The organism is Mycobacteriales bacterium (assembly GCA_035550055.1).
Taxonomy (GTDB): Bacteria; Actinomycetota; Actinomycetes; order JAFAQI01; family JAFAQI01; genus DASZTV01.
On sequence record DASZRO010000031.1, the window covers coordinates 1 to 57,671 of the forward strand.

Sequence of the window (57,671 nt, forward strand, 5' to 3'; positions counted from 1 at the left end):
GCCTGCTTGGACCCGACCGCGTACTGGCGAGACACGTCCGAGACCTGGGTCATCGCCGAGACCACCTGATCAGACGCCGAACGCTGCTGCTGCGTGGCCACCGAGATCTCCTTGGCCGCAGTCGTCGTCTCATCCACCATCGCCGAGATCCGCTCCAACGCATCCACCACCCCACGCGCCAGCTCAGAACCCGTCCGCACCTCCTTCGACCCCTCCTCACTAGCCAGAATCGTCGCCGAGGTCTCCGCCTGAATCTCCGACACGATCGCCGAAATCTGCCCCGTCGACTGCTGCGCCCGCTCCGCCAGCTTGCGCACCTCCGCCGCCACCACCGCGAACCCGCGACCGTTCTCCCCCGCCCGCGCCGCCTCGATCGCCGCGTTCAACGCCAACAGATTCGTCTGATCCGCCAAATCATTGATCACATCCAGAATCCGGCCGATCTCTTGACCCTTCTCACCCAACGACAACGCCCGATCACCGATCTGCTCCACCCGCTGCGCGATCGTGTCCATCGCATCCACACTCGCCGACACCGCCTCACGCCCATCCTCGGCATGACGCAACGTCTCCGCCGCATACCGCGCCACCGACTCCGACGTCTCCGCGATCTGCGCCGCCGTCGCCGCCAACTCCTCAATCGTCGCCGTCGTCTCCGACACCGCCGACGACTGCTGCGTTGCCGACGCCGCATGCTCCTCCGCCGACGCCAACAGCTCATGCGCCGAGGAGATGATCTGGTCTCCCCCCACCCGGATCTGGCCGACCAGGCCCCGCAGGTTCTCCAAGGTGTTGTCGAAGGAGAGCGCCAGCTGGGTCAACAGCTCCTCGTCGACCTGCCCGGTCTCGACCCGGACGGACAGGTCGCCCCGAGCCGCCGACCGCAGCGCCATCGACAGCCCCTGCACGGTGTGCTGCAGCTGCTCGCGCTCGGCGTCGGCCTGGCGCCGCTGCGCCTCGAGCCGTAGCGCCACCGCCGTACCCAGCACCGTGACCAGCGGGATGGCAGAGGCCACCAGGATCAGCGGACCGGCCGTCGCCTTGTTCAGATCGTGCGCGATCGCCGTGGCGCCGATCACCACGCCGACGTAGCCGGCCCCGACCACGATGGCCAGCAGCCGGTTGGGGGCGATCACCGCGGCGGCTGCGGCGTTGACGATGACCAGCACCCAGAACGGTCCGGTCACCCCTCCGGTGAGCGCCATGATCGCGGTGACGACGGCGAAGTCGAGGACGCCGATCAGCCCGACGAGCGGGTTCTCCAGGCTCGGGGCGTTAGTTCTCGCCCACGTCATCATCGGTACGGCGAGCACGCCGAGCAGCCCGACCAGCAGCCACAGGTAGATGACGTTGGCGTGATCGTGCGTGGGCCCGCTCGACGTCGTGCGGTCGATGACGACCACGGCCACGGCGACCGCGATGAGCTTGCCGAGCGACACGAGGGTCGCCTCGAGTCTCAGCCGGTCATACATGCATGGCCCCCAAACTGGACGGTCAGGTCGGCTCGCAGATGCGACAGGGCTTCATGCTCTTGGCCTGCGCCGCGGTGACGCGGCGCAGGCCAGGACGTCCTGACACGATCGGGCAGTCCGGGTTGTGGAAGTTGGTACCGCTGGCTGTCGCTACATACGACGCGGTGGCTGCGATACCTGCCGTGCCTGCCGATGCGGCGGCGACCGGCGCACCGCCACGCTCCGCCAGTGCCCGCAGCAGTTCCTGGTGCTGCTCAGCGGAGATCCGCAGGTTCTCGAGGTGGTGCAGCTCGGCCTGGTCGTACATGCGGTAGAGCCAGTGCGCCCAGAAGAAGAAGCCCCCGACGATGACGAAGGCCAGGCCGAGCACACCTCCGCTGATGAGGTACGGGATCTGCTGCTGGTCGACCCGGCCGTGCGCTGCACCCTGCCATCCCAGGACGATCACCGCGATGCCGATCGGCAGCAGCAACGCGCCGGCGATGGCCTGCCACGTGTTGCGCAGGTCGAGACCGTCACCACTGATCCGGTCGCGAACGCTGCGCCGAGGCTCGGCCGCGCTGCGCGCCCGCGCGCTGTCGTCGGTCACGGTGGTCATGGAGTCCTCCCACGTAGGAGCTGCCAGTTGGCGTATGTCAGCAATGGCCCGGCGGCCAGCACCGCGATCAGCAAGGCGATGACCACCCACTCGGTGCGGACCGGTACGCCGAGCGCGGTCGGCTGCTCACCGGCGATCAGCGGGGCCGTCCCGCCGCCGGGACTGGTCGCCACCCCACCGGTCGAGGGCAGGCCGCAGCCGGTGCACGGCGGGACGACGCCGCCGGTCTGCGATCCGGTGGTCGGCGACGAGGTCGACCCGGTGCTCGGCGGCGTCACGGGCGGCAGGTTGACGTCCGGCTGCAGTGTCGCCGCCGCGCTGGCCTGACTCATCCCGAGCGCGAGCTCGACACCGACCGAGTTCGGGACCGGGATCGGCAGCTGCGGCGCGATCTTGCCGAGATCGGGCAGGTTGTCGTCTTCGAACTTGATCAACACCGCGCCGGAGGTGGCCTGCGCGCCGGTGCCGGTCTTCGTGACCTGCGGCGCCAGCGTGGTGATCGACAGGCCGATCTTCTGGAGGGTGGCGAGCAGCTTGTTGGCGGTCTGGACGAGTACGCCGGCCTGGCCCTTGCCGTTGAGAGTGATGCCGTCCGGGCCGATGGATGCGGCCAGACCGGCGACCTTGACGCTGCCGATGTTCGTCGTCGTCGCCGGCGTGCCGTGATGGCCGTCCGAGGCCGTGGTCGCGGTGGTGTCGATGCCGTCGATGGTGATCACGCCGGCGATGGTGATGCGTCCGATGTGGGTCTCGGCGCTGTTCGACACGGACGCGGCGTTGACCGCGGCGTTGGTGATGCTCTTCGCGGACGCGACCTCGATCAGCGGGACGCCCTTGGACGAGCCCAGCGGCGAGAGGTCGGTGACGGCGGCCTGGGCGTTCGTGGCGCCCGCGGCCGACGTGGTGGTGGCGCTGCCGATCCCGAGCGGGCCCGTGGGTGTGAAGCTGCCCGTCGTTCCCGCGCGCACCTGGGCGGGAAAGGTGGAGCGAGCCAGCACAGGATCGTTCAGCAGGTTCACCAGCGCCTGCGGAATGCTCGCGGAGAACGTCTGCAACGCGTTGCCCGCCGTTGCGACCGCATCTCCGGGCCAGACGGGCGAGGCGATGCCGGCGGTCGACGGGCCGGTGGTCGAGGTGCTGTTGGCGTAGGGCACCGACGCCTGGATGAAGTTGCCCAGGGTCGGGTCACCGAGCGGGACGAGACCGGGGAGCAGCAGCTGGAGCTGGATGCCCGCGCTCGTCGCGGAGGTGTTGAAGCCGGCCAGCTCACTCGCCGGCGCGGCTGGGGTGGAGCCGGCCGAGGCAGGCGCGGCGAGATAGGCGGCGGTCGGCAGGCCGACCAGCAGCGCGGCGGCGAGCGCGGCCCGCCAACGGGAGGCGGTCATGCGCCGATCCCGAGGTAGGCGGCGTTGAGCGCGCCGGAGGCGCGCAGGTCAGCGGGCTCCCCCATGTCGAGGATTGTCCCCTTCTCCATCACATATCCGTAGTCAGCGAGCTCCAGCGCGGCGTCGACGTACTGCTCGATCAACAGCATCGACAGCCCTCCCTTCGCGGCTTCCCGGATCGCGTCGAACAGCTGCTGGGTCACGCGCGGCGCGAGACCCATCGAAATCTCGTCGAGCATGAGCAGCTTCGGGCGCGAGGCAAAGGCCCGGGCGAGCGCCAGCATCTGCTGCTCGCCACCGGACAGCGTGCCGGCGACCTGGGCGAGCCGGGTGCCGAGCACCGGGAACATCGCCACCGCCTGGTCGATCATCGACTCGGGCTCGGCACGGCGCTGCGCGTACGTCGCCATCTGGAGGTTCTCGCGCACGGACAGGCTGCGGAAGATGCCCCGGCCTTCCGGCACGTGCAGCACACCGAGACCCGAGATGCGATGCGGCGCGACCCGGTTCAACGGCTTGCCGTTCAGCCGGATCTCGCCGCTGGACGGGCGCACCAGCCCGGAGATCGCGCGAAGCGTGGAGGTCTTGCCGGCGCCGTTGGGCCCGAGGAGTGCAACGACGCACCCTTCCGGCACGACCATGCTGACGTCGGAGAGCGCCCGCATCCCCCCGTAGGAGACGCTCACCCGGTCGAGCTCCAGAAGCGCGGCCACCTACGCCGCCTCTCCCAGGTACGCCGCGATCACCGCGGGATCGTCCTGCACCTCGGCGGGCGTGCCGCGACAGATCATCCGCCCGAAGTCCAGCACCGTGATCTGCCGGCAGACCTCCATGACCAGGCGTACGTCGTGCTCGACCAGCAACACCGCCGGCACCGGCCCGTCGCCGAGTCCACGAGCGGGATCGGTCAGCTCGAGCAGGAGGTCGCGGAACATCGCCGTCTCACCGCCGTCGAGACCCGAGCTGGGTTCGTCGAGCAGCAGCAGCCGCGGCTGCGCGCACATCGCCCGACCGAGCTCGACGATGCGGCCGAGCCCGGTGGGCAGGGTGCCGGCCTTGCGGTCGGCGATGCCGGTCAGGTCGAGCCGCGCGATGACGGCATCGACCAGCTCACGGCCCTTCTCCCCGCCGCGGCCGAACACGCCACCCGGGGTCTTCGCCTCCCAGGCAGCGCGCAGGTTGTCGCGGACCGACATCCCACCGAAGAGCTCGAGTCGCTGGAAGGTTCGTGCGATCCCGGCGCGGCCGCGCCGGTTCGGCGACCAGCGAGTGATCTCGTTGCCGTCGTAGTGAACGGCGCCCTTCGTGGGTCGCTGCAGCCCGGTGATGACGTTGAACAAGGTGGTCTTGCCCGCGCCGTTCGGCCCGATCAAACCGGTGATGCCCGACGACGCGACGTCGATGTCCACGTCGCCGAGGGCGACGAGACCGCCGAACTGCACCGTGATGCCGGACGCGGACAGCAGCGAGTCAGCCATGCTGGCTCACCGGCTCGGGCCGTCGGCGTACGTCGTGGGTCTGCGCGAAGCGCAGCGCGCGGCTGTAGAGCACCGCCGAGGACGCCCGCAGCTGCGCGAGCATGACCTGCGGGAGGCCGTCGGGCTCGCGAGCGATCGCGACGACGCTGACCGCGATCCCGAGCGGGAGGTACTTGTCGACGGCGGTCGGCAACGGCAGCAGCTGCACCAGGTCGAAGCCGCCGGCGATGACCGCCCCGCTGACCAGTGACCGCCCGCCGAGCACGACGACGAGCAGCAGCTCGAGCGAGGTGTTGAAGGAGAACTGGCTGGGGTCCACCGCGGTCTGCGTCATCGCCAGCAACGTCCCGCCGACTGCCGCCACCGCCGCGCATGCCGCGAACACGGCGAGCTTCGTCACGGTGACGCTGGCGCCGAGCGTCGCGGCGGCGTTCGGTGCGTCGCGGATCATCTGCAGGCGCCGCCCGACCGGTCCGCGGCGCAGCAACCAGGCGCCGGCGGTGGCGACGACCAGCACGATCGCGCACAGGTAGTACTGCGCGTGGACGCCGGCCAGCGAGATCGGCCCGATCTTCGCCGTCGTCAACGTGATGCCCGTGATGCCGCCGCTGATCGAGCGCATCGTGAAGAACACGTTGTCCATGACCAACGCGAACGCCATCGTCGCCAGAGCGAGGAACAGCCCGGTCAGCCGGAGGACGAGCGCGCCAATGAGCAGGCTGACCGGCACCGCGATGAGAACTGCCACCAGGACGGCCAGCGGGAACTTGCCGGCGTCGGTGCCGGCGATGTGTGCCGCGGTGAAGGCGCCGATTCCTGCGAAGCTCATCTGGGCGAGCGAGATCTGCCCGGTCCAGCCGGTGAGGACGACCAGGGTCAACGCCACGACGGCGTAGGCCATCGCCTCGGCCAGCGAGTGCACCGTGGCGGCTGCGAAGACGTTCGGCAGGACCGCGAGCGCGACGATCGCGCCGACCGCCCACAGCCCGCCGTCGCGCAGCGGGCTGGCGACCGGCCGGGAGCTCGCCAGCGGCCGCGCGGAGGCCCGCACCTCGGTCAGCCGCCTGCCGTAGGCGACGAGGAGGACGAGCAGGGCGAGGTAGGGAATCGACGTCTCGAGGTTGGCGACGAAGCTCGAGTTGCTGCCGTACTTGGCGAGGATGTTGTCGATCAGCCCGAGCGCGAGGGAGCCGGCGAAGGCCAACGGCAGGTTCGTCAACCGGCCCAGCACCGCCGGCGCGAAGGAGTAGATCACCAGGAACGGCAGCACGTAGGTGACCAGGCCCTCCTGCGCGGAGAGCAGGATTCCGGCGATCGCCGCGAAGATCGTCGAGATGATCCAGGCGGCCTGGCTGACCATGCCGGGGCTGACCGCGACGAGCGAGGCGAGGTCGCGGTTGTCGACCACGGCGCGGGTCGCGGTGCCCAGCCGGGTTCGTCGCAGCAACAGCGACAGGCCGACCGCCATCGCCACCGCCAGCAGGAAGGTGCCCGCCTCGTTACCGGTGATCGTGACGTTGCTGAACACGGTGAACTGGCCAGAGGGAAAGATCGTGTTGAGCTGCTCGTCAGTCGAGCCGAACACGATCGGGACGAGCGTCGTGAAGAAGGCGAGGACGCCGAGTGACACGACGATCTGCACCTCGGGCGCGCTCGAGGCGAGCGAGCGGAACATCGCCTCGAGAATCAGCCCGAGGATCGGCGCAACGACGACGAGCAGCAGCGGGATGGCGATCCACTGGTCGAGGCCCCAGCGGTCACGGAACTGCCAGAAGACGTAGGCGCAGAACATCGCGATGCCGCCGTACGCGAAGTTGAAGATGCCCGTCGTCTTGTAGGTCAAGACGATGCCGAGCGAGGCCAGCGAGTAGATCGCGCCGGCGAACAGCCCGAGGACGATGAAGGGGAGCAAGGCGGCAGCGGCCTACGCCGGTCCGACCGGGACGTAGCCGCTCGAGCAAGCGACACCCTTCTTCGGATACAGCGGATACCAGTCGTCGCCCTTCACCTGGACCAGGTCGTAGCACTTCGTGGTGCCGTGCTCGCTCGGGGTGTACGGCCCGAACATCCCGCCCGTGGTCCAGTTCTTGATCGACTTCAGCGCAGCGGTCAGTGACGCCCGCGTCGGGTTCCGGCCGGCCTTCAGCAACGCGTAGATGAACATCTGCGTGTCGGCCCAGGACTCGATGCCGAACTCGCTGGTGTCCGTCCCGGGCTCGTAGGTGGCGAGCTCGGAGGTGAACAGCTGCATCGTCGGGTTGGCCTCGGTCGTCGGGATCGAGGGCATGAAGACGACGAAGCCTTGCGCGGCGGACTCGCCCGCGGACTGGATCTGCGCCGGGCCGTAGACGCCCTGCGTGGTGAACTTCAGCTTCGGGTTGTAACCCTGCGACTGCATGTCGCGCAGCATGTCGGCGTTGCCGACGTTGTCCATGACGGTGAACACGGAGTCGCAACCCTTGGACTTCATCGTGGCGACGATCGAGCCCATGGTCGCGCCGGGTGCCGCCGGCACGGCGTAGTTCGCGTAACAGATGCCGACACCGGCGTGCTGGAGCAGTACGCCGTACTGCTTCGCGACGTCGGCGGCGACCGGGATGCTGTAGGCGAGGATCGCGACGTTCTTCGGCAGCAGACCGGCGTGCTCGAGGTTCTCGGCGGTGATCGGCGGGAGGTAGGCCTCCTTGCCCTTGATGACGAAGCTGCCGCCGTCGGCCGACCAGTAGTTCGGCACCTGCGACCGGTCGGCGTTGGCGGCGCGGCCGATGTCCGGCACTCCCGCCGCCGTCATCTGGGTGATGCCGCCGTTGTCGCCGTCCGACGTCGAGCCGACGAACGCGAGCACCTTCGGCAGCAGGTACTCGATCTCAGCGGTGTGGGTGCTCGACGACTGCTGGTCGTCCTGCACCTTCAGGTCGATCTTGCGACCGCAGATGCCGCCGTAGCGGTTCACGGCCTCGACCGCGGCGGTCACCGCGTTGACGGCGGGGTTGAACTCCCCCGAGACGGTGCCGGTCAGGCCGCTGACGTTGCCGATCGTGATCGAGGTCGGCGTGACGCCCGGCGCGGACGCCTTGTTGCCGGCGGTGCCGGTGCAGTACGCCGCCTCGGCCTGCGGGTTGAAGTTGAAGTTTCCGACGGTCAGGTTCGCCAGCGACGAGCTCTGCGTGCCGGAGCCGGTCGCCGGGTTGGCCGACGTGCCGGGATTCGTCGCGGGGCCGGTCGTGGTGGCGGTGCCCGTCCCGGAGGTGGTGCCGGTGCCCGTCCCCGCGCCGGTCCCGAGGCCGGTTCCGTTCGTGGGCAGGGTCGCCGTGCCGGTGCCGCTGTCGCCGGTCCCGGTCGGCAGCGAACCGGTGTTCACCTGTGCACTGCCTGACGCGCCGTAGTACGGCGAGACCCGCGCCCCGCACGCGGTCAGCACGAGGCACCCGACGATGAGCAGGGCGGAGCCAGACCGTCTCATGCGCGTGAAATTAACATTGACGTCAACAAAAGGTAAGGCACCTCGCGGCAGGTGGCTGATCCGGACTTATCCGGCGGGGCGCGGCTGCACGATCACCGTCGGGACGTTGGTGAGGGCACCGCCGCGGACGACGGCTTCGACGACCCGGACCAGCTCCTCCACCGGCAGCAGCGTGCCGGTGATGAGCCCTTTGGTGAACCAGCCGGTTCCGAGCTCGGTGGCGAGCTCGGTGTCCCACGCGTTCGCGAACTCGGTCATCGCGTCGCCTTCTCCGCCTGCGCAGTCGCCGACCACGATCCGGGTGAAGCCGACCGTCGGGTGCTCGGCTCGCCAGCACTCGACCAGCTTGTTGAGCGCCGCCTTGCTGACGAGGTAACCGGCCAGGCCGGGCCACGGCGGCGTCTCCGACGTACTGATCGAGGACAGGTAGGCCGCCGTGCCGGCGGACTCCTTCAGATAGGGCAACGCAGCGGCGGTGATGCTGTTGGCACCGATCACATTGGTGTCGAACGCCCAGTGGAAGGTGTCCTTGTCGAGGTCTTCGATCCGTGACAGCGGGCCGACCCCGGTCGCGTAGACGAGGGCGTCGATGCCACCGAGGGCTTCGGCCGCGGCCTCGATCGCCGACTTGCAGGACTGCGCATCCGTCACGTCGCAACGGATCGCGATCGCGCCGTTGCCGGCCTCCGCGGCCGCCGCGTCGAGGCGTTCCTGGCGCCGCGCGAGCAGGGCGACCGAATCCCCTGCCTTCGCCAGCCCGATCCCGATGCACCGGCCGAGCCCACTCGAGGCGCCGACGACTACCGCTCTCATCAATCCCCACCTGTCAGAGGAACCTTCGACATTGACGTCGAAGTCACAAGAACCGGATCATAGGCATCCACGCCGTTGTCCACCTCGAGGAAGTCTGCAACATCTCATGCTCGTGACGCTCGGCCCCGACCAAGAGGTGCTGCACGACACGACGTCGCGCTTCCTCGACGAGCAGATGCCGGTCTCGACGGTTCGCACGTTCCGTGACGACCCCGCCGGCTTCGACCCGAAGTACTGGATGCGCGGCGCCGAGCTCGGCTGGACCGCGCTCCTGGTCGGCGAAGACGCCGGAGGCGGCAGCGTCAGCGGCAACCCGCTGCAGGATCTCAGCCTCATCGCCTACGAGTTCGGCACCCACGCTGCGCCCGGACCGCTCGTGCCCGCCAACGTCGTCGCCAGCGCGCTCGACGTCACCGGCGGCACGCACGCCGAGGCGCTGGGCGCGGTCATCAGCGGCGAGGCGATCGCCACCTGGTGCCTGAGCGAGCCCGCACCCGGCGACCGGCTCGACGACGTGTCGCTGACGATCGAGGCGGACGGCGACGACCTCGTCCTCGACGGCATCAAACGCCCGGTCGAAGCGGGCGCGCAGGCCGACTACCTGCTCGTGACCGGACGGACCGGCGCCGGCCTGTCGCAGGTGCTGGTGACCTCTGACGCGCCGGGCATCAGCATCACCCCGCTGGAGTCCGTCGACCTGACCCGACGGTTCGCAGCCGTGCGGTTCGACGGCGTACGCGTTCCCCGTTCGGCCCTGGTGGGCGAGCTCGGGGCGGCCGGCGAGCAGGTGCGTCGGCAGCGCAACATCGCGATCGTGCTGCACATGGCCGAGTCGACCGGCGCGATGCAGCGGGCGTTCGACATGACCCGGGCGTGGGTCGCGGATCGCTACTCGTTCGGCCGGTCCCTCGACTCCTACCAGGAGATCAAGCACCGGATGGCCGACCTGCTGTCGTGGCTGCACGCCTGCCACGGGATCAGCGACGCCGCCGTCGCTGCCATCGACCGCGGCGACCCGGTCGCGGATGAGTACGTCAGCGCCGCCAAATCCTACGTGGGCGAGTACAGCGTCGAGCTGTTGCAGGACTGCGTCCAGCTGCACGGCGGTATCGGCGTCACCTACGAACACGACCTGCACCTCTACCTGCGGCGGGTCACGGCGAACCGCGCGGTCTACGGCACACCGTTGGAGCACCGGCGCCGACTGGGCGCGCTCACGATCGCGCGGGAGGCCGCCACCGCATGAGCGCCGACGACATCGAGGACGTCGAGTCCTTCCGGGAGCGGGCCCGCACCTTCATCCGAGCCAACCTCGCGCCGCTCGAGGCCGATTTCAGCCACAGCCCGTTGCGCGCCATCGGCAGCGACGAGGCGGAGCGCGACGGGTTCGCGCGCGACCGTGAGATCCAGCGGCTGCTCTGGGACAACTCGCTGGCCGGGATCTGCTTCCCGAAGGAGTACGGCGGCCTCGGTCTCACCCCGGCGCACCAGAAGGCGTTCAACGCCGAGATCGCCGGCTTCGAATACCCCTCCCGGCTGCAGGCACCGACTTTCGCGCCCTGCGCCGCTGTACTGCTCGACTTCGGCACCGAGGAGCAGAAGCAACGCCACATCCCCGCCATCTTGAAGGGCGAGGAGATCTGGATGCAGCTGCTGTCCGAGCCGAGCGGCGGCTCCGACGTCGCGGGCGCCCTCACCTCGGCGGTGCGTGAGGGAGACGACTGGATCCTCAACGGCTCCAAGGTCTGGACCACCGGCGCCTGGTGGTCGGACTGGGGCCTGGTGCTCGCGCGCACCAACTGGGACGTGCCGAAGCACCGCGGCCTGACGGTGTTCATGATGCCGATCCGCGCCGAGGGCGTGGCGGTCCACCGCATCGAGATGCTCAACGGCTCCAAGGAGTTCTGCCAGGAGTTCCTCACCGACGTCCGGGTGCCCGACAGCGACCGCATCGGTGAGGTCGACGGCGGATGGACCGTCGGAACCCGCTGGATGTACCACGAGCGGATGTTGCTGAACTCGCCGTTGGTCACTGTCCAGGGAAGCGGCGGGCACAGCGACGTCGGTGCCGCGGCGGTGGCGCAGGTCGCGCAAGATGTCGGGCGGGCGGATGACCCCGATGCCCAGCGCATCGTCGGCGAGGTCCGCATGCTCGAGCTGGTCAAGTTCGAGCTCGTGGCGCGAGTCGGCGAGGCGATGCGCACCGGGGCGCTGAACGACCAGAGTGCCGCGATCGGGCGGCTGTTCGGCGGCGTCACGACGTCGCGCTCCTACACGCTGGCCTTCGACCTGGCCGGTCCGGTCGGCGCCGCGTGGTCCGAGACGGACGGCGAGGTGCGCCACACCGGGACCGACTTCCTGATGCGGCAGTCCTCCTCGATCGGCGGCGGGACCCTCGAGATGGCGCGCAACGTCATCAGCGAGCGAGTGCTCGGCATGCCGCGCGAGCGCAGCGTCGACAAGGACATCCCGTTCCGGGAGGTGCCTCGTGGGGCGCCGGCTCAGCGCTGACGGCGGCGACAAGCTCGCCGTCGCGGACCGCCCGCGTTCCCGCAAGGGCGCGCAGACCAGAGCGCGCCTGGTCGAGGCGGCGAAGGCGGTGTTCGAAGCGGACGGCTTCCTCGAGGCCCGGATCACCGACATCGCCGAAGGCGCCGGCGTCTCCCACGGCTCGTTCTACCACTACTTCGACTCGAAGGAGCAGGTGTTCCGCGAGGTCGCCGACGCCCTCGACGACCGGATGAACGCCCCGCTGTCCGACGTCATCCTCGTCGAGAGCTCCCACGCCGGACCGCGCGACCGGATCCGTGAGGGCAACCGCCAGTTCTTCGTCAGCTATCAGCGTGACGCCCGGCTGATCAGCGAGGTCGAGCAGGTTTCCCGCTACGACGACCAGCTCAAGGCGGAGCGCCGTACCCATCTGCGCGCCTACGGCAAGCAGCTCGCCGCGACCATCGAGGAGATGCAGGCTGCGGGCCTCGTCGACCGCGCGCTCAACCCGGAGCTGACCTCGCACGCCATCGGTGCGATGGTCACCCGCTTCGCCGACCTGTGGCTGACCCAGGGCATCGTCGACACGTCGTTGGACGAGGCCGTCGACCAGCTGACCCGGCTGGTCTGCAACGCGCTTCAGCTGCCGGACGAACCGGTTGCGCGTCGCGCTCGCGCCGCCGGTGGCGGTGCCGGCTCGTAGCGGGCGATCCAGCGCTCGACCACTTCTCGCAGCTCCGCGTGACCGGTCTGCAGGCCCAGTGCCTCCTCGAGGACCAGGATCTGTGACAGCCCGGTGACCAGCACCGGCAGCACCACCGGCGGGATGTCGCCGAGCTCCACGCCGTAGCCGGCGAGCACTGAGGTCAGCGCCTCGCGCTGGAGCCTGCGGAACTCCTCGGCGTGGGCGGCCAGCTCCGAGCGGATCGCCTTGCGATGGTTGGCCAGCGCGAACAGCTCGGTGGTGAACGTCGTCCCTGCCGGGTCGGTGGCGACGGCCCACAGCGCCCGCAACGGCGTCGCCGACGTGAGCGCTCTCGCCTGCCGCTCCAGGTTCAGGGCGGCGCCCCGGCGTACCAACGCGAGGAACAGCTCGTCCATCGTGCGGAAGTAGTAGTGCACGAGCTGCGGCTTGAGGCCGGCCCGGCCGGCGACCTTGCGCGAGGTGACCGAGGCGTAACCCTCCTCCACGAGCAGCTGGAGGGCGGCGTCGAGCAGCGCGTCCCGGGTCGCCGAGTCCGCCGCGCCGATCCGCCGCTCGGAGTGCATCCCCGGATGCTCGCACGGGCCGGCCGCCCGCCGAACTCAGGGCCGGTGCTTGACCACCACGCCGCCCTTCATGACGAACGGCACCCGCGCGAACGTGGTCACGTCGCTCGTCGGATCGCCGCTGACGCCGATGATGTCCGCGAGCATGCCAGGGACGATCTGCCCTAGGTCAGGGGTGTCGATGAGGTCGGCGGCAACCGTGGTCGCGGCGCGGATCGCCTGTATCGGCGTCATTCCCCGCTTGACGAGTACGTCGAGCTCCTCGGCGTTGCGCCCGTGCCAGATCGCGGGAGCGTCGGTCCCCAACGCGACCTTGACACCCGCCTCGATGGCCTTGGACAGCGACTCCTTGGCCTTGGGGAACACCTCCGCGGCCTTCGCCTGCAACGACTTCGGCTGGTTGGAGATGTCCCAGTTCTCAGTCAGCGCACAGGTCGAGACCAGGAACGTGCCGGTGTCGACCAACCGCTGGATCGTCTCGTCGCTGATCATCATGCCGTGCTCGATGCAGTCGATTCCGGCGTCGATCGCCGCGTTGACCGCCGCGTCCCCGTGGCAGTGGGTGGCGACCCGGATGCCTCTGCGGTGAGCCTCGTCGGCGATCGCGGCGAGCTCCTCGGTGGAATACTGCTGGGCGCCCGGCGGCCCGGTCGGTGTCATGACGCCGCCGGAGGCACAGCACTTGATGAGCTTCGCGCCATGTCTGATCTGGTAGCGGACCGCTTTGCGGACCTCGTCGACCCCGTCGGCGATGCCCTCTTCGACACTCATCGGCATGATGCCCGGGGCGAGGCCGCTCTGCGCGCTCGGATCGAGATGACCTCCGGTCGGGCAGATCGCATGGCCGGCCGGAATCACCCGCGGCCCCTCGACCCAGCCGGCCTCGATCGCCTCTGACAGGGCGACGTCGACCAGGTAGCCGCCGGTCTTGATGAACAACCCGAGGTTCCTGACGGTGGTGAAGCCGGCGTGCAGCGTCCGCCGGCCGTTGAGGGCCGCGCGAAGGCCCATCTTCACCGGGTCCATCCGCACCGGGTCGGACAGTCCGGCACCCGGGCCGCCGAGGACGAGGTCCACCTCCATGTCCATCAGGCCGGGGACGAGGGTGAGCCCGGGCAGGTCGATCACCTGGTCCGCACCGGCTCCCGCCGCCAGGTCGTCGGTGACGGCGGTGATGCGGTCGCCTTCGACGACGACCTTCGCGCCGTCGAGGACCTCACCACTCGCGACGTCGAGCACGCCCTTCGGCCGAAGCAACGAGACCGTCACGTCCGACACGCTGTGTCCTTCTCTCACTCGCAGGAGCTCCCGTCTTCCGCGTCGCGCTTGTCGAGGAAGACCTTGCCAGCCTTCATCACGAACCGGACGTCCTGCGTCACGGTGATGTCCGACGTCGGATCGCCTGGGACGGCGATGACGTCAGCGAGACAGCCCGGCGCGAGCCTGCCGAGCTCGTCGGCACGGTCGATCAGCTGTGCGCTCGTCAGCGTCGCCGCGCGGATCGCATCCAGCGGGGACATCCCCCGGTCGACCATCGCCCAGAGCTCCTTGGCGTTGTCGCCGTGCGGGATCGCGGGCGCGTCAGTGCCGCACGCGATGCGCACTCCCGCCGCGATCGCTCGTCCCAGCATCTCCCTCGCGCGAGGGAAGACCTCCGCCGCCTTGGCCTGCAGCTCGGGCGCCGCGCGGCTGACGTCGAGCCCCTCCGACAGATAGCTGGTCGGGACGAGGAACGTCCCACGCTCGACCATCAGCCGGACCGTGTCGTCACTCGCCAGCGAGCCGTGCTCGATGCAGTCGACACCTGCGAGTACGCAGGCGCGGATCGCGGTGTCTCCGTGCGCGTGCGCCGCGACCTTGACGCCCGCGCGGTGCGCCTCGTCGACGATCGCGGCGAGCTCGTCGTCGGAGTACTGCTGGGCGCCAGGTTCGCCGCTGTGGGACATCACGCCGCCCGATGCCGAGATCTTGATGACCTTCGCGCCGTACTTGAGTTGGTAGCGAACGCAGGCGCGGACCTGGTCGACGCCGTTGGCGATGCCTTCCTCGATGCTCAGCGGCAGGACGCCGGGCGCAAAGCGCTGGAACATCGTCGGATCCAGATGACCGCCGGTCGGGGTGATGGCGTGCGCCGCGGGCACGATCCGCGGCCCGACCATCCAACCGTTGTCGATGGCACGGCCGAGGGCGACGTCGAGCGGGTAGCCACCAGTCTTGACCATCAACCCGAGGTTGCGGACCGTCGTGAAGCCGGCCAACAGGGTGGTACGCGCGTTCACCGTGCCGCGAAGCGTGCGATACACCGGGTCGTCCTGGACGCCGTGCATCGGCAGCGGCAGACCGGTCGGCGTCTCCGGACCGCCGATCAACAGGTTGAGCTCCATGTCCATCAGGCCGGGCAGCAACGTGAGGTCGCCGAGGTCGATCTCACGATCGACTGGGTCAGCGACGGTTGACCCGACCGAGGCGATGCGATCGCCTGCGACGACCACCCTGGCACCGTCCAGGAGCTCACCGCTGACCACGTCGAGCACGGCTTTCGGCCGTAGCACCGTGACCCGAACGTCTGACACTCGCAGTCCTTCTCGCATCCGAGTCAGGCGACGCCCCGCGCCGGTTTCGTTGTACTGAGAATGGCGTTATCAGTCAGGGTAACGTCGATTCCGCGCCAGGCAAGACGCGGGTGCGGACGGCCCAGCCCGCCAGAGCGGTGCGGCTGTCAGCCCGCGCGCGGTCGCGACGTGTACCGGAAGCAGTCACAGCCGGCTGAGAACTGCATGTCCCGGAACAGCGTCGGCCCGTCACGGTGCGCACTGCTGATGTCGATCCCGAAGGTACCGATGGGGTCGAACGAGGTACCCAGCTGAGAGGCCCCCTGCACCACTCCCGCGCCGGTCAGCGCGGGAGCCTTGGCGACGGCAGCGGCGAGGAGGTTCACTTCGGTGCACACCTGCACCGCGCCGCCCTTCTCGTTGGCGGTCACGATCGGAAAGGAGTGCTTGCGGAAGAACGCCAGACACTCGAGGGTGCTCGCGGGCATCGCCGACAGGGACTGCAGGTCAGTCGCCGGCAGCCAGCCAACCGCGACCGCACCGATCATCTCCTTCACCGGGTCGTTCGAGATGATGGCGCTGAGGTTCTGTTCGGATTGGAAGGCGTAGCGCGGGTAGTAGCCCTGCGTACCTGAGTAGAGCGGGAAGAAGCCACACATCCACGGCGTGGCCTCCACGCACATGACCCGGTTGATTCCCTCGACCCGGAACCGAAGCTCTGCCCCTTGCACCGCAGCTTCCATCGCCGCCAGGCCGGCGTCGCTGCTCCCCTTGGTGATGCCGAAGGCATCGGCGACCTTCAGCCCATGCGCAGCCATTGCCGACTCGAGCGCATGCAGCCCGTCGACTGAGCTCTGCTCGTTGTCGTAGTACAGGACTCCGAGCTTGTCGCTGGATGCGCCGATGAACTTGTCCGCGATCAGCCGGGGCACCATGACCCTCGCCAGCCGATCGAGGGCGACGTTGTCGGGCATGATCAGCAGCGGCGCCTCGTCGAACTGCCGCGTCGACAGCTCAGGACCGATGCTGCCGTCGATGACGGCCACGCCCGCCTTGCTGAGGCAGCTGTACAGCGAGGTGCCGAGCTGCTGACCGAGCACGACGCTGACCTTGACGTCCTCGGTGAAGTGGCTGCAGGCCTGCTGATCGAGCTGGTCGGTCTGGCCGTATGGATTCAGGCTGAGGTAGCTCGCTTCGATCTGGTGACCCAGCACTCCCCCGTGCGCGTTGAGGTTCGCGAGGTACGCCGACATCAGCGCCTTCGGGTCATTTGCTGCCAGGCCTTTGCCGATGGCGGCAGTGAGCGTGTTGGTCGAGCCCGAGTCGAGGTAGGGGACGCCAATCGTGATCGGGCCCGGCGGCAGCGCCGAGGTCGCGACCGGCGACGCGCTGCGCGGAACGTGACCGGGCTGCGTCGGGATCGACGTCGCAGTAGCAGGCCCGCGTACGGTGGTGACCTGCCCGATCGAGCGGCCCGGAAGGCTGCTGACGCTACTCGACTCGGGTGACTGTGTCGCGGTCGCGGTGGCGGTGGTCGGCACCGTGAACTCGCCGCCGGCCGCCGACGTCTGCGCGGCGCCCATCTGGATCGTGCTGCCACAGGCGGCGAGCATGCCGATGGCCGCGCCCATCGCAGGTACCCAGAGCCGGCGAATCACGCTGCTCACAACTCCCTTTGGTGGACTTCCAGTCCAAATGGACTGGAAGACTGGCGGCGACTGTAGCCCTATCGCGCCGCCACCGCTACGGCCCTGTGCCCCGCTCGTTCGCCGGCCCCGTCATCAGGTTGCACCAGCTGTCGAGCAGGCGGCGGTCGCCGGTGGCGGTCCGCAGCACGCCACGCGCGGCGGCGCCGCGCATCGCGTCGAGCAGGATCTCCAGGTCGTGGCCGAAGCCCGGTGACGAGGTCGAGTCGGGGCCGAAGAGGTCTCCCGCTATGTCGCGGATCGCCCGTCCCAGCATCCGCTCCTGGGGGACCAGCGCGGCGAGGAGCTCCTCGTCGGTGCGGGCGGCGAGCCAGAGCTCCAATGACGCCGCGAACAGCGGGCCGTCGAAGGTCGACCAGAGGACTTCGATCGCCCACCGTGGCCGCGACGAGCGTGGTGGCGGCGAACCGGCGAGCCGGACCACCTCACCCATCCGCTCCTTGGCCAGGTGCTCGACCGCGGCGAGGATCAGTTCGGAGCGCGAGCCGAAGTGATGCAGCAGGGCACCACGAGAGACGCCGGCGCGCTGCTGCACCTTGCGAGTCGTCGTACCGCGGAAGCCCTCATCGTGAAGCGTCGCGATCGTGGCGTCGAGCAGGCGCCGTCGCATGACGGCGCTACGTTCGGCCTGCGGCCGCGACAATACTCCAGATGCCGACACGTTCCCCTCAACAGTCCACTCGGACTGTAACGCAGATCGAGGGTCGTGCTGCGTCAGGCGCGACGCATGACCGACTCGCTCGGCAGCGGCGGCTGACCGACCGTGGTCCCGCCGTCGACCGGAAGGACGAGGCCGGTCACCTGGGCGGAGCGTTCGCTGGCGAGATAGACCGCCGCGTGAGCGACGTCGCTCGGCGAGCCGAGTCGTTGCAACGGCTGGATGCGGGCGACGATTGACTCGGTGTCGAAGGCGGCGTTGATCTGCGTGGCGATGTTGCCCGGCGCGATGACGTTGACCCGCAGACCGAGCTCGGCGAGCTCGATGGCCGCACACCGGCTGAAGTGGATGACGCCCGCCTTCGCCGCCCGGTAGGACGAGAACCCGACCCCCGGCTGGATGCCCGCGATCGAGGTCGTGCTGATGATCGATCCGCCCGGCGCCATCCGCCTTGCCGCCGCCTGCGTGCCGAGCATGACCCCGAGCAGGTCGACGGCGATGACCTTATGGAAGTCCCGGAGGTCATCCATCATCAGTCGCCGGAATGAGCCGGAGATGCCGGCGTTGTTGACCATCACGTCGAGCTGGCCGAACCGGTCGACCGCCGCGTCGACCACGTCGTTCACACTTGTGGCGTCCGAGACGTCGGTGCGGACGAAGTGCGCTGCCCCGCCGAGCGCGCCGGCCACCGCGGCGCCCGCGGCGTCGTCGATGTCCGCGATGACCACCTTCGCACCCTCCGCGACGAACGTCTCGGCGATCGCCTTGCCGATGCCGTTGGCGGCGCCGGTGACGATGGCGACCTTGCCGGTGAGCTCGCCGCTCATCGCGCGGGCTCGAAGGTGAGATGCAGGGCCACGAGCCCGCGCAGCATGTACGTCGGCACGAACCGGAACTTGCGCTGGCCCTCCGGCCCGTGCTTGTCGGCGTCTATTCGGATCTTGCTGGTGCGGTGCAGAATCCGCTCGAGGGCGACCCGGCCTTCGGTCCTTGCCAGCGGGGCGCCCGGGCAGAAGTGGGTGCCGTGGCCGAACGCGAGATGCTCACGCGCGTTGGCACGCGCCGGGTCGAGGGCTGCCGGATCGTCAAAGCGCCGCGGGTCGCGGTTGGCGGCGCCGTTGAGCAGCATCACGGTCGTGCCCGCGGGGATGTCCACGCCGCCGACCGTCGTGCCCACCCGGGCGACCCGGAAGTCCCCCTTGATCGGACTCTCGATCCGTAGGACCTCCTCGACGAAGTTCGGGATGGCCGTCGGATCGGCGCGCAGCGCGTCCTGGATGTCCGGGTGCTCGGCGACGATCCGCAGCGCCGACGCCAGCAGCCGCACCGTCGTCTCCTGACCGGCGGCGAACAGGTTCGCGGCAACCCGGACCACGTCGAGGACCTCCGGCGTCGATCCGTCCGGGAAGGTCGCCTCGGCCATGCGCGTCATGATGTCGGCCCGCGGCGCACGGCGGCGGTCCTCGATGTAGTGGCTGAACTTGTCGTAGAGGAACTCCAGTGGCGTGTGGGCCATCTGGTTCGACTCTCCGGTGCCGAATCCGCTGGTGCGGGCCAGCCGATCGCGGAACTCCGGGCGATCATCGTCGGGCACGCCGAGCAGATCAGCGATCACGAGCATCGCGAACGGCGACGCGAACGCCGAGACGAACTCGCAACCGCCTTCGTCGATGAACTCGTCGAGCTGGCGGTCCGCGATCTCCCAGATCGCGGCTTCGTTCTCCTTGAGCCGCTTCGGGGTGAGCATCCGCATCGTCAGGCCGCGGTGCGCGCCGTGTTTCGGCGGGTCGAAGGTCGGTAGCTGGTCGCTGAACGGCAGCTCGTCGCGGTGCGCCTCGATGAGCGCCGTCACGTCCTCGCCGACGAGCGGCACGCTGAAGCCCGGGAACGGTCCGGTCACCGAGTTGGCCGAGGAGAAGGTGGCGGCGTCGCGGTAGACCTCGAGCGCCTCGTCGTACCCGGTGATCATGACGACGCCCTCGTGCGGCTCGCGATGGACCGGACACTGCCCGCGAAGCTGCTCGTAGTACGGGTACGGGTCGGCAAGGACGGCGCCGCTGCGAAAGAAGTCGATCTCGTCGACAGCGCTCTCGTCGCCACCGCTCATGTCACTGGCTCCCGGGTGCGCTCGAGCTGGGCCGATCCGGTGTCGACGGGCAGCGGCTGGTTCCACACCTCGATCGGATAGGACACCAGCGCGTACGAGAAGAGCAAGTGCATCAGGTTGCGCGCCGGATCCGGTAGCCCGCTCAGCTCGAACTGGTCGCAATAGTCCATCGCCGCCTCTACGCGCGGGAAGCAGGCGTCGTAGAACGACCTCATGTCCGCCATCGAGCTCGCCAGCCGCGTGGCCCACCGGTCGGGCTCGGCGGCCAGGCACCACGTGGCGGCGAACGGCTCGAGGTCGGCGAACTCCTCCGGGAGCAGCGCGGTCATCGCGTCGCCTCCGCCTTCGGCCGGCCGGCCGCGGCGACCCAGTCGCCGACCGACTTGTGGAAGTGGCGAACCAGGATCTCCTGGTCGTTGAGGGGGTAGGCGTCGAACGCCTCCGACTCCAGGCCGAGCTGCGTCCCGTCGAGGGTGCCGGCGTCCTGAAGGGCGTACTCCTTGACCGTGATCGCGGCGTACTCGCGGGCGAGCCGCTCCCGAGCGGTCCTGGCAGGCGTGAACCACAGGTCCGCCTCGAAGACGTGCGTACTGTGCGAGGTCGGCCAGAACCGGTAGCTGAGGTACCAGTTCCGCTCGTAGATCAAGATCTCCAGGTTCGGGAAGATCTGGAAGTTGTCGATCCCCCAGCGCTTCACGTTCCCGGGGTTGACGCCCGCCAGCTCGCCGTCGAGGGTCCCCGCCTCCCACGGGCCCATGTTCCCGCTGCGCAGCAGCACCTCGGTGGGGTACATCGTCTCGGGCGGCCACTTGTGCTTCTGCGAGCCGGTCGTGCTGACCACGCGGTGCGGTCCGTCGAGCTGGTAGTGCGCACCTTCGAAGGTGGCGTTCGGGTCGCGGTGGATGGGTCCGAGCTGCTCGGTGTGCAGTGGGGGTACGTGGTAGTACTCCTGAAAGGCGTCGATGAACACCTTCCAGTTGCTGTTGTTCTCGGCCCGGAACGAGTAACGCTCGGTCATCTGTCCGAACGGGTAGTTCTCGAGCGCGCCGATCATCGATCCGAGGAACTCGCGCAACGAGCACGGCGGCGTCTTGGCCAGGTTGACGAAGATGAAGCCGGCCCAGACCTCGCAGTGCACCGCCGCGAGCCCCAGGTTGCTCTTGTCGACGTCGAAGAACTCGCTTTCCTGATGGACGTAGGTGCACGCGCCGTCCATGCCGTAGCGCCAGCCGTGGTACTTGCAGACGAACTGCCGGGAGAACCCGCGCGCCTCCTGCGTCGGCGTGGTGTCCCAGACCAGCTTGTTGCCGCGGTGCCGGCAGACGTTGTGGAACGCGCGGACGGTGTCGTCGGCGCCGCGCGTGACGATCACCGACGTCCGGGCGGCGACCAGGTCCTTGGTGAACCAGCTGCCCTTGCGCGGCAGGTCCTCGACGCGCCCGACGTTCAGCCACGCCTGCCGGAAGATCGCGTCCTGCTCGCCGCGGTAGAACTCCGGCGAGATGGAGTCCCGAAACGACACCGGCTTGGTGCCGAGCTCGGGATAGTGCTGGGTCCACGTGCCTTCGGCCGGTCTCGGCGGACTGGTCACTGCTGCCTCCTGGTCACGTCTCGTACACCACACGCACGACCGGCGAGACGGGCACCGTCTGACAGGTCAGCACCCAACCGGCTTCGACCTCCTCGTCGGTGAGGATGTCGTTGACCGCCATCGAGACCTCGCCCTCCACGACCTGCGCCATGCACGTCGCGCAGTGGCCGGCCTCGCACGACGACGGCGCGGACATCCCGTTCCAGCGCGCCGACTCGAGGATCGTCAGCTTGTCGCGCTGGCTGACCGTCTTGGTCTCGGAGCCGACCGTGATCGTGAGAGTTCGCTCCTCATCGCTGTCGACCAGTGCCACGGCGAACGGCGGCAGCTGCGGAAGCGCGGCCGGTGTGAAGCGCTCGATGTGGATGCAGTCGGTCGCCACACCCGAGCGGGCGAGCCCGGCTTGCACGACCTCCATGAACCCGGTCGGCCCGCAGACGTAGAACTCGCGGTCGCCGGCGGCGTCGGCAAACGACGAGACCATGGCTTGCGAGACGAACCCGCTTGCGGCATCGCTGTGGTGGTGAAGGTCGAGCCGCTCCGGGAACTGCGCAGCGAGCATGTCGAGCGTCGAACCGAAGATGGCCGAGTCACGGTCGCGGTTGGCGAACAGCAGGCTCACCCGCCGGCTCGAGCCGTGCAGGACCGACTTCACCATCGACAGGATCGGGGTGATGCCGCTGCCCGCGGCGAACATCACGAGGTCGGCCTCGGAGTCCGGGAGCAGGAACGCCCCTGCCGGCACGCTGACCGGGAGCACGTCACCGACCGCGACCGAGTCGTGCAGCCAGCACGACACCGGGCCGTCGGGGACTCGCTTCACCGTGACCTGCAGGTCAAGGTCGGTCTCGGGAGCCGACGACATCGAGTAGCTGCGCAGGTGCGGCACGCCGTCGACGACCGCCCGGATCGTGACGAACTGACCGGGACGGTAGGTGTAGCGGTCCGCGAGATCGGCCGGCACGTCGAATCCGATCGAGATCGCGTCGGCCGTCTCACGGACGACCCGCTGCACCGCGAGGTCGTGGTAACGATCGCTGCGCGCCGCCTCAGCCATGCCGGACGCTCGCTCGGTCAACAGGCTCGCCACGGCTACGGGCGCGGTTCCACCGTGACGTCGATCGAGGCGGCGCCACTGTCCGGCACGTGAGGCTGTCGCCATGCCTCCACGGGAAAGGACACCGTGACCAGCGAGGAGAACAGCCAGAGCAGGTTGCGGTCTTCCTCGCAGATCCCGTCGATCGTGACGCCGGTCAGATAGTCGGTGCCGCTTTCGAGCAACGGGAACGCCGCGTCGTAGAACGCCTGGAGCTCCTCCATCGTGCTGGCGATCCGCTTGGCGTAGCGGTCGGCCTCGCTCGGCAGGATCCACTGCGAGAACGGCTCGAGGGACGAGAACTGTGCAGGAAGGGTCGCCATCGCCGTACTCCTCAGGACGCAGCCGGGACGGCCGCGGGACCGGTCTTGCTCGCTTGGTAGCGCTCGACCCATTCGCGGCAGGTCGTGTGCATGTGCCGGAGCATGACCTCCTGGTCGCACAGCGGGAACTCGGTGATCGCCCCGGACTGGAGCATGGTCTGCGTCGCTTCGAGGGTGTTCGCGTCCTGCAGGCCGTACTCCTTGAACGTGACGACGGCGAGCTCCTGCTGGAGCCGCTCGAGCGCGGTCTTGGGCGGCGCGAAGTACAGCGATGTCTCGAACACGTGCGTGTTGTACGACGTCGGCCAGTAGTGGTAGGTGAGGTACCAGTTCGGCTTCCAGAGCAGCAGCATGAAGTTCGGGAAGAACAGGAACGAGTCGATCCCCCAGGCCGGGCTCTTCGCGGGGTTCACCCCCGGCGGCAGCTCACCGATGTCGGGCCCGTCCCACGGGCCGAACAGGCCGCTGCGCAACGCTCGCTCGATGGGCTTGACCATGTTCAGGTCCTTGGGCGGGGACATGCCACCCCACGACGAGACCATGGCGTGCGGGCCGTCCACGTCGTAGGCAAGCGCTTCGTAGCCGTAGCTCTGGAGCTTGCGCGACTCCTCGGACACCGACTGCTTCGCGTGCAGAACGGGTGCGTGGTAGAACTCCATGAAGGCGTCGATGAACAGCTTCCAGTTGCTGCCGATCTCCGACCGGTACGTGTGCTTCTGGGTCATCAGCTCGAACGGGTACGCCTCGATCCCCGCACCCATCTCGCCCATGTAGTCCCGCAGCGGCTGCGGCTCCTGGTCGAAGGTGATGAAGATGAACCCGGCCCAGACGTCGATGGTGATCGGCACCAGCCCGAACTTGTCCTTGTCGAGGTCGAAGAACTCGCTCTCCTGCTGGACGAAGGTCAGCTTGCCGTCGAGGTCGTAGCGCCAACCGTGGTACTTGCAGGTGAACTGCCGGCAGGTGCCGTCGACCTCCTCCTTCGGGAAGTCGGTCCACGCCAGCTTGTTGCCTCGATGCCGGCACATGTTGTGGAACGCCCGCAGCTCGCCGTCACGGTTCTTGACGATGAGCACGGAGGTCTTGGCGGCGTCGAGCTCCTTGGTGAAGAAGCTGCCCGGCTTCGGCAGCTGCTCGACCCGGCCGACGTTGAGCCAGGTCTTTTTGAAGATCGCCTCTTGCTCGAGCGCGTAGAACTCCGGCGAGATCGAGTCGCCGTACGACACCGGCTCGGTGGACAGACCGAAGTGCTGAGTCCACGAGCCCTCTGCGGGCTTGTTGAAGTGCGCCATGTGCCCTCTCCACGGTCCGGTTCCCGCAGATGATATCAAGGATTCCGTTGCCGAGAACAGCGTTTCCGGAAATGAGACGGACGGCGTCACGAGGCGCGGCCGTTGCATTGCTACGGCCTCGAATGAAAGAGTGAATTACTACGACACCGAAGCACTGGGGACGGGGACGCATGGGCACGCTCGACGGCAGGGTCGCGTTCATCACCGGCGCGGCGCGAGGCCAAGGCAGGGCCCACGCGGTGCGGCTCGCGCAAGAGGGCGCGGACATCATCGGCATCGACATCTGCGAGCAGATGGCCTCCGCGGGCTACCCGATGGGGACCCAGGACGAGCTCGACCAGACGGTCAAGGAGGTCGAGGCCCTCGGCCGCCGCATGCACGCCGTCAAGGCAGATGTGCGGGAGTACGGCGAGGTGCGCGCGGCGTACAAGGAAGGCGTCGCCGAGCTCGGCGCGGTGACGATCGTCGTCGCGAACGCGGGCATCGGACCCGGCAACCCCGTCGTACCGCAAGAGGACGTGTGGGCGGAGGTCATCGGCGTCAACCTCACCGGCGTGTGGAACACCGGCCGGGCAACCATCGAGTCGATGATCAAGAACGGGCAAGGCGGATCCGTCATTTTGACCAGCTCGACCGGTGGCCTGATGTCCCCGGCCGCCAACGACGCCGGCATGCTCGGTTACACCGCCGCCAAACACGGCGTCATCGGCCTGATGCGGGCGTGGGCGAACTACTGCGCGCCGCACTTCATCCGCGTCAACGCCGTCGCCCCGACCACGGTGCAGACGCCGATGGCCGGTGGCGGCAGCGTCGAGGACATCGTCAAGCACGCGCCGCACCTGTTGAACTCACTGACCAACGCCATCCCCATCCAGGCCGTCGAAGCGGCGGACATCGCCAACGCCGTGGCGTTCCTCGCGTCGGAGGAGTCCCGCTACATCACCGGAACGGTGCTGCCCGTCGACGCCGGCAACCTCGTTCGTCGCTGAACCGCACCCACACGAGCAAAGAGGAGCATCGATGACCGCGCTTGCCGTCCTTGAGGAGCTTCGGGCCCGGCCCGGGTCGGGCGACACGATCGCGATCGTCGACCCGGTCACCGAAGAGCAGATCGGCGAGTTCAAAGACGGTGGGCCGGAGGCGATCGACGCGGCGGTCGCACGGGCCCGCGAGACCTTCGACTCGGGCGTGTGGCGCAACAAGCCCGGACCCGAGAAGGCCAGGATCCTCTGGAAGGTCGCGGAGCTGCTCGAAGCGCGCGCCGAGGAGCTGGCCCAGATCGACTCGCTGAACACCGGCATGCCGCTGCCGCAGGCGACCCGCAACATGGATGCCGTCATCGAGTACTTCCGCTACTTCGCCGGCTGGTGCACCAAGATCCACGGCGTCGCACGTGACATCCGGATGGCCGGCGGGCTCAACGGGTACGACGCCCGGATCCACTCGTACACGATCAAGGAGCCGGTCGGCGTCGTCGGGCTGATCATCCCGTGGAACGGCCCGGCCTTCAACGCGGCAGCGAAGCTCGCTCCGTCCCTGGCGGCCGGCTGCAGCAGCGTGCTCAAGCCCGCCGAGGAGACCCCGCTGTCGGCGCTGGTCTTCGAGCAGGTGCTCGAGCAGGCCGGGGTGCCGGAAGGCGTCACGAACCTCGTCCAGGGGTGGGGCCACACCGCCGGGCAACGACTGATCGAGCACCCCGACGTCGACAAGATCGCCTTCACCGGCTCGACCGAGGTCGGCAAGAAGATCGTCGCGGCGGCGAACGGCAACCTCAAGCGGGTGATGCTCGAGCTCGGCGGCAAGTCGCCCACACTCATCTACGACGACGCCGAACTCGAGCGGGCGATCCCGGCCGCGGCGATGGGAATCTTCATGCACTCCGGTCAGGCGTGCGTCGCCGGATCACGGGTGTTCGTGCAGCGTGGGGTCTACCAACAGGTGCTGGACGGCATCTCGGCGTTCGCGAACCGGCTGCGGTTCGGCGGGCCGCAGGACGGCAAGGTCCACAGCGGCCCGATCATCAGCGAGCGACAGATGAACCGCGTCCTCGGCTACATCGACGACGGCAAGAACAACGGTGCCGAGGTGGCGGCCGGCGGGCACCGGCTCGACCGCAAGGGCTGGTTCGTCCATCCCACGGTTCTCACCAGCGTCGACTCGAACACCCGGGTGTTCCAGGAGGAGATCTTCGGGCCGGTCGTGGCCGTCACTCCCTTCGACGACGATGACGAGGTGGTGGCGCTCGCCAACGACTCGACGTACGGCCTTGCCGCCGCGGTCTACACCCGCGACCTGTCTCGGGCGCACTCGCTGGCCGGGCGGCTCGACGCCGGCAGCGTGACGCTGAACTGCCAGATGATGTGGGACGCCGACGTGTCCTTCGGCGGCTTCAAGCAGTCCGGCTGGGGCTACGAGAACGGCGAGCTCGGCCTGGACAGCTACCTGCGGTCGAAGTCCGTCTGGACGATGATCTAGCCGCCGCCGTCCGGGGCGGGGGCGTCGTTCGCCCGCAAGGTGGCGACGGCGATCGCGAGCGCGCCGATGGCGATCGCGCACGCCGCAGCCGGGTCGCTCCACCACCAGCCGAACGCGTCGTTGAGGCCGGCCCCGGCGAGCGCCGCGCTCGCCGCCAGCGCGCCGATGAGCGACAGGCCGCCGTCCGCGGCGAGCGCCCGGCTCGGGATCCGCTTGCCGTAGCGGCGCTTCGCCGTACCGAGGAACGCCAGCGCGACCACCGACAGCCCCGCCACGACGAGACCGGCGACCTGCTCCTTGGTGTGCTGGCCGCCGACCAGCCGGTAGATGCCGCCGGCGAGGCTGACCGTCCCGACGATCGACAGGCCGGTGCCGACGACGAGCTGGGCGACTCGCTCGCGACCTTCGTGGATCACCTCGTGACGCAACGCGTGCCGGAAGTGCGTCACCAGGACGATCGAGCCGACCGCGTCGAAGACGCCAACCGCGCCGAACGCGATCAGGACGAGGCTTCGCGCCCCGACGCCGACCGCGATGCTTTCCGCGCTCGCCCCCACCGTCCACACGATCGAAGCGACCGACAGCGCCAACCCGGCCCGGACCTCACGCAAACCCACCCCGTCCGAAGTAGCACACAACCCACTCCGATTGGTACCGGCCTGCGACGGATGTCCGGTTCCAGGGGGCAGTTGTGTGCTACTTCGTACGACGGGGCGGTGGCTGGGGAGCGCCTAGCATTCGGCGGATGACGGACTTGGCCACTGACGTCGTCGTCGGCGCGGGTAGCGGAATGGGTGCCGCCGTCGCGCGGCTGCTCGTCGGGCGCGGCAACCGGCTGCTGCTGGCCGACCGCGACATCGCCGCTGCGACGAGCGTCGCGAGCGAGCTGACCGGCAACGTCGAAGCCGTCGGCTGCGACATCACCGACGAGGCGTCGGTCGACGCGCTGGTGTCCCAGGTGGGCTCACTCGGTGCGCTGGTCGTCACCGCCGGGTTGTCGCCCAACATGGCCGACGGGCGGCGGATCTTCGAGGTCAACCTCGTCGGCATGAGCCGCGTGGTCTGCGCGGTCGAGGAAGTGCTCGCCCCGGGCAGCGTCGGCGTCTGCTTCGCCTCCATGGCCGCTGCCATGGTCCCGGCCGACCCCGGCGTCGACGCCCTCCTCGACCACCCCGACTCCGCCACGCTCTTCGACGAGCTTGCCCCCCTCGGGCTGCTCGAGCACTCCGGGATCGCCTACGCCGTCTCCAAGCGGGGCGTCGTGCGCCTGGTCGAGCGGCGCGCGAAAGCGTGGGGCGACAAGGGCGCGCGCCTGGTGTCGGTCTCTCCGGGCGTGATCGACACCCCGATGGGCCGGCTCGAGGACGCCAACGAACCGGCCATGGCGGGCATGGTGACGGCGAGTGCGCTAGCCCGCGAAGGCCGTCCGGAGGAGCTCGCCTCGGTCGTGTCGTTCCTCGTGTCCGACGCGGCCGCGTTCGTCACGGGCACCGACGTGCTCGTCGACGGCGGCGCGGTCGCGGCCCAGCGCTCAGCCCAGGGCGGCAGCTAGCGCGGCGACCTTCGCCTTAGTGAAGCGCCGTACGACGGGCGCCTTCGGCGCGACCGAGTCGAAGCCGTGAAACGCGCCGTCGACCACCTCGACCTCGCACGGCACCCCGGCTGCTCGCAGTCGCTCGGCGTACGCGAGGTCCTCGTCGTGGAACAGGTCGCACGTGCCCACCCCGACCCAGGCCGGCGCGACGCCCGACAGATCCTCACAGCGAGCGACCGCGGCCAGCGGTGGGACGTCGACCGCGCCCGGCTCCATCCCGGTGTAGCTGCGCCAGCCAAAGTTGTTGCCGCGCAGGTTCCACAGCCGGAAGTCGCTCTCGTCGACGTCGGTACGCAGGCACGTCCGGTCGTCGAGCATCGGGTAGACGAGCAGCTGGAGTCGCAGCGGCACGCCTTCGTCGCGAGCCCGAAGCGCCACCGCGGCCGCCAGGCCGCCGCCTGCGCTCGCTCCCCCGACGGCGATTCGTGACGCGTCGACGAACGGTTGCCGGCGCAGCCAGGTCAGGCCGGCGAAACAGTCGTCGAGCCCAGCCGGAAACGGGTGCTGCGGCGCGAGGCGGTAGCTCACCGCCGCTACGACGACGCCGAGCTCGCGACACATCTCCCGGCACAGCGGATCGTCCTGTGCCGGGGTGCCGATGACGTAGCCGCCGCCGTGGATCCACAGCAGCGCGGGGCGCGGGCCGGTCACGCCCGGCGGGCGGTGCAGCCGCACCACCTGCTCCCCCAGCTCGATGGTCTCGATCCCGCTGCGCGACCGGCGCGACATCCGATCGGTCATCCAACGCAGCACCGGCAGCAGCCGCGGACCGATGCCAGCTTTCGGCGACAGCCGGGCGGCTCGCCGCAGGTCCGGATGAATCCTGGTCACCGGCGAAACCTACGCGACACACCGCTCCGACCGACTGCGGAAGGGACGTTATCCTGTGCAAGAACGAGATTCTCATTCGTGGGAGAGACATGGCCGAGGCGCTGGACTTCGACGCGATCGACTTCTTCCGCGACGACGCGCTGATCCCGGACCCGTACCCCTACTTCGACCACCTGCGGGACAAGTGCCCGGTCCAGCCCGAGCCACATCACGACGTCGTCATGGTCACGGGATACGACGAAGCCTGCGAGATCTACAACGACGCCGAGACGTTCTCCTCGTGCCTGTCGGTGAGCGGTCCGTTCCCCGGCTTCCCGGTGCCGCTCGAAGGCGACGACGTGAGCGAGCTCATCGACAAACACCGCGACGAGCTGCCGATGAGCGACCAGCTGCCGACGATGGACCCGCCCAAGCATCGCGACCATCGCGGCCTGCTGATGCGCCTGCTCACCCCGGCCCGGCTTCGCGAGAACGAACAGGCCATGACCGCGCTCGCCGACCGTGAGATCGACCGCTTCGTCGAGTCCGGCAGCTGCGACCTGATCGGGGACTTCGCCAACCCGTTCACGTTCTTCGTCATCGCCAACCTGCTCGGCGTCCCCGAGGCGGACCAGGAGGAGATCCGCCAGCAGTTCCAGGGGCGCAAGGGCACCGTCGGCAGCACCAGCAAGACGATGACGCACAGTCCGCTGGAGTACCTCTACGAGACGTTGTCGGCCTACGTCGAGGACCGCCGCCGCGAGCCCCGCGGCGACGTCATGACCGGCATGGCGCAAGCGACCTTCGAGGACGGCTCACTGCCAGAGGTGATCGACGTGGTGCGCGTGGCCGCGAACCTGTTCGCCGCGGGGCAGGAGACCACCGTCCGGCTGCTCGGTACGTCGTTCCAGCTGATCGCGGAGCGACCCGAGCTGCAGGAGCTGCTGCGCAGCGACCCGTCGGCGATCACGAACTTCGTCGAGGAATGCCTGCGTTACGAGAGCCCCGTGAAGGGAGACTTCCGGCTCGCCCGCGTCAACACGAAGGTCGGCGGCGTCGACATCCCGGCCGGCACGATCGTGATGGTCGTCAACGGCGCCGCGAACCACGACGCCCGCAAGTTCAGCTCACCGAAGGAGTTCCAGCCGGACCGGGCCAACGCCCGTCAGCACCTCGCCTTCGGTCGAGGCATCCACACGTGCCCGGGCGGCCCACTGGCCCGCGCCGAAGGCCGGGTCAGTCTCGAGCGGTTCCTCGCGCGGGTCGACGACATCCGGATCTCCGAGGCCCACCACGGTCCCGCCGGCGCGCGACGCTACGAATACGTCCCGACCTACATCCTGCGCGGGCTGCGCGAGCTCCACCTCGACTTCACGCCGAAGGGATAGCGCCGAGCGCCACCAGCGACGCGTGCGCATGGTGTCGCACCAGCTCGTCGCGATCGTTGAGGGCGGCGGTGAGCGCCCGCACCGGCTCGGGTCCGCCGAACCAGCGAAGCGCGATCGCGGCGTGCATCCGCGACCAGTTGTTGCTGCTCGTCATCGCCATCAAAAGCAGCGGGACCGCCTCGGGACGTCGGGTGTAGCCGAGCCCCAGCAGTACGTCGCCATGAGGGATCCAGTGTGGGTCGGCGAAGACCGCCGCGTACTCGGCAGGGAAGGCAGACCCCAGATCACACGAGACCGCCGTGACGCTGTCGATCAGGAATCGCGCCTGATCGCGAGGGAGATCGAGGACCAGCGTGCCTGACTTGAGCTCACCGAAGCGCTTCACTGCCTCCGGTCCGGCCGCGAGCAGGGCCCGTCGGCTGGCCTCGTCGCCATGCACGATCGCCGCTTGCAGGAGCGCGACGACATCCGCCACAACCGGGGGTGCCGGCGAGCCGACCGGCCGAGTGGCGCCGACCGGCTGAGTGGCGCCGACCGCCACGGTCACCGGGCGGCGGCGGTACTCCGCGAACCCGGCGGCGGCGTACCCGGCGAAGCACGCCGTGGTGAGCCAGGCGCCCCATCCGGGGTGGTGCCAGATGCCGAGCGCGCGCCCCGATGAGCTGACGGTCCAGTCGGCGGCGAGCAGCACCCGTACGCTGCAGGCCACGACGCCCGCCGTCCCGCCGAACAGCAGCGCACGACGGAACGCACCGGGCAGTTCGACGTGGGTGGAACGCAGGCACGAGACACCGAGCACGCCCAGGGTGATCGCGGCCAGGATGCAGACCGCGCCGATCAAGCCGTCGCCGCCCGACAGGCCGGTGGAAGTCGTCGTGGTGGCAAACGTCGCCCCCGACACGATCCAGGTGCCGAGCACGCCGACGACGACGACGGGCAGCAGTCCGATCGCGACCGCGACCGACCACGGTCTTGGCGCTGCCCCCCGGTCCATGCTCATTCCTTCGACCAGTGCCTGCCTAAGCCTGAAGCCTCGCCAGGGAGTTGGTCGACCGCGCGTCGAGCAGGAATCGAGAAGACCCCGGGAGCGGACCTGCTTAGGTTGGACCCATGAGCGGATTCAGCAAGGAAGAGCAGGCGGCCATGAAGGCGCGCATCGAGGAGCTGCGCGCCGAAGGCAAGAAGGGCGCCAAGAAGGCCGACGAGCACCAGGCCTGCCTCGACGCGATCGCGAAGATGGCGCCCGACGATCGCGCGATCGGCGAGCGGGTGCACGCCGTCGTCACGAAGCACGCGCCGCAGTTGTCGGCGAAGACCTGGTACGGCATGCCGGCGTACGCCAACGCCGACGGCAAGGCCGTCATCTACTTCCGTGATGCCGGCAAGTTCAAGGAGCGGTATTCGAACTTCGGGTTCAACGACACCGCAACACTCGACGACGGCGACATGTGGCCGATCATGTTCGCGATCCAGCGGTGGAGCCCGACCGTCGAGAAGAAGATCGCCGCGCTCGTGAAGAAGGCCGTCGGCTAGGCGACCCGTTACGCCGGAACGGGGACCGACACCAGCTTCGAGAGGTTGCCGCCCATGAACTTGCGGATCTGCTCCTCGCTCGAGTACGCCGCCAGGTCGTCGACGAACTTCGCCGGCTCGGCGAGCCCCTCCGGGTGCGGGAAGTCCGACCCGAACAGCACGTGGTCCTCGCCGAGCAGCTCGGCCAGGTCGGCGTAGTTCTCCTCCCAGAACGGGCTGATGTAGACGTTGCGGCGTACGACATCGACCGGGTTCTCGGCGAACTCCTGCGGCATCTTCTTGTAGAGGTCCCGCATGGCCTTCAACAGCGGGCCGACCCAGCTGGCGCCGTTCTCGATGACGGCGATCTTCAGCTCCGGGAACCGCGACAGCGCACCGTGGCACACCAGCGCGGAGACCGAGTCCTCGATCGGACGCCACGCGGACAGCATGCGGAACGCCTGCGGCTGGAACGGCAGCATCTCGCTGCCGGTGCCTTCCCACTCGTTGGCGTAGCGCTCGTACCCGCTGTCCGAGGAGTGCATCCCGACGAGGAGGTCGTTGTCGACGATCTTCTGCCAGATCGGGTCGAACTCCGGCTTGCCGAACGACCGCGGACCGCGAAAGCCGGGGACCGGGGCAGGGCGGATCAGTACGACGCGGGCTCCGCGCTCGATGACGTAGTCGAGCTCCTCCAGCGCCTTGTCGACGATCGGGAGCGTGATGACCGGCGTCGGGAAGATCCGGTTCTCGTAGTTGAAGGTCCAGGTCTCGTACATCCACTCGTTGAGCGCGTGGATCACGATGTGGATCAGCTCCGGATCGTCACGCATCCGCTCCTCGACCAGGCTGGCCAGAGTCGGGAACATCAACGACCGGTCGATCCCCTGCTCGTCCATCAGGGCCAGCCGTGACGCCGGCTCGCGGAAGGCTGGGATCGCGCGCATCGGCTCGCCGAAGATCTCGCGGCGGCTCTTGCCCTCGGGGTTGCCCTTTCGGTAGTACTCCTCCTGCGCGCCCGGGCGCGCCACGACATCGAATGTCGGGTTGGGGATGTACTCGCTGATCTGGCCCCGGACCACGATCTTCGTCCGGCCGCGGACGTCGACGTAGTCGATCGCGTTCTTGTACCGATCCGGAAGGAACTTGGTGAGCGCCTCTTTCGTCTCGTACATGTGGTTGTCGGCGTCGAAGATCGACAAGTCGTTCAGGGCCATGATTCGAATTAACCTCTCTTTGACACTGACGTCAATATCAGCATCGGCGCGCTCCAGCGAGGAGATCACAGCATGACGACCTACGTCCTGGTGCACGGTGGCGGCCACGGCGGCTGGTGCTACGACAAGGTCGCCCGGCTGCTGCGCGATGCCGGTCACGAGGTCCACGCGCCGTCGCTGACCGGCCTGGCCGAACGGGCCGGCGAGCTGAGCGCCGACACGGACCTCTACACCCACGTCGGCGACGTCACCTCGTTGCTTGCCGGACACGACCTGCGCGACGTCGTCCTGGTCGGTCACAGCTATGGCGGCATGGTGATCACCGGCGCTGCTGACCGCGCGTACGACCGCGTGGGCAAGCTCGTCTACCTCGACGCGGCGAACCCGCGCAACGGCCAGTCACTGGTGGATGTCGCCGGGCCGATGATGAACGCGGCTCGATCGCTCGGCCGGGTGGTCGACGGCGTGGAGGTGATCCTGTGCCCTGATGAGCCCGGGTCAGGAGCGTTCTACGGCGTGACCGATCCTGCTGACCTCGCCTGGATGGACGAGCACCTCACCCCCCACCCGTGGAAGTCGATCGAGCAGCCCCTCGACCTTCGCCACGAAGCCGAGCTCTGGGCGATCCCGCAGTTCCACATCGTGTGTACGTCGACGATCGCCACCCGCGGCCCGGAGCTGATCGCGAAGGCGCGCAGCGAAGGGCGCCTATGGGACATCGACACCGGGCACGACCTGATGATCACCGAGCCGCGAGCCGTCGCGGACGCATTGCTGGAGATCGCGACGCGCTGACCGCGGCGTACGTCAGGGTGCGTACATCAGGGTCTCGCGACGATCTCGCCATGCAGGATCGAGATCCACCCGTCCGGGTCGCCGGCCCACCTCCGCCAGGCAGCGGCGATCCGCTCCAGGTCTGCTTGCTCGGCACGCCCCTCCCCGATCAGCTGACGGGCGAGGTCCGAGCCGACGATCCGGTCGGCCCACATCCCGCCCCAGAAGCCACGACCATCCGCGTCGGCGAAGGACCAGGTGCTCGACGTCGCCGTCACGTCGCAGAACCCCGCCTCATGCGCCCACGCCAGCAAGCGCCGTCCGGCGTCCGGCTCACCGCTGTTGGCGCGAGCCGCGTCGCGATACAGGCGCAGCCAGTCGTCGAGATCTGCGCAGGCCGGGTACCAGACGAAGCCTGAGTAGTCGCTGTCGCGCGCAGCCACCACCCCGCCCGGCCGGCACACCCGGCGCATCTCGGCCAGCGCACGCACCGGGTCGTGAACGTGCTGCAGGACCTGGTGGGCGTGGACCACGTCGAAGCTGTCGTCGTTGAAGGGCAGGTCGTGCACGTCGGCGACCTCGAAGACCACGCCGTCGATGCCTCGCCGCGCGATCTCCTGGCGGGCGATGTCGAGGGCAGACGCCTCGGGCTCGACCGCCGTCACGGTCCCCGGCGCCACGATCCGGGCGAGGTCGGCCGTGATCGTCGCCGGTCCACATCCGACGTCGAGCAGTGCTTGCCCCGCCGCCAGGTACGGCAGCAGGTAGCCCGCGGAGTTCTCCGCCGTACGCGAGCGATGCGACCGCAACACCGACTCGTGATGGCCATGGGTGTACGCCCGTCTCATGCCGTCACGCTACACCGTCGTTCATCATTGTGAGATAGGGGTTTCGAATATTGGGATGACAGACGTCTCGGGCAGGATTGACCCATGCAGGCAGTCACCGGCATCGGCGTGTGGGCGGCGCAGCTCCGGTACGGCGACCCTGGCGAGATCCGCGACATGGCCGCGGAGCTGGAGGCCCTCGGCTATTCCGCGCTGTGGATCCCCGACGTCGGCGGTGACCTCTTCACCTCCGTGGAGGTGCTGCTCGACGCGACCGGCCGGGCCACGATCGCGACCGGCATCCTCAACCTCTGGATGCACGCGGCGGAGCAGACCGCACAGCAGCACTCCCGGCTGACCGCGGCGTACGGCGACCGGTTCCTGGTGGGGATCGGCGTCAGCCACCAGCCCCTCATCGACCGCAAGTCTCCTGGCCGCTACACGAAGCCGCTCAGCGCGATGCGCGACTACCTCGACCGGCTGGACCAGGCCGATCCGCCGCTGCCGCGCGATCGCCGGGTGTTGGCAGCACTCGGCCCCAAGATGCTCGAGCTGGCACGGGGCCGCGCAGCCGGCGCCCACCCTTACAACGTGACCCCGGAGCACACCGCTGTCGCGCGCAGCGCAGTGGGACCCGACGCGATCGTCGCCACAGAGCTCGCCGTCGCGCTGACCAGCGACCCGGCCGCCGCGAGAGCCGCGGGTCGTCAGCACCTGTCGATCTACCTCGACCTGCCGAACTACACGAACAATCTGCGCCGGCTCGGGTTCGGCGACGACGACTTCGCCGACGGCGGCAGTGATCGGCTCGTCGACGCCCTCGTCGCGTGGGGCGACGAGTCAGCGATCGCGGCACGGGTGCGAGAGCATCGCGACGCGGGCGCGGACCACGTCTGCATCCAGGTGGTGAACCAGGACGCAGGTGCCCCGCGCGACCAGTGGCGGGCGCTCGCGCCGGCCCTGACCTGACGATCAGCCGTCGATGGCGAGCCGGATCGCCCGGGTGACGGCGGCCCGAAACGGTTCGCCCGCCGGCACCGCCCGGTCGGGTTGGCCCGCCAGCCCCAGCACGAAGGCCGTGTTCGGATACGACTCCGGTCGCGCCGGCGCAGGGTCATACCCCCAGCCCGGGGCCGCGCCGAGAAAGATCGCGCCGTAGACGAGCGTTGTGTACTCATAGATCGCCGCGACCAGTCGGGCGTCGCTGGTCGCAATCCTTCGGAACACCGTCACGTAAGCCTCGAGGGGTTCGGCAAGCGCCTCCTGATGACCGTGGAACAGCAGCGAGATCGCGCGCGGATGCGCGAGCCAGCCGTCACGGCAGCGCAGTGCGAAGTCCAGCAGAGCAGCGACCGGGTCGGCGTCGGGATCAGGGCCGCCGCCGATCTCCTCGAAGATCCGAGCGGCGACGTGGCCGAGCAGCTCGTCCATGTCCGTGAAGCGCCGGTACAGGTTCGCCGGGTAGCTGTCGAGCCGGGCGGCCAGCCGGGCGATGGTGAGGCCGGGCCGGCCGCCCTCGTCGAGCAGAGCCAGCGCCGCGGTCACGATGTCGTCGAGTGACGGCGTCGCGTCGCCGTACCGTCTGCCCTTGCTTGGCACCCGACGCCTCCCGAGCCCGCCGACGACCCTTGACGCAAATGCTAGTGCCATTAGCATTCGCCCCGTGCCCACCAAGATGCCCCAGCCCCTCGGGGCCGTCATGTCCGTCGTCCGGTTCGCCGTCCGACACGGGTTGATGCCCGACCCGAAGAAGGCGTTGGAGAAGTCGCACGACGAGCGGCTTGCGATGCTGGTGCCACGGCTGTTCTGCAAGCCGGGCCCGGACGTGCTGACCGAGGACGTCGTCGTCGACGGTCGGGGCGGCCCGATCCCGGCGAGGGTCTACCGGCGCGCTGATGCCGCCGCCGGCGCACCCGGGATCCTGTTCATCCACGGCGGGGCGTTCATGCAGGGTGGCGTCGACTTCTGCGACAACGTGCAACGCGGGCTCGCCCACCGCACCGGTGCCGTCGTACTAGGGCTGTCCTACCGCCTGGCGCCCGACCACCCGTTCCCGGCTGCGCTCGACGACTGCGTCGACGTGGTCGAGTGGATGGCCCGGACCCGGCCCGGCGGCATGGACCCGGACCGGATCGCGATCGGGGGCGAGAGCGCAGGTGGCAACCTCACCGTCGCCGTCTGTCTGTGGGCGCGCGACCACGGCGGGCCACGGATCGCTCACCAGAGCGTCTACTACCCGTTCACCGACTGCTCGCTGCGCTCCGCGGACTGGGACAACCGCAACCTCATGCCCGGTGTCGACCGGGCGGCAGGGGAACTCATGGTGAAGCTGTACGGCGGCGACCGTCACGCCGACCCGCTGGTCAACGTGTGCGCCGCCGACCTGCACGGCCTGCCACCGGCAACCGTCATCACCTGTGGTCACGACGTGCTGCGCGAGGACGGGTTCAATCTGGCAGCGTCGTTGAAGGCCGCCGGCGTGGAAACCTTGCACACGCACTACGACGACATGCCCCACGGGTTCCTGATGTTCAGCCGGCTGACCAGTCGGGCTGACGAGTCGATGGACGAGATGGCGCGGGAGACCGGCAAGCGGCGGTTCGCGGCGCTCCTCAGCACCGAATGAGCTCGCCTCACCGCCGCGCCGTTGCCTTGCTGGCGGGTTGCCTCGCCTTGGCGGCGTGCGGCTCGACCGTGCCGCGCGGCGTCAGCGAGCCGGACGCCAACCTCTACGTCCCCGTCGTGACGATCGGCTCGCCCCCCTCGGCGGGACAGCAGACGACATCGAGCGAGACGGCACCGAGCACCTCCGCCCTCCCGACGGCGGGCGGGGCGACGGGCGCAGGTCCCGCCACCGTGGCAACCCGAGGGGCGTCCTCGTCGCCGCTGACCCAGCCGTCGCCACCCGGCGGTCGCCCGTCGGCCACAGCGTCGAACCCGACGATGCCGGCGTCCGGCCCCGGCTGGAACGAGAAGGACGTCTTCGTCGGTGTGCCCACCGAGAACGACGCGTCCTCAGCGATCGCCGGACTCGGGCTGAGCTTCAACCCGGGCAACGCGGCACACGACGTCGCCGCGGAGGTGAAGGCGCTCAACGCCGCCGGCGGCGTCCTCGGCCACCAGATCGTCCCCGTCTACCACGACAACTCGACTGCCTCGATCGAGAGCAACGCCGCCGTCGTGGCGAACCAGAACTGCACGTACTTCAGCCAGGACCGCAGGGTCGCCGAGGTCATCAACGGACTGTCGGACCTCGCCCTTCCCCCGTGCTTCGCACCGTTGCACATCCCTGACGTCGAGGTCGGCTCGGTCATCGACGGCACCGCCGACTACCAGAAGTACGGCCCGTACCTGTGGACCACGGAGTTCCCGAACGTCGACCAGCTTGCCGACGTCGAGGTCGACCAGCTCTACGCCGAGGGCTACTTCGGCAAGTGGAACCCTCACACGTCGAGCGCTCTCGGCGGCGGGCCCGTCAAGGTGGGCATCCTCGAACCCGCCACCGCAACCGGCTCAGAGCTCACCGCACGACTGGCAAAGGACGTCGCTGCGAAGGGCATCCAGGTCGCCCAGACGTTCGCGTACACCGACTCGGCGTTGTCCTACAGCGGGCAGATGGCCGCAGCCGAGCTGAGGTTCGCCGCCGCCGGGGTCACGCACGTGATCAACATCCCGCCGGTCGCGGCCGCCATGCTGTTCTTCATCGACACGGCACAGGCGCAGGGCTATCACTTCCGCTACGCCTTCACCTCCTACGACCTTCCCAACCAGGCTGTCGCCGACCTGCCACACGCCCAGCTGGCCGGCGCGATGGGCGTGGGCTTCGACCCGGGTTACGACGCCATCCCCGCCGTCACACCCAAGCCCAACGCGGCGGCGACGGCCTGCGATCGCACGCAGCGACGAGCGGGCGTCGCCAACTCGACGCCGCTGGAGATCGGCAACGCCCGTGACTACTGCGACGCCTTGAACCTCTTCGTCCAGGCCGCGACGGCAGGCGGCGGATTCACCGCGGACGACATCGCCGCCGGCATGGCATCGGTGGGACGCCGCTTCGTCCCGGGCGGGGCGTTCGGGTCCAAGCTGTCGGCGAGCGACCACTCGATGCCCGCCTACGTGCGCGACCTGTTCTGGACGCCGAGCTGCACCTGCTTCGCCTACCGCGGCGGCCTGCACCCGATGGGCTGACCGACGTCGAGGAGCACCTTGCCGATCGCCTTGCCCTCGGCGACGTGACGCACCGACTCCGCGACGTCGTCGAAGGCGAAGCGCGCGCCGACGTACGGCGCAACCTTCCCGGCGGCCAGCAGGTCGAGCAGCTCGGCGTCGTTGCGCGACAGCTCCTGCGGCTTTGCCGCCGCCCAGCCGCGGAACTCGAAGCCGACGACCTCGATGCCCTTCAGCAGCACGAGGTTCAGCGGGATCCTCGGGATCTCACCGGAGGCGAACCCGACGACGACGAACCGCCCGTCACGGCGCAGCGACCGCAGCGCCGGCTCGCTCAGCGCGCCGCCTACCGGGTCGATCACCACGTCCGCGCCCCCGGGCACCAGCTCCTTCAGCACCTGGCGCAGGTCTGCACCGCGATGCTCGGCGAGCCGGGTGGCCCCACATGCCTCGGCGGCGGCGAGCTTGTCCGGCGTCGACGCGACCGCGGTCACGGTCGCGCCCAGCAACGCGCCGAGCTGCACCGCGGCAAGCCCGACACCGCCGCCGGCGCCGAGGACCACGAGCTCCTCGCCCGCCGCGAGCCGGCCGACCGAACGCAACGAGTGGTACGCAGTGCGATGCGCGACGCCGAACCCGGCGGCGACGTCGGTGGAGACGCCGTCGGGCACCGGCATCAGCCCGCTCGCCGGCACGACGACCTGTTCGGCGAACGCACCGACGAGACAAGAGCCGAAGACCCGGTCGCCGACTGCGACCTCGGTGACGGCGTCACCGACGGCGGAGACCACCCCGGCGAACTCGCTGCCCAGCACGAACGGCGGCGGCACTTTGATCTGGTACTGCCCGGCCAGCACGAGGACGTCGGGGAAGTTCACCGCCGCGACGTCGACCGCGACCCGCACCTCACCCGGCCCGGGCGAGGGCACCTCGACGACGTCGATGGTCAGTGCATCCGGCCCGCCGTACGCCGAACAGACCGCGGCGCGCATCACCCGCGGTAGTCGGTCGAGGCGGCCAGCTCGGCCGCACCCGCCATCAGCCCGAGGACGACCGGACCGAACGCCTGCAGCTTCTCGTCGTCACCAGCGCGCTGGAAGCCCTGTTCGAGCACGATCGCCAGCTTCCACTTCGCGAGGATCAGGTAGTAGTCGATGTCGTCGACCTGTCGCCCCGAAACCGACGCGTAGTGCGCGAGGACCTCATCGGCACTCGGCATCCCCACCATGTCGACGTAGCCGTCCCCCACCGTGTCGGCCGATGACGTGTCGGCCGGCCAGCCCTGGATCATCCAGGCCAGGTCGAGCTTCGGGTCGCCGACCGTCCCCATCTCCCAGTCGACGATCGCGGCCAGCCGGGCAGGAGCACCGTGGGAGTACATGACGTTGGCGAACTGGTAGTCGCCATGCATCAGCCCGGGGACGAAGTCGAGCGGACGGTGTTCGTTCAGCCAGGCGGTCGCGACCTCGAGGCCCGGCAGGTCCCGCCCCTTGATCCGGTCGAGGAAGCGGATCCATCGCTCGACCTGCCGCTCGTGATAGCCGTCCGGCCGGCCGAGGTCGTGCAGGCCCTTGGCCTGCCAGTCCACCTTGGACAGCAGCGCGATTCCCTCCGCCAGCTGGAAGGCCAGCCCGCGCCGGGCCGCGAGGTCGGTGTCGAACGGCTCCGGCCACTTCTTGTCCTCGAGCCCCATCGGCGACCAGCCGTCGACGAAGCCCATCAGGTAGAACGCGCGGCCGAGCACGGCGGCGTCGGGGCACACGGCGACGGCTTCGGTGTGAGGTACGTCGGTGCCGGTGAGCGCCTCGATGATGCGCCACTCACGCAGGATGCCCTCGTCACGACTTTGCGGCGCCTCGGGCGGCGGGATCCGCAACGCGGCGTGCAGATCACCGCGCCGGATCTCATAGATCGCGTTCTGCGAGCCACCGGAGATGTATCGGTGCTCCAGTGGCTCGCCCCGCCCGGGCACGTCCTGGGTGTCGAGCCATGACGCGAGTGCGTCGGCGTCCAGGGCAGGTCCCGCGTCGTCGGCGAACAGTCCCGCCATCAGAGGTTGCCCACCTCGTGCTCGAGGTATTCGGCGTACTTCGCCACTGCGTCCGCGCGCTTCTTCGGGATGTGAGCGCTCGGCCACAGGTCGTCGGTCGGCTGGTAGTCGCGCAGCACCTGCTTGGCAACGGTGACCTTGTGGACCTCGGTGGGCCCGTCGGCCAGGCCCATGACCGCGGCGCCGACGAGCATGCGGGTGAACGGCATCTCGTTGCTGGCTCCGAGCGCGCCGTGCACCTGGAGTGCGCGCTGCGCGATGTCGTGGAGCACGCCCGGCATCAGCACCTTGATCGCCGCGATGTCCTTGCGGACCTTCAGGTAGTTGTTGTGCTTGTCGATCGACCACGCGGTGTAGAGCACGAACAGCCGGAACTGCTTGAGCTGCGCGTAGGAATCGGCGATGTAGCCCTGGACGAACTGCTTGTCGGCGAGCAGCGAGCCGGCGGTGTGGCGGGACAGCGCCCGCTCGCACATCATGTCCAGCGCGCGCTGCGCCAGTCCGATGGTCCGCATCGCGTGGTGGATACGGCCGCCGCCGAGCCTGGTTTGCGCGATCGCGAACGCCTGGCCTTCATCACCGAGCAACGCGTCGGCCGGAACGCGCACGTTGTCGTAGTGGATCAGGGCGTGTGACGCGTGCTCGGATCCCTCCGCGCCGAGCCCGACGTTGCGCACGATGTTGATTCCAGGGGTGTCTGCCGGGACGAGGAACATCGACATGCCCCGGTAGATCTCGACGTCGGGGTTGGTGACCACCATGACGATGAAGAACGCCGCGGTCTTCGCGTTGGACGAGAAGAACTTCCAGCCGTTGATCACCCACTCCTCGCCGTCCTTCACCGCGCTGCACGTGAAGGTCGACGGGTCCGCTCCGCCCTGCGGCTCGGTCATGGAGTAACAGGAGAACAGCTCGCCGTTGAGCAGCGGCGTGAGGTAGCGCGCTTTCTGCTCGGGGGTGCCGAAGTGGGCGATGATCTCCGCGTTGCCGGTGTCCGGAGCCTGGCAGCCGAAGACGATCGGCGCCCACGAGGATCGGCCGAGGATCTCGTTCAGCAGCGAGAGCTTCAGCTGGCCGTAGCCGGCGCCACCGAGGTCGGGCCCGAGGTGGGTCGCCCATAGTCCCTGGTCGCGGACCTGCTGTTTGAGCGGCTCGATCGCCTTTCGTCGCGCTCCGTCGAGCGGGGTGAACTCCAAGCCCGGCCAGACGTAGTCGAGCGGCTCGACCTTCTCGCGGACGAACTCGTCCGCCCAGTCCAGCTTCTCCTGGAAGTCAGGATCGGTCTCGAAGTCCCACGCCACCTCATGCTCCTGTCATCCGCGTGCTGAACACAGACCGAAGAGCACCCCTCTTCGGCGCCGGGCTAGTCGACGAGCTTGAGCGCCTGGCGCGGGCAGCTGTCCACCGCATGCTGCACCGTCTCGAGGTCCTCCGGCGCAACGTCCCACTTGTGCACGATCAGCTGGTCGTCGTCGTCCAGCTCGAAGCGGTCGGGGTCCACCGCGGTGCAGACGCCGTGCGCCTCGCATCGGTTGACGTCGTGCTCGAGCTTCATCGACATTCCTTCCCGGTAGCGAACGCGAGCATAGTGCTGAGCGTATGCACAGCGGCAGCCATGCCCGTACGATCCGCGCGTGTCGATCGATCCTGAGCTGACCGGCAAGCGCGCCCTCGTCACCGGCGCGGGGCAGGGGGTCGGCGAGGCGATCGCCCGGCAGCTCGCCGAGGCAGGCTGCGACGTCGTCGTCAACGACTTCCACGAAGATCGCGCCGATCGGGTGGCCACAGCGATTCGTTGCGCCGGGGGCTCGGCGCAGCCGCTCCCCTTCGACGTCACCGACCACGACGCGGTCACGACCGCGATCCACGGGCAAGGCAGGATCGACATCCTGGTCAACAACGCCGGCAACGGCGGACCGGACACGTTCGGCACCATAGCGGCGTTCGTCGACACCGCGCCCGCGGACTGGTCTCCGCTTCTGGCGGTGAACCTCGGCGGTGTCATGAACTGCACCCACGCCGTCCTGCCCGCGATGATCGAGGCCGGCTGGGGCCGGGTCGTCACCATCTCCTCCGATGCCGGCCGCACCGGCGGCGCGAGGTACGCCGCGTACAGCGCCGCGAAGGCCGGCGCCGCCGGGTTCTCCCGCGCGATCGCCCGCGAGGTCGCCCGTCACGGCGTGACGGTCAACGTCGTCTCGCTCGGCACGATGCGGACTCCGCTGACCGAGCCGCTGTGGCGCGATCCGGCCAACACAGAGCTCCAGCAGTCGATCCTGGCCGGCTATCTGGTGCGCCGGCCCGGTGAGCCGGATGACGTCGCGTGGGCAGTGCTGTCGCTGGCCAGCCCACGCTCGTCGTGGGTGACCGGCCAGACCATCGCCGTCAACGGCGGATCGGCGTTGACCCTCTAGTCGTCCCGGCCGAGCCGCGGCGCCAGATCCTGCGAACTGGCCACGAAGTTGTAACCCTTGCGTGGGTCCTTCTTGATCTCGTCCAACGCATCGAGTCGGCTCACCTGCGCGAAGCTGCCGTCTCCTGCGAGCGCGTGCACCCGCAGACCCAGCTCGCCCATCAGGAACCGGGTGACGGCGTGCGTCGGATCCTTTCCGTGGTCCTCGTAGACCAGATGCCAGGCTCGGCGACGCAGCGTCTCCGTGGCTCCCTCGATGGCCGGCAGCTCGGCGCCTTCGACATCGAGCTTGATGACGATCTCGCGCGCAGTGTCCGAGGCGTAGCGCGCAACGAGCTCGTCGACGGTCACGGTCGAGATGGTGCTCGTCAAGCTCGTCCGGAAGGCGATTCGCTCGACGACGGTCCCGCTGGCGTGGAACCGACGGCTTGCGTGCATCGTCAACGTCTCGTCCGCGACGTTCCACAGCGCGGCGTAGACGCAGCGCCATCGGTCGTCGTTGAGCTCCGCGTTCTCCGCCAGCCGCTGATAGCTCTGCGGCGCCGCCTCGACCGCCACGACGCTGCCGGCCGGCAGCCGGGCGCTCGCGAACATGCTCCAGTACCCGATGTTCGCTCCGCCGTCGATGAAGTAGCTGTCGGGGCGCAACAGCCGCTCGAGTGCGCGACCGACCTCTGGCTCGTATGCCCAATGCGGTCGAAGCAGCGGACTCCAGTAGCCGTCGTTCAGATACAGCCACAGCTTGCCGTCCGGGCGGGCGACGACGACCCGGTTGTCGGACGGGAACACATGCCCCAGACCCCAGGCGACCCGCCGAAGCCCTCGGTAAGAGGCGCGTTCCGTGAGAGCGGCCGCGCCCGAGATCAGCGCGGCCTGTGCCGAGGCGGCGAACACCGCGCTAGTCGCCGTCCGGCTGCGACGGTCCGGGCATCGCGATGGGACCGAACGCCGCCTCGTAGTTCGTCATGTTGGCGTTGATCGCCTGAAGCAGCTGGAAGACCTGGGACGGGGGGAACTTCACCCGCGCGACGACCCGCGACGGTACGACGGTCTGGCCGTCGGGACCGGTTGCCGGAGGGTTCGTGACGGCGAAGTCGAGCGTGAACTCGTACGGCGTGTGCCAGACGATCGCCATGTTGGCGTAGACGCCGCCCTGGACGTCCTCCGGGACCTGGATCTGGATCTGCTGTTGCGGTTCGCTCACACGAGCGACGCTACTCGGACGACGCGCTGACGAGATCGTGAAGCGTCGTCGTCGTGACCGGCTTCGCCGGCCGCTCGGCGAAGAGGCACCACCCTTGCCGCGCGTGTCCGGCGCTCTTATGGTCCGTGCGTGGATGCCGTGGGCAAGTTGCGCGTGCTCCTCGGCACCTGCGTGGTGACAACGCTGGTGCTGGCGCAGGTGCCGGCCGGAGCCATCACCTCCTCCACCACGTCCGCCCCCACGTCCGCCACGCCGGCACCGAGTCCCGCTCCCTCGACCTTCGTGGCCGGCAGCGCCGCCGCCACCTCGCAGGCCTTTGCCCTCAACCCGCGCGACGCGGGCCTTGCGGCCACCGTGACGATCGGCCAGTCCATCGCCGACTACCGGGACACCCTCGCCCAGGCTTCCAGCCAGGCACTCAACCTCGGCCTGGTCGGCGCCAACCTCACGGTGCAGTGCAGCTCGCTACCGCCGGTGCTGACGGCGGGTGAGCTGCCGAAACCGCTGAGCGCCGAGTCCGACACCGGCGCCGGCACCGCCGACAAGTCGGCCGCCGGGCCCGACGCGAAGTCGGCGCGGGCCGCCACCGGGCGCGAGGCGGTGTCGGTCTCCCCGCAGCCCGACGAGGCCGCGGCCGCCGCCTTCGACGGTGAGCGCGTCGAGCTTCCCGGGCTGCTCGACGTGTCCGGCCTGTCGAGCACCGCCCACGCCCGCCTCGTCAACGGCCAGGCGCGCATCGCCTCCGCGACCGCCGACGTCGCCAAGCTCGACCTGCTCGGCGGGAAGGTCGCGCTCGACGGTCTGCACTGGCAGGTCTCGGCGCGCAGCGGCACCCATCCGTCGGTGTCACGCTCGTTTCGCCTCGGCTCGGTGACCATCGCCGGGGTGAAGCTGCCGACGTTGCCCGACGCACTGAGCTCGACCCTCGCCGCGGTCAACAAGGCGCTTGCCAGCACCGGGTTGCACATCTCACTGCCGACCGCCACGCACCAGAGCGGCATCTACGGCATCAGCCCGCTCAGCATCGGCATCGATGACTCGAAGCTCGGGTCGGAGCTCTTCGTACCGATCCTCAACCTGCTGCACACGCTCGTCGACCCGACCATGTCGGCGATCACGAACGCGGTCTGCCAGATCGGCAGCGTCTACACGACCGTCAACCTGCTCCTCACCGCGATCAGCGGGGTCGGCGCGGTCGACGCCGAGTTCGGCGGCGCCACCGCCACGACCGACGACACCACCTACGCCAACCCGTTCGGCGACGGCGGCACCCCGCCGAGCCTGCCTGCGACCGGCGCGACGACGACGCCCGGCGGCGGGGGGCAGATCGGACCCGCGTCCGGCGGCGGCGCACCGCCCACCCTGCCCGTGACCTCGCCGGTGCCAGCGCCCAACCAGTCGCCGGAGGTCGCCGGCACCCGGGTGCTGTCGTCGAGCTGCTCGACCACGAGCGCGGCGGGCCGGCCGTCGTGCAGCCGCGGCGCCGGACTCGCCGTCGGGCTCATCGCCCTCGCAACGCTCGGCGGCGTGGCAGCCGCCGACTTCCTGGTAAGCCGCCGACGCAGAAAGCTCGCAGCCATGGCCATCGACTCGTGACCCGCTCGTGACCGACCCTGCTCCGGCGCCGAAGCGCCCCCAGCCGTTGAGCCCGTTCCTGCGCGGGTACGGCCCGCTCGCCGTGCTGCTCGTCGCGTTCGTGCTGATGGCCGCGTTCGTCCCCACCGACGCCCCGCAACAGCTCACCGTGACCACAGCGGGGGCGGGCGAAGTCGGCGGGAGCGCGCCGGGAGCGACTGCGCCCGGCACGTCGGCCGCTGGCGGGGCGCCGGGAGCGACGCAACCCACCACGTCCGTGCCCGGCGGGGGCGTCCCGGGCGCCGGAGGGTCGACGAGCGGCAACGGCAAGCCGATCGCCGCCCCGAAGGGCTGCAACGGCCCCCAGGTGCCGGGTGACCCGTACTCGCCGCCGTGCGTCAGCTTCTCCGGCAACAACGGCGGGGCCACCACCCGCGGCGTGACCGGATCGACGATCACGATCGCCTACCGGATCACCTCCGACCCGAGCTTCCAGCAGACGCTCGCCGAGATCGGCGGCGCGCAGTTCGCCGACACCCAGGCCGACGTCAACCGCACGATCAACGGCTTGGCGGACTACTTCAACAGCCACTTCCAGTTCTACGGCCGCAAGCTGAAGTTCGTCTTCTACAAGGGACAGGGCTCGCAGACCAACGAGCTGCTCGGCGGGGGGCAACAGCAGGCGAGCGACGACGCGTTGAAGGTCGCGACGAGCATCAAGGCGTTCGGCGACATGAGCGCGGTCACCGAGCCGTACGCCGACTCGCTGTCCCGGGACAAGGTCATGAACTTCGGCGTGCCGTACATGTCGAAGGAGTGGTTCGCCCAGCGCGCGCCGTACTCGTGGAGCATCGCGACGGACTGCACCGGGGTCAGCGACGCGGTCGCCGAGGTCGGGGTGCGCGAGCTCGCGGGCAAGAAGGCGGTCTTCGCCGGGCCGGCGCTCGCCAGCCACACCCGTACCTTCGCCACGCTGGCGCCGGACAACCCCTGGTATCAGGAGTGCGTCGCCAACGGCGCGAGCATCTTCAAGAAGGCGGGAGACCCGGCGCCGCTCAACATCCCCTACCAGCTCAACCTGGCGACGCTGGCCAACCAGGCGGACAGCATCATCTCCAAGCTCAAGGCCGACAACATCACCACAGTCGTCTGCGGCTGCGACCCGATCATCCCGGTCTACCTGACCCAGCGCGCAGCCGAACAGGACTACTACCCCGAGTGGTCGATCGTCGGCGTCGCGCTGACCGACGAGGACATCGTCGGGCAGCTGTTCGACCAGTCCGAGTGGGCGCACGCGTTCGGGGTGACCTATCAAGGACCGACGCTGCCCTACCAGGCGACGCTCGGCTACGCGGCGTACAAGTCCGCGGTGCCGATCTCGGAACCGTCGACGTTCGTCAACCTGATCTACGCGCAGATGTACATGCTGGCGCTGGGCATCCAGGAGGCCGGTCCGGACCTGACCCCGGCCAGCTTCGAGCAAGGGATGCGCGCGTACCCGGGTGGCACCGGGGAGTTCGGCACCTGGGGCTTCCCGCCGGGCAACTTCACTCCGACGCTCGACGGCGCGGAGATCTACTGGGACCCGAACAAGATCTCGGTCTACAACAACCGCAAGGGTGCCTACGTGTTCGCCAGCAAGCGGTACACCCTGCAGGCCTGGCCGAAGGGCGACTTCCCGCACACGCCCTACAAGGGCAAGTAGGAGCTCTCGCGCGTGACCGCGATCTACGACGCGCTCAACCGTCGCCGCGCGCTGTCCGCGGCGGCCGGCGTCGTGCTCGCGATCCTGGTGACGCACCTGGTGGCCCCCGGCAAGGCGCCGGTCGGGATCATCCTGCAAGGCGCCCTGTTCGGCTCGATCACCGGACTCCTGGCGCTCGGCCTGGTGCTCACCTACCGCTCGGACCGGATCGTCAACTTCGCCTACGGGTCGATGGGCGGGGTGGGCGGCACGACCGGCGTACTCCTCTATCTGGGCCAGCACTGGAGCTGGCCGGCGGCGGTCGCGGCCGGGCTGGCGACCGGCGCCGTCGTCGGCGCCCTCACCGAGCTGCTCGTCATCCGTCGGTTCGCGCGTTCGTCGCGTCTGATCCTCACCGTCGCGACGATCGGGCTCCAGCAGGTGCTGGGCGGCATCGAGCTCAAGCTCCCCACCTGGCTGGGCGGCCCGTCGCTGATCGGCGGCTTCACCACCGGGCTGTCCAAGCACGGGACCAACGTCGGGCCCGTGCTGTTCACGGGCAACGACCTCGTCGTCGTCATCGCCGTTCCGGTCGCGATCGTCGCGCTCGCCTGGTACCTGCTGCGCACCGACTCGGGCATCGCGGTTCGCGCGATCGCCGACAACCGCGACCGCGCGCTGCTGCTGGGAGTCCCGGTACGCCGGTTGGCCACGATCGTCTGGACCGTCGCCGGACTGCTCGCCACGATCGCGGTGATCCTGCCCGCCCCGTCGCAGGGTCTGACGATCGACGCCGGCGCCGGTCCGCAGGTGCTGCTGCCGGCACTTGCCGCCGCAGTCCTCGCCGGGATGGAGTCGCTGCCCATCGCGGTCGCCGCCGGGATCGGCCTCGGCGTCCTCAACTCGCTGATCTCGTGGAACTTCAACAAGCAGTCCGTCACCACCGTCGCGTTCCTGATCGTGATCCTGGTCGCGCTGCTGCTCCAGCGCGGACCGATCGGCCGGCGCGACGGCGCCGAAGAGACGTCGCTGGGCGTCGCCGGCGCCACCCGGGACGTCCCGGCCGCACTGAGGCGGCTGCCCGAGGTCATCGCGGCCCGCGTCGGCCTGCGGGTCGCGCTGCTCGCCGCGGCGATCCTCATCCCGCTCGCTTGCAGCCCGAGCACGATCCGGATCTTCAGCACGACCGCCATCTACGCGATCGTCGCGGTCTCACTCGTGGTACTGGTCGGCTGGTCAGGCCAGGTCAGCCTCGGCCAGTACGCCTTCGTCGGCCTCGGCGGGGTGATGGTCGGCGACCTGATGAGCCACTGGAACCTCGACTTCTTCGTCTGTCTGGTCGCCGCCGGCGCCAGCGGCGCCCTGCTCGCGGTGCTGGTCGGCTTGCCGGCCCTTCGCATCCGCGGCCTGTTCCTGGCGGTCACGACCCTCGCGCTCGCGGTCGCCGCCGACGGCTACTTCTTCAACCCGACGAACTTCGCCTCGATCATCCCGAACAACATCACCCGCCCGGTGTTGTGGAAGCGCTTCAACCTCACCTCCGAACGCGCGCTCTACTACGTGTGTCTCGCCGTGCTCGTCCTGGCCGTGGTCATCGTGCAGGGCCTGCGCCGTGCCCGCCCCGGACGCGTCATGGTCGCAACGCGCGACAACCCGCGCGCGGCCGCCGCGATGGCGGTCCCGACGACGCGGGTCACGCTGCTCGGCTTCGTGCTGTCCGGCGCGATCGCCGGCATCGCCGGCGGGCTGCACGCGACGATCCTGGAGAGCATCGGCTACGAGACCTACCCGCCGTCGGAGAGCATCCTCGTCTTCTCGATGCTGGTCATCGGCGGCGTCGACTCGATCACTGGCGCCCTGCTCGGCGTGGTCGCGGTCGAAGCGGCCGTGCACTACTACCCGCAGTACCAGCTGCTGATCACCGGCTCCGGATTGCTCTTCGTGCTGCTCGTGCTGCCTGCGGGCCTGGCTTCGGTCGTCTTCGGTGCCCGCGACCGGCTGCTCAAGCTCGTCGCGCGTCGCCGGGGCATCGACCTGACCGCCGCCGCGGACCTCGCCGTGAGCGCCGAGCCAACCACCGACGCGGCATCGCGCGACGCGCGAGGAACCGCGTCGGGTGCCCTCCTTCGCTGCGACGGTGTCGAGGTCAGCTACGGGCCGATGCAGGTCCTGTTCGGCGTCGATCTCGATGTCGCCGAACAGGAGATCGTGGCCCTGCTCGGCACCAACGGCGCCGGGAAGTCGACGATGCTCAAGGCGGTCGCCGGCCTGCTCTCGGCCGCGCCCGGAAAGGTGTGGTTCGACGGCGTCGACATCACGGGCCTCAGCCCGGAGCAGCGTGCCGCCCGCGGGCTCTGCCTCGTCCCCGCAAAGTCGATCTTCCCGTCCCTGTCAGTCGCCGAGAACCTGCGAGTAGCCGCATGGCTCGTGAGACGCGATCGAGCGAAGGTCGACCGCGGACACGCGAAAGCCTTCGAGCTCTTCCCGCAGCTTCGCGACCGCCAGCGCCAGCTCGCCGGCACGATGTCGGGCGGCCAGCAGCAGATGCTCTCTCTCGCGATGGCGTTGCAGACCGAGCCGCGCGTCATGCTCATCGACGAACTCTCCCTCGGCCTCGCGCCCTCGGTCGTCGCCCGACTGCTCGAGGTGGTTCGCGAGCTGGCCGCCGGAGGCGTCACGATCGTGATCGTCGAGCAGTCGGTCAGCGTCGCCCTCGAGGTCGCCCGGCGCGCGGTGTTCCTCGAGCGGGGCACCGCGCGCTTCTCGGGCGAGACCAAGGACCTGCTCGCCCGGACCGACGTACTCCGCTCCGTCTTCATCGGCGGCGGGACGCCCGCAACCACGAACGGCACGAAGCGCCGCAGCAAAGCCGCACGGCAGCGCGAGCTCGCGGAGCTCGTCGCGCGGCCCGCGGTGCTGGAGTGCGTGAACGTCGGCAAGTCCTTCGGCGGGATCCGGGTGCTCAACGACATCGGGATGACCATTCACAAGGGCGAGATCGTGGGCCTGATCGGTCACAACGGTGCCGGCAAGACGACGCTGTTCGACGTGATCTGCGGCTTCCTGCCCGCCGACGGCGGCAAGGTCTTCCTGGGCGGGTCGGACGTCACGTCGTTCGGTGCCGCGGACCGGGCGCTGATCGGTCTGGGCCGTTCGTTCCAGGAGGCACGGCTCTACCCCGGGCTGACGGTTGCCGAAACCGTCGCCGTCGCCCTCGAACGCCACCTCGACTCGCGCGACGTCGTGGCCGCCGCGCTACGGCTGCCGGCATCGACGCTGTCCGAGGCCGTCGTCGTCGACCGGGTCCACGACCTGTTGGCGCGACTGGGCCTGACGCGCTACGCCGACACGATGATCGGTGAGCTGTCGACGGGCACCCGGCGGATCGTCGAGCTCGCCTGCGTGATGGCGCAGCGGCCCGCCGTCGTACTGCTCGACGAGCCCACCGCGGGGGTCGCGCAGAAGGAGACCGAGGCCCTCGGTCCGCTGCTGCGCCAGGTGCGCGACGAGACCGGCGCGACGATGCTCGTGATCGACCACGACATGCCGCTGCTGACCTCGCTGTGCGACCGGCTGGTCGCCCTCGAGCTCGGCCAGGTGATCGCGGAAGGTACGCCGGGGGCGGTTCTCGAGGACGACCGGGTGATCGAGTCCTACCTAGGTGTCGCCGGATAGCACTGCGCCTCTATCGTCATCGCATGCAGACGAAGATCCTCGGCACCACGCTTCCCGTTCTCGAGTGCGTGCTCAGCGCCAACGAGGTTGTGATCGGTGAAGCCGGCCGGATGTCGTGGATGTCCGAGGGCGTCACGATGGCGACCTCCACGTCGTACGCCGGCGGCAGCGGCGGCATCATGGGCGCGATCAAGCGCGTCGCGGGCGGCGGCACGCTGTTCACCAGCAGCTACACCGCCGGCGGCTCAGGCGGTCTCGTCGCGTTCTCGACGACCATCCCGGGCCAGATCCTGCCGGTGAGCATCTCCCCCGGGCACGACTACATCGTCCACCGCCACGGTTTCCTCGCGGCGACCAACGGCGTACAGCTGTCATCGGCCTTCCAGCAGTCACTCGGCGGCGCACTGTTCGGCGGCGAGGGGTTCATCCTCCAGCGCATCGGCGGCCAGTGCGACGCCTGGGTGCAGCTACAGGGCGAGATCGTCACCTATGACCTCCAGCCCGGCCAGAACCTCTTCGTCCACCCTGCCCACGTCGGCATGTTCACCGACGGCACCCAGTTCAGCATCACGACCATCAAGGGCCTGAAGAACAAGTTCTTCGGCGGAGAGTTCTTCCTGGTCAAGCTCACCGGACCGGGCAAGGTCTGGCTGCAGTCGCTCACGTTGCAGGGTCTGGCTCAAGACCTCATGCCCTACCTGCCGACCGGCGAGTCGAACGCCGGCGCGGGCGGTGCGGTCGGCGGCATCATCGGCGGCTTGCTCAAGGGATAGTCGGCCCGGCCCTCCGCTCGGGCCCTCGCCTGACCGATCCTGATGCGGTGCAGGTGATCAGGAAGAGCAGCGCCGAGGAGATGGTCGCCTGCTTTCTCCAGACCGAGTTGGCCAGCGAGCGTTGGGGTGCGGGCATTCGCGGGGTTCTCGTGCGCCTGGGCGAACCGGAAAGCCTGCTGCGCGTGCCGGACCTGGCTGATGAGCGCGGCAACCGAGCACGCCGTGCGGTGCTCGCCGCGACCCGCGGGTACGGCGAGGATCGCGAGCTCTTCGAGCATTTTCCCGCCACCGTCAGATGGGTGTGGGCGCGGTTGTCGCCGGCCGAGCTGGCGACCGTGCGCTACATCGAGTACTCCTACTGGAACGAGCTGTCGGGCGGAAGCCGGCTGCCTGCCGACGCCGCACCGCGGATCCTCGCCGGCGTACAGCCGTGGGGGGTGTCCAACGAACGCTTCTCGCGGGCCGCGCTCGAGTTGGCTCGGGGCGGCGAGTTCCCCCCGCTCATCCTGGCCGGGCCGAGTCGTACTCAGCTCGTCTGCCTGGAAGGCAACCTTCGCCTCACCGCGTATGCGCTTGCCGGCTTCCCGCGCCACGTCGAATGTCTCGTCGGGACCGCCCAAGGGCTGCGTCGCTGGGCGGCGTGACCCTCGAGCGAGTTCCACGAGGGTCTTGAAACTGTCGCTGTCATCTCTCAAGACATCGGTGACGGTTCTGTGCCAGGACATCGGTGACAGTTTGAGCGGTCTTCGTGGTGACACTTCAGGCCTGAGGGTCTGGGGATGGCTGCCAATGACCCCATCGATCCACGTGTCCGGCTTGCGATCTCGCGGTGGCCGGTGGACGCGCCCCCCGGGGCGGTCTCGACGTTCTGCGCCGAGCACGGCATCTCTCGCAAGACGTTCTACGAGTTGCGCAAGCGGGTCCGGGTCGATGGGCCGGCCGCGGTGTTGGAGCCCCGGTCGCGGCGTCCGCGCTCGAGCCCGTCGAAGCTGACCGACCAGATCAAGGCGCAAGCGGTTCAGGTCCGCGCCGCGTTGGAGGCTTCCGGGTTGGACCACGGGCCGATCAGCGTGCACGAGAAGATGCGCGCGATGGGCCTGTCGCGGGTTCCGTCTGAGGCGTCGCTGGCCCGGATCTTCCGTGAGGCTGGAGTAGCTCGGCTCGAGCCGAAGAAGAAGCCCCGCTCGGCCTGGCGCCGGTTCGTCTATCCGGCCCCGAACGCGTGCTGGCAGCTCGACGCGACCGAGTACGTCCTGACCGGCGGCCGGACCTGCGTGATCTTCCAGCTCATTGATGACCACTCCCGTTACGCGCTCGCCTCCCACGTCGCCGCGAGTGAGACCGCTGAAGCTGCGGTCGCTCCGACCGGCCCGTCTGGCTCCAGCGTCCAGCAGCCGACCGCTACCGACCCGAACCTGCACCACCATCGGCCGACCTGCCCGCCGACACCCAGCTCAAGACGTTGAACTCCGCCGGCACCTTCGTCCTGGACTCGATCCACTACAAGGTCGACGGGCAGCGCGCGTTCCAGCAGGTCCTGATCATCACCGACGGTGAGAAGATCACCGTTGCCGACCTCCACGGCGAGATCCTCATGTCCTGAGGCAGAACTGGCACCGATGTCCTGAGACATCACACTTGAAACTGTCGCGGGCGACCGATATATTCGAACACATGTTCGATTGCCGGGGTGCGGTGCTGCTGACCCCGCCTGGGTGGGACGAGCCCGATCCGCCGGACCTCGGCGACTGGGAGCCGATCCCGATGGAGCTCCTGGACGAGCTCGACCGCACCGCTCCGGACTGGAACGACGGCGGTCTCGCTTTCGCGGACCAGCCGGTCGACCAGGCCTGCCGCCTCCCGCTCGGCCAACACACCTACCCGCTGCTGATGATGACGCCCGTCGACGAGATGTCGGCCGATGCGAGAGCCTGGGCGCTCAAGCGCACCCGAGAGCTGATCAGCCATCTCGAGGGCTTCGCAGCAGAGTTGACCGCGGCGCTCGCCGGGCCCGAGCCGGACGATCGTCGCGAGGACTGGGGCGCCCACGAGGTGGCAGTTGCCACCCGCTGCAGCGTCAATGCGGCGGACCGTCAGGTCGCGCTCGCGCGAGACCTCGCCGGACGGCTACGGGCAACGCGTACGGCGATGAGCGAGGGTCGCTGCACCTTCGTGCAGGCTCGCGCGTTGAGCGAAGGCGTGGCGCACCTGCGAGACGACATCGCGCAAGAGATCGAGCAGCGGCTGCTCAAGTTCGCCCATCGTCAGGACCTGACGAAGTTCAAGGCGTCACTCCAGCGCTGGCTCGCCCGACTCGACCCGGACTTCGTCAAGCGCGCCAAGGACGCGCGAGCCGAGGTGATCGTCGAGCATCACGACCTCGGTGACGGCGTCGGCGAGCTGTTCATCCGCGGACCGCTGGAGCGGACCGCGATCATCGAGCTCGCGACGCGTTCCTACGCGACCGCAGCCAAGCCCGTGCTCGGTGGGACGGCCGCCGGCCGAAAGCTCGCCGGGCTCGTTCAGTGGGCCGAGGACTATCTGAGCTCACCGAAGGCACCACGCCGGCACGGCCGGGCGTTCACGGTGAACGTCACGTTCGACGCTCAGACGATGTTCGGCCTCACCCAGCACCCGGCCGAGATCCCCGGCTACGGGATGGTCCCGGCGCAGGCCGCCATCGAGCTGCTGGCCAACGGTTCGCCGTTGCGGCGCCTGATCATCGACGACGTCGACGGTCACCTGTTGCACTACGGGACGAAGACCTACCTGGTCCCGCCGCCACTGTCCGACCACTTGATCGCGCTGCACGGCATGAGCGCCGCACCGCACTCCAACGTCCCGGCTGCCGATTGCGACATGGAGCACAACATCCCGTTCCAGCGGGGCGGCACGACGGATCCGGACAACAACACTCCGGTCGACCGGCGATGGCACCGCGGCAAGACCCACGCCGGGTGGACGTATGTGAAGAACAGCGACGGCTCGGTCACCTGGACCTCACCCGCCGGACTCACCGAGATCGTCTACCCGCACGACTACCGGCTCGGGCCGTAACCGGCGGGTGGCAGGCGGGCGCTACTCGAAGCGGTAGTCCGACAGCGGGAAGCGTCGCGCCTCCCGCCGGGTGTTCAACGTCGAGGTCGGCCGCAGGATCGCGGCCTCGCCACGGGGGTTGAAGTAGTAGCTGCGCGCGGTCGAGCAACTGCCGTTGTAGAAGACGGAGTCGCCGAGCAGATCCGTCATGCGGTCGAGGAACGCGGCGTTCGCCTGCTCGGTGACCTCGAAGGTGCTCTTGCCGGTACGCCGCAGCTCGCTGAACACGCGCCCGATGTGCGTCATTTGGTACTCGATGGTGGTGAAGTACGACAAGCCGCTGTACGAGTACGGACTTGCGAGGTTGAGGAAGTTCGGGAACATCGGGATGGAGACACCCTCGTAGGCGCAGAACCGGTTGTCCCGCCACCACTTGCCGAGGTTGCGCTCGTCGCGGCCGATCACCTCGAACGCCGGGAAGTTGACGTCCCAGAGGTTGAAGCCGGTAGCAAGGACCAGCACGTCGATCTCGGTCTTGTGTCCGTCGACGGTGACGATCCCGTCGGAGTCGAAGTGGTCGATCGAGGTGGTCTCGAGGTGGACGTTGGGCTTGGTGAACGCCGGGAAGTAGTCGTTGGAGAACGTGGGCCGCTTGCAGCCGAACGAGTAGTCGGGAGTCAGCTTCTTGCGCAGCTCGGGATCTTTGATGGTACGGCCCATGTTGCGCATCGCGAGTCGGGCGGCCCGCTCGTTGAACCGGCGGAACTGCCGGTAGCGGAGCACGCCGAGCACCATCAGCATCTCGAGCAGGGACGTGCTCACCACCCGCGCCGCCCGCTGGGTGACCGGGAAGCGCGCGAACGTTCGCTGCACCGACTTCGGGATCGGGAAGTCGGTCTTGGCGGTCACGTAGATCGGGGTGCGCTGGTAGACGGTCAGCTCCCCCGCCACCTTGGCGAGCTCGGGGATGATCTGTACGCCGGTGGCGCCGGTGCCGATGACGGCGATCCGCTTGCCGGCGAGGTCCGCGTCGTCGTCCCACGCCGAGGTGTGGATCACGGTGCCGGCGAAGCCGTCGATCCCGGGGATCTCCGGGCGGAACGGCTGCGACAAGTAGCCGGTCGCGGTGACGACGAACCGTGCCGTGACCGTCTCCCCGCCCGCGAGGCTCACCACCCACATCCGGTCGTCTTCGTCCCAGCGCGCGCCTTCGACCGAGGTGTTGAAGCGCATGTGGCGGTGCAGGTCGTACTTGTCCGCGATGTGGACGGCGTAGCGCTTGAGCTCCGCACCCGGCGCGAACAGCCGCGACCAGTACGGGTTGGGCTCGAAGGAGTACGAGTAGGTGACCGACGGGATGTCGACGGCCAGGCCCGGGTAGTGGTTGACATGCCACGTGCCGCCGAGGTCGTCCTCGCGCTCGACGATGAGGATGTCGTCGAAGCCTTGCCGCTTCAGCTCGATCGCCGCGCCCATGCCGCCGAAGCCGGCGCCGACGATGACCACGTCGTGGTCAGGCTTGCGGCCGCTCACTTCAGGTTCCCCACGAGCTGGCCCTGCTCGCCGAACAGCTCCGCGGTCCAACGCTCGAGCAGCTCGGAGTTGTCGTGGTCGTTGGGATGGAATCCGACCCGGTTGTAGTCCTTGATCGCGGCGACCATCTCCTTGCCGAGGAACGGCGAGCGCCGCAACGCCGCGATGCTCTTGCCGAGGCGTACCGGGTTGTACGTCGACTTGTCCGCGAGCATCGACAGCAGGGTGTGCACCGTCGTACCGAAGATGAACGACCACGTCATGAGGCGCATGACCCGGATCCGCATCTTCTCGGTGCCGCCGACCGCGCGGTAGACATCGAAGGCGACCGCCTTGTGCTCGGACTCCTCGAGGGCGTGCCAGAGCAGGACCTTGCGGACCTCGCCCTCGCCGAGCATCTCGCGCGCCGCCTCGCTGGACAGCAACCGCTCGGCCAGCGTCGCGGTGTAGTGCTCCAATGCGGCAGTGATCGCAAGCTGCACCTTGTGCGGCGCCTTGCGCTCGACCCGCGCGAGGTCGAACTTCACGAGCCGGTCCACGCGGCGCGTCGGGTAGCCGAGCTCCTGCAACCGCGCGTTGAGCGCGCGGTGCTCGCGCCCGTGCATCGTCTCCTGACCGGTGAACCCGGCGACCGCCGCTTTGAGGTCCGGATCGGTGATCTGGTCGGCGTA

General features: G+C 69.1%; 54 protein-coding genes and 1 pseudogene (1 of these 55 running past the window's edge). 21 read left to right on the forward strand and 34 right to left on the reverse strand.

Features of this window, described 5'->3' with window-relative positions; translation table 11 throughout:
* From VG899_05015 to VG899_05050, 8 genes are all read right to left on the reverse strand, one after another.
* The coding region (locus VG899_05015; protein ID HWA65713.1) for a methyl-accepting chemotaxis protein at positions 1 to 1,472 on the reverse strand (1,472 nt) is incomplete at its 3' end.
* A 22-nt stretch (positions 1,473 to 1,494) separates the two neighbouring features.
* The gene (locus VG899_05020; protein ID HWA65714.1) at positions 1,495 to 2,070 is read right to left on the reverse strand and encodes a hypothetical protein; all 576 of its coding nucleotides are present in this window, start codon (positions 2,068 to 2,070) and stop codon (positions 1,495 to 1,497) included.
* Complete coding sequence (locus tag VG899_05025; protein HWA65715.1) at positions 2,067 to 3,455, reverse strand: hypothetical protein; 1,389 nt, start codon at positions 3,453 to 3,455, stop codon at positions 2,067 to 2,069. The genes VG899_05020 and VG899_05025 overlap by 4 nt, the downstream gene beginning before the upstream one ends.
* The gene (locus tag VG899_05030; protein HWA65716.1) at positions 3,452 to 4,168 is read right to left on the reverse strand and encodes an ABC transporter ATP-binding protein; all 717 of its coding nucleotides are present in this window, start codon (positions 4,166 to 4,168) and stop codon (positions 3,452 to 3,454) included. The genes VG899_05025 and VG899_05030 overlap by 4 nt, the downstream gene beginning before the upstream one ends.
* Positions 4,169 to 4,933 carry an ABC transporter ATP-binding protein gene (locus VG899_05035; protein ID HWA65717.1) on the reverse strand — a complete coding sequence of 255 codons (765 nt, stop codon included), beginning with the start codon at positions 4,931 to 4,933 and terminating at the stop codon, positions 4,169 to 4,171.
* A complete protein-coding gene (locus tag VG899_05040; protein ID HWA65718.1) occupies positions 4,926 to 6,845 on the reverse strand; it encodes an ABC transporter permease in 1,920 nt (639 codons plus the stop codon). The genes VG899_05035 and VG899_05040 overlap by 8 nt, the downstream gene beginning before the upstream one ends.
* A 12-nt stretch (positions 6,846 to 6,857) precedes the next feature.
* Positions 6,858 to 8,396, reverse strand: coding sequence for an ABC transporter substrate-binding protein (locus VG899_05045; GenBank protein HWA65719.1), 1,539 nt, complete (start codon positions 8,394 to 8,396; stop codon positions 6,858 to 6,860).
* Between the two features lie 66 nt (positions 8,397 to 8,462).
* Positions 8,463 to 9,209 (reverse strand): SDR family oxidoreductase, encoded by a 747-nt coding sequence (locus tag VG899_05050; GenBank protein HWA65720.1) that lies wholly within the window; start codon positions 9,207 to 9,209, stop codon positions 8,463 to 8,465.
* 106 nt (positions 9,210 to 9,315) lie between these two features.
* Here VG899_05050 and VG899_05055 point away from each other — a divergent pair, with 106 nt between their 5' ends.
* Genes VG899_05055 through VG899_05065 form a run of 3 tightly spaced genes read left to right on the forward strand, consistent with a single transcriptional unit; the run spans position 9,316 to position 12,402 of the window.
* The gene (locus VG899_05055; protein HWA65721.1) at positions 9,316 to 10,455 is read left to right on the forward strand and encodes an acyl-CoA dehydrogenase; all 1,140 of its coding nucleotides are present in this window, start codon (positions 9,316 to 9,318) and stop codon (positions 10,453 to 10,455) included.
* Positions 10,452 to 11,720, forward strand: coding sequence for an acyl-CoA dehydrogenase family protein (locus VG899_05060; GenBank protein HWA65722.1), 1,269 nt, complete (start codon positions 10,452 to 10,454; stop codon positions 11,718 to 11,720). Before VG899_05055 ends, VG899_05060 begins: the two co-directional genes overlap by 4 nt.
* Entirely contained in the window at positions 11,698 to 12,402 is a 705-nt protein-coding gene (locus tag VG899_05065) for a TetR/AcrR family transcriptional regulator (GenBank protein HWA65723.1), read from the forward strand. The genes VG899_05060 and VG899_05065 overlap by 23 nt, the downstream gene beginning before the upstream one ends.
* On the opposite strand, the gene VG899_05070 is transcribed toward VG899_05065, so the two are convergent.
* From VG899_05070 to VG899_05125, 12 genes are all read right to left on the reverse strand, one after another.
* Positions 12,339 to 12,968 (reverse strand): TetR/AcrR family transcriptional regulator, encoded by a 630-nt coding sequence (locus VG899_05070; GenBank protein HWA65724.1) that lies wholly within the window; start codon positions 12,966 to 12,968, stop codon positions 12,339 to 12,341. The genes VG899_05065 and VG899_05070 overlap by 64 nt on opposite strands.
* 36 nt (positions 12,969 to 13,004) lie before the next feature.
* Entirely contained in the window at positions 13,005 to 14,246 is a 1,242-nt protein-coding gene (locus VG899_05075) for an amidohydrolase family protein (GenBank protein ID HWA65725.1), read from the reverse strand.
* A gap of 14 nt (positions 14,247 to 14,260) precedes the next feature.
* Entirely contained in the window at positions 14,261 to 15,541 is a 1,281-nt protein-coding gene (locus VG899_05080; GenBank protein ID HWA65726.1) for an amidohydrolase family protein, read from the reverse strand.
* 146 nt (positions 15,542 to 15,687) lie between these two features.
* Positions 15,688 to 17,178, reverse strand: coding sequence for a hypothetical protein (locus tag VG899_05085; protein HWA65727.1), 1,491 nt, complete (start codon positions 17,176 to 17,178; stop codon positions 15,688 to 15,690).
* A gap of 85 nt (positions 17,179 to 17,263) precedes the next feature.
* Positions 17,264 to 17,836, reverse strand: coding sequence for a helix-turn-helix domain-containing protein (locus VG899_05090; protein ID HWA65728.1), 573 nt, complete (start codon positions 17,834 to 17,836; stop codon positions 17,264 to 17,266).
* A 104-nt stretch (positions 17,837 to 17,940) separates the two neighbouring features.
* The gene (locus VG899_05095) at positions 17,941 to 18,711 is read right to left on the reverse strand and encodes an SDR family NAD(P)-dependent oxidoreductase (protein HWA65729.1); all 771 of its coding nucleotides are present in this window, start codon (positions 18,709 to 18,711) and stop codon (positions 17,941 to 17,943) included.
* Positions 18,708 to 19,991: a cytochrome P450 gene (locus VG899_05100; protein HWA65730.1), complete on the reverse strand. Its 1,284-nt coding sequence runs from the start codon at positions 19,989 to 19,991 to the stop codon at positions 18,708 to 18,710. Before VG899_05100 ends, VG899_05095 begins: the two co-directional genes overlap by 4 nt.
* A complete protein-coding gene (locus VG899_05105) occupies positions 19,988 to 20,320 on the reverse strand; it encodes a hypothetical protein (protein HWA65731.1) in 333 nt (110 codons plus the stop codon). The genes VG899_05100 and VG899_05105 overlap by 4 nt, the downstream gene beginning before the upstream one ends.
* Entirely contained in the window at positions 20,317 to 21,582 is a 1,266-nt protein-coding gene (locus tag VG899_05110) for an aromatic ring-hydroxylating dioxygenase subunit alpha (GenBank protein ID HWA65732.1), read from the reverse strand. The genes VG899_05105 and VG899_05110 overlap by 4 nt, the downstream gene beginning before the upstream one ends.
* Positions 21,583 to 21,595: 13 nt before the next feature.
* Positions 21,596 to 22,639: a ferredoxin--NADP reductase gene (locus tag VG899_05115; GenBank protein ID HWA65733.1), complete on the reverse strand. Its 1,044-nt coding sequence runs from the start codon at positions 22,637 to 22,639 to the stop codon at positions 21,596 to 21,598.
* Between the two features lie 35 nt (positions 22,640 to 22,674).
* Positions 22,675 to 23,001, reverse strand: a complete 327-nt coding sequence (locus tag VG899_05120; protein HWA65734.1) for a hypothetical protein — start codon at positions 22,999 to 23,001, stop codon at positions 22,675 to 22,677.
* 11 nt (positions 23,002 to 23,012) lie between these two features.
* On the reverse strand, positions 23,013 to 24,293 hold the full coding sequence (locus VG899_05125) for an aromatic ring-hydroxylating dioxygenase subunit alpha (protein ID HWA65735.1): 1,281 nt from the start codon (positions 24,291 to 24,293) through the stop codon (positions 23,013 to 23,015).
* Between the two features lie 170 nt (positions 24,294 to 24,463).
* On the opposite strand from VG899_05125, the gene VG899_05130 reads away from it, so the two are divergent.
* Both VG899_05130 and VG899_05135 read left to right on the forward strand, forming a co-directional pair.
* Complete coding sequence (locus tag VG899_05130; GenBank protein HWA65736.1) at positions 24,464 to 25,282, forward strand: mycofactocin-coupled SDR family oxidoreductase; 819 nt, start codon at positions 24,464 to 24,466, stop codon at positions 25,280 to 25,282.
* A 31-nt stretch (positions 25,283 to 25,313) separates the two neighbouring features.
* The gene (locus VG899_05135) at positions 25,314 to 26,768 is read left to right on the forward strand and encodes an aldehyde dehydrogenase family protein (protein ID HWA65737.1); all 1,455 of its coding nucleotides are present in this window, start codon (positions 25,314 to 25,316) and stop codon (positions 26,766 to 26,768) included.
* Here the strand turns inward: VG899_05135 and VG899_05140 are convergent.
* Positions 26,765 to 27,385: a cation transporter gene (locus VG899_05140; GenBank protein HWA65738.1), complete on the reverse strand. Its 621-nt coding sequence runs from the start codon at positions 27,383 to 27,385 to the stop codon at positions 26,765 to 26,767. The genes VG899_05135 and VG899_05140 overlap by 4 nt on opposite strands.
* Positions 27,386 to 27,513: 128 nt before the next feature.
* Between VG899_05140 and VG899_05145 the strand changes: the two genes are divergently transcribed.
* The gene (locus VG899_05145) at positions 27,514 to 28,320 is read left to right on the forward strand and encodes an SDR family oxidoreductase (protein ID HWA65739.1); all 807 of its coding nucleotides are present in this window, start codon (positions 27,514 to 27,516) and stop codon (positions 28,318 to 28,320) included.
* Here VG899_05145 and VG899_05150 read toward each other — a convergent pair.
* On the reverse strand, positions 28,300 to 29,193 hold the full coding sequence (locus VG899_05150; GenBank protein HWA65740.1) for an alpha/beta hydrolase: 894 nt from the start codon (positions 29,191 to 29,193) through the stop codon (positions 28,300 to 28,302). The two genes, VG899_05145 and VG899_05150, sit on opposite strands and share 21 nt — an antisense overlap.
* Before the next feature lie 89 nt (positions 29,194 to 29,282).
* On the opposite strand from VG899_05150, the gene VG899_05155 reads away from it, so the two are divergent.
* Complete coding sequence (locus tag VG899_05155) at positions 29,283 to 30,560, forward strand: cytochrome P450 (GenBank protein ID HWA65741.1); 1,278 nt, start codon at positions 29,283 to 29,285, stop codon at positions 30,558 to 30,560.
* Here VG899_05155 and VG899_05160 read toward each other — a convergent pair.
* Positions 30,544 to 31,554: a HEAT repeat domain-containing protein gene (locus VG899_05160; GenBank protein HWA65742.1), complete on the reverse strand. Its 1,011-nt coding sequence runs from the start codon at positions 31,552 to 31,554 to the stop codon at positions 30,544 to 30,546. The two genes, VG899_05155 and VG899_05160, sit on opposite strands and share 17 nt — an antisense overlap.
* 116 nt (positions 31,555 to 31,670) lie before the next feature.
* On the opposite strand from VG899_05160, the gene VG899_05165 reads away from it, so the two are divergent.
* On the forward strand, positions 31,671 to 32,093 hold the full coding sequence (locus tag VG899_05165; GenBank protein HWA65743.1) for a hypothetical protein: 423 nt from the start codon (positions 31,671 to 31,673) through the stop codon (positions 32,091 to 32,093).
* Between the two features lie 8 nt (positions 32,094 to 32,101).
* Here VG899_05165 and VG899_05170 read toward each other — a convergent pair whose 3' ends face one another.
* The gene (locus tag VG899_05170; protein ID HWA65744.1) at positions 32,102 to 33,289 is read right to left on the reverse strand and encodes an amidohydrolase family protein; all 1,188 of its coding nucleotides are present in this window, start codon (positions 33,287 to 33,289) and stop codon (positions 32,102 to 32,104) included.
* Between the two features lie 72 nt (positions 33,290 to 33,361).
* Here VG899_05170 and VG899_05175 point away from each other — a divergent pair, with 72 nt between their 5' ends.
* Positions 33,362 to 34,084, forward strand: coding sequence for an alpha/beta hydrolase (locus tag VG899_05175; GenBank protein HWA65745.1), 723 nt, complete (start codon positions 33,362 to 33,364; stop codon positions 34,082 to 34,084).
* Between the two features lie 26 nt (positions 34,085 to 34,110).
* On the opposite strand, the gene VG899_05180 is transcribed toward VG899_05175, so the two are convergent.
* Positions 34,111 to 34,911 (reverse strand): class I SAM-dependent methyltransferase, encoded by an 801-nt coding sequence (locus VG899_05180; GenBank protein HWA65746.1) that lies wholly within the window; start codon positions 34,909 to 34,911, stop codon positions 34,111 to 34,113.
* Positions 34,912 to 34,995: 84 nt separating this feature from the next.
* Between VG899_05180 and VG899_05185 the strand changes: the two genes are divergently transcribed.
* Positions 34,996 to 35,859 carry an LLM class F420-dependent oxidoreductase gene (locus tag VG899_05185; GenBank protein ID HWA65747.1) on the forward strand — a complete coding sequence of 288 codons (864 nt, stop codon included), beginning with the start codon at positions 34,996 to 34,998 and terminating at the stop codon, positions 35,857 to 35,859.
* Positions 35,860 to 35,862: 3 nt separating this feature from the next.
* Here VG899_05185 and VG899_05190 read toward each other — a convergent pair whose 3' ends face one another.
* Positions 35,863 to 36,489: a TetR/AcrR family transcriptional regulator gene (locus tag VG899_05190; protein HWA65748.1), complete on the reverse strand. Its 627-nt coding sequence runs from the start codon at positions 36,487 to 36,489 to the stop codon at positions 35,863 to 35,865.
* 64 nt (positions 36,490 to 36,553) lie between these two features.
* Between VG899_05190 and VG899_05195 the strand changes: the two genes are divergently transcribed.
* Both VG899_05195 and VG899_05200 read left to right on the forward strand, forming a co-directional pair.
* Positions 36,554 to 37,516, forward strand: coding sequence for an alpha/beta hydrolase (locus VG899_05195; GenBank protein ID HWA65749.1), 963 nt, complete (start codon positions 36,554 to 36,556; stop codon positions 37,514 to 37,516).
* The gene (locus VG899_05200; GenBank protein HWA65750.1) at positions 37,513 to 39,078 is read left to right on the forward strand and encodes a hypothetical protein; all 1,566 of its coding nucleotides are present in this window, start codon (positions 37,513 to 37,515) and stop codon (positions 39,076 to 39,078) included. The genes VG899_05195 and VG899_05200 overlap by 4 nt, the downstream gene beginning before the upstream one ends.
* Here the strand turns inward: VG899_05200 and VG899_05205 are convergent.
* From VG899_05205 to VG899_05220, 4 genes are all read right to left on the reverse strand, one after another.
* Positions 39,048 to 40,049, reverse strand: coding sequence for an NADPH:quinone oxidoreductase family protein (locus VG899_05205; protein ID HWA65751.1), 1,002 nt, complete (start codon positions 40,047 to 40,049; stop codon positions 39,048 to 39,050). The genes VG899_05200 and VG899_05205 overlap by 31 nt on opposite strands.
* Complete coding sequence (locus VG899_05210) at positions 40,049 to 41,107, reverse strand: phosphotransferase family protein (GenBank protein HWA65752.1); 1,059 nt, start codon at positions 41,105 to 41,107, stop codon at positions 40,049 to 40,051. The genes VG899_05205 and VG899_05210 overlap by 1 nt, the downstream gene beginning before the upstream one ends.
* Entirely contained in the window at positions 41,107 to 42,408 is a 1,302-nt protein-coding gene (locus VG899_05215; GenBank protein ID HWA65753.1) for an acyl-CoA dehydrogenase family protein, read from the reverse strand. Before VG899_05215 ends, VG899_05210 begins: the two co-directional genes overlap by 1 nt.
* Positions 42,409 to 42,470: 62 nt before the next feature.
* A complete protein-coding gene (locus VG899_05220) occupies positions 42,471 to 42,662 on the reverse strand; it encodes a ferredoxin (protein HWA65754.1) in 192 nt (63 codons plus the stop codon).
* A gap of 79 nt (positions 42,663 to 42,741) precedes the next feature.
* Here VG899_05220 and VG899_05225 point away from each other — a divergent pair, with 79 nt between their 5' ends.
* Positions 42,742 to 43,521: an SDR family NAD(P)-dependent oxidoreductase gene (locus tag VG899_05225; protein HWA65755.1), complete on the forward strand. Its 780-nt coding sequence runs from the start codon at positions 42,742 to 42,744 to the stop codon at positions 43,519 to 43,521.
* Here VG899_05225 and VG899_05230 read toward each other — a convergent pair.
* Together VG899_05230 and VG899_05235 are read right to left on the reverse strand one after the other, a co-directional pair.
* Positions 43,518 to 44,414 carry an FkbM family methyltransferase gene (locus VG899_05230; GenBank protein ID HWA65756.1) on the reverse strand — a complete coding sequence of 299 codons (897 nt, stop codon included), beginning with the start codon at positions 44,412 to 44,414 and terminating at the stop codon, positions 43,518 to 43,520. The two genes, VG899_05225 and VG899_05230, sit on opposite strands and share 4 nt — an antisense overlap.
* Before the next feature lie 4 nt (positions 44,415 to 44,418).
* Positions 44,419 to 44,724 carry a DUF3467 domain-containing protein gene (locus VG899_05235; protein ID HWA65757.1) on the reverse strand — a complete coding sequence of 102 codons (306 nt, stop codon included), beginning with the start codon at positions 44,722 to 44,724 and terminating at the stop codon, positions 44,419 to 44,421.
* Between the two features lie 129 nt (positions 44,725 to 44,853).
* Between VG899_05235 and VG899_05240 the strand changes: the two genes are divergently transcribed.
* The 8 genes and pseudogenes from VG899_05240 (at position 44,854) to VG899_05275 (ending at position 55,488) form a co-directional block, all read left to right on the forward strand.
* On the forward strand, positions 44,854 to 46,320 hold the full coding sequence (locus tag VG899_05240; protein ID HWA65758.1) for a hypothetical protein: 1,467 nt from the start codon (positions 44,854 to 44,856) through the stop codon (positions 46,318 to 46,320).
* Between the two features lie 7 nt (positions 46,321 to 46,327).
* A complete protein-coding gene (locus VG899_05245) occupies positions 46,328 to 48,004 on the forward strand; it encodes a hypothetical protein (protein ID HWA65759.1) in 1,677 nt (558 codons plus the stop codon).
* A 12-nt stretch (positions 48,005 to 48,016) separates the two neighbouring features.
* On the forward strand, positions 48,017 to 51,658 hold the full coding sequence (locus VG899_05250) for an ATP-binding cassette domain-containing protein (protein HWA65760.1): 3,642 nt from the start codon (positions 48,017 to 48,019) through the stop codon (positions 51,656 to 51,658).
* A gap of 23 nt (positions 51,659 to 51,681) precedes the next feature.
* Positions 51,682 to 52,431, forward strand: a complete 750-nt coding sequence (locus VG899_05255; protein HWA65761.1) for an AIM24 family protein — start codon at positions 51,682 to 51,684, stop codon at positions 52,429 to 52,431.
* Positions 52,432 to 52,478: 47 nt separating this feature from the next.
* Positions 52,479 to 53,075, forward strand: coding sequence for a hypothetical protein (locus VG899_05260; GenBank protein HWA65762.1), 597 nt, complete (start codon positions 52,479 to 52,481; stop codon positions 53,073 to 53,075).
* Positions 53,076 to 53,210: 135 nt separating this feature from the next.
* Positions 53,211 to 53,792 (forward strand): annotated as a pseudogene (locus tag VG899_05265) (helix-turn-helix domain-containing protein).
* Positions 53,793 to 53,893: 101 nt separating this feature from the next.
* Positions 53,894 to 54,034 carry a hypothetical protein gene (locus VG899_05270; GenBank protein ID HWA65763.1) on the forward strand — a complete coding sequence of 47 codons (141 nt, stop codon included), beginning with the start codon at positions 53,894 to 53,896 and terminating at the stop codon, positions 54,032 to 54,034.
* 71 nt (positions 54,035 to 54,105) lie between these two features.
* Positions 54,106 to 55,488, forward strand: a complete 1,383-nt coding sequence (locus VG899_05275; GenBank protein ID HWA65764.1) for a DUF222 domain-containing protein — start codon at positions 54,106 to 54,108, stop codon at positions 55,486 to 55,488.
* Between the two features lie 21 nt (positions 55,489 to 55,509).
* Here VG899_05275 and VG899_05280 read toward each other — a convergent pair whose 3' ends face one another.
* Positions 55,510 to 57,000, reverse strand: coding sequence for an NAD(P)/FAD-dependent oxidoreductase (locus VG899_05280; GenBank protein ID HWA65765.1), 1,491 nt, complete (start codon positions 56,998 to 57,000; stop codon positions 55,510 to 55,512).
* Positions 56,997 to 57,671 carry the 3' portion of a metal-dependent hydrolase gene (locus tag VG899_05285; GenBank protein ID HWA65766.1) on the reverse strand. The gene runs 177 nt beyond the window's last position, so 675 of the gene's 852 nt are visible here — the last part of the coding sequence; its start codon lies off the right edge, out of view — the gene reads right to left on this strand; it ends in the stop codon at positions 56,997 to 56,999. The genes VG899_05280 and VG899_05285 overlap by 4 nt, the downstream gene beginning before the upstream one ends.

Excerpts from the sequence above, each read along its gene's own strand:
- VG899_05020 (HWA65714.1), bottom strand. The coding sequence starts at position 2,070 with ATGACCACCGTGACCGACGACAGCGCGCGGGCGCGCAGCGCGGCCGAG.
- VG899_05025 (HWA65715.1), bottom strand. The coding sequence starts at position 3,455 with ATGACCGCCTCCCGTTGGCGGGCCGCGCTCGCCGCCGCGCTGCTGGTC.
- VG899_05035 (HWA65717.1), bottom strand. The coding sequence starts at position 4,933 with ATGGCTGACTCGCTGCTGTCCGCGTCCGGCATCACGGTGCAGTTCGGC.
- VG899_05045 (HWA65719.1), bottom strand. The coding sequence starts at position 8,396 with ATGAGACGGTCTGGCTCCGCCCTGCTCATCGTCGGGTGCCTCGTGCTG.
- VG899_05050 (HWA65720.1), bottom strand. The coding sequence starts at position 9,209 with ATGAGAGCGGTAGTCGTCGGCGCCTCGAGTGGGCTCGGCCGGTGCATC.
- VG899_05055 (HWA65721.1), top strand. The coding sequence starts at position 9,316 with ATGCTCGTGACGCTCGGCCCCGACCAAGAGGTGCTGCACGACACGACG.
- VG899_05060 (HWA65722.1), top strand. The coding sequence starts at position 10,452 with ATGAGCGCCGACGACATCGAGGACGTCGAGTCCTTCCGGGAGCGGGCC.
- VG899_05070 (HWA65724.1), bottom strand. The coding sequence starts at position 12,968 with ATGCACTCCGAGCGGCGGATCGGCGCGGCGGACTCGGCGACCCGGGAC.
- VG899_05090 (HWA65728.1), bottom strand. The coding sequence starts at position 17,836 with ATGCGACGGCGCCTGCTCGACGCCACGATCGCGACGCTTCACGATGAG.
- VG899_05095 (HWA65729.1), bottom strand. The coding sequence starts at position 18,711 with ATGAGCGGCGAGCTCACCGGCAAGGTCGCCATCGTCACCGGCGCCGCC.
- VG899_05100 (HWA65730.1), bottom strand. The coding sequence starts at position 19,991 with ATGAGCGGTGGCGACGAGAGCGCTGTCGACGAGATCGACTTCTTTCGC.
- VG899_05105 (HWA65731.1), bottom strand. The coding sequence starts at position 20,320 with ATGACCGCGCTGCTCCCGGAGGAGTTCGCCGACCTCGAGCCGTTCGCC.
- VG899_05115 (HWA65733.1), bottom strand. The coding sequence starts at position 22,639 with ATGGCTGAGGCGGCGCGCAGCGATCGTTACCACGACCTCGCGGTGCAG.
- VG899_05120 (HWA65734.1), bottom strand. The coding sequence starts at position 23,001 with ATGGCGACCCTTCCTGCACAGTTCTCGTCCCTCGAGCCGTTCTCGCAG.
- VG899_05125 (HWA65735.1), bottom strand. The coding sequence starts at position 24,293 with ATGGCGCACTTCAACAAGCCCGCAGAGGGCTCGTGGACTCAGCACTTC.
- VG899_05130 (HWA65736.1), top strand. The coding sequence starts at position 24,464 with ATGGGCACGCTCGACGGCAGGGTCGCGTTCATCACCGGCGCGGCGCGA.
- VG899_05135 (HWA65737.1), top strand. The coding sequence starts at position 25,314 with ATGACCGCGCTTGCCGTCCTTGAGGAGCTTCGGGCCCGGCCCGGGTCG.
- VG899_05145 (HWA65739.1), top strand. The coding sequence starts at position 27,514 with ATGACGGACTTGGCCACTGACGTCGTCGTCGGCGCGGGTAGCGGAATG.
- VG899_05155 (HWA65741.1), top strand. The coding sequence starts at position 29,283 with ATGGCCGAGGCGCTGGACTTCGACGCGATCGACTTCTTCCGCGACGAC.
- VG899_05160 (HWA65742.1), bottom strand. The coding sequence starts at position 31,554 with ATGGACCGGGGGGCAGCGCCAAGACCGTGGTCGGTCGCGGTCGCGATC.
- VG899_05165 (HWA65743.1), top strand. The coding sequence starts at position 31,671 with ATGAGCGGATTCAGCAAGGAAGAGCAGGCGGCCATGAAGGCGCGCATC.
- VG899_05170 (HWA65744.1), bottom strand. The coding sequence starts at position 33,289 with ATGGCCCTGAACGACTTGTCGATCTTCGACGCCGACAACCACATGTAC.
- VG899_05175 (HWA65745.1), top strand. The coding sequence starts at position 33,362 with ATGACGACCTACGTCCTGGTGCACGGTGGCGGCCACGGCGGCTGGTGC.
- VG899_05180 (HWA65746.1), bottom strand. The coding sequence starts at position 34,911 with ATGAGACGGGCGTACACCCATGGCCATCACGAGTCGGTGTTGCGGTCG.
- VG899_05185 (HWA65747.1), top strand. The coding sequence starts at position 34,996 with ATGCAGGCAGTCACCGGCATCGGCGTGTGGGCGGCGCAGCTCCGGTAC.
- VG899_05200 (HWA65750.1), top strand. The coding sequence starts at position 37,513 with ATGAGCTCGCCTCACCGCCGCGCCGTTGCCTTGCTGGCGGGTTGCCTC.
- VG899_05205 (HWA65751.1), bottom strand. The coding sequence starts at position 40,049 with ATGCGCGCCGCGGTCTGTTCGGCGTACGGCGGGCCGGATGCACTGACC.
- VG899_05210 (HWA65752.1), bottom strand. The coding sequence starts at position 41,107 with ATGGCGGGACTGTTCGCCGACGACGCGGGACCTGCCCTGGACGCCGAC.
- VG899_05220 (HWA65754.1), bottom strand. The coding sequence starts at position 42,662 with ATGAAGCTCGAGCACGACGTCAACCGATGCGAGGCGCACGGCGTCTGC.
- VG899_05255 (HWA65761.1), top strand. The coding sequence starts at position 51,682 with ATGCAGACGAAGATCCTCGGCACCACGCTTCCCGTTCTCGAGTGCGTG.
- VG899_05275 (HWA65764.1), top strand. The coding sequence starts at position 54,106 with ATGTTCGATTGCCGGGGTGCGGTGCTGCTGACCCCGCCTGGGTGGGAC.